Source organism: Burkholderia sp. BDU5, from assembly GCF_001522845.1.
Taxonomy (GTDB): Bacteria; Pseudomonadota; Gammaproteobacteria; order Burkholderiales; family Burkholderiaceae; genus Burkholderia; species Burkholderia mayonis.
In genome coordinates this window covers 1-56,392 of sequence record NZ_LOWC01000167.1, presented here as the reverse complement: position 1 = coordinate 56,392, position 56,392 = coordinate 1, and the positions used below count along the sequence as shown (strand labels likewise).

At 66.6% G+C, this 56,392-nt stretch carries 54 protein-coding genes, 1 tRNA gene, 2 pseudogenes and 1 riboswitch; of the genes and pseudogenes, 43 read left to right on the top strand and 14 right to left on the bottom strand.

Annotated elements, in window-relative coordinates:
* Positions 1–187 precede the first annotated feature (187 nt).
* The 4 genes from WS69_RS27655 to WS69_RS27640 all read right to left on the bottom strand — a co-directional run bounded on the left by WS69_RS27655 (position 188) and on the right by WS69_RS27640 (position 4,572).
* Entirely contained in the window at positions 188–811 is a 624-nt protein-coding gene (locus tag WS69_RS27655) for a LysE family translocator (RefSeq protein ID WP_059473829.1), read from the bottom strand.
* A 587-nt stretch (positions 812–1,398) separates the two neighbouring features.
* On the bottom strand, positions 1,399–1,713 hold the full coding sequence (gene fliT / locus WS69_RS27650; protein ID WP_059473828.1) for a flagellar protein FliT: 315 nt from the start codon (positions 1,711–1,713) through the stop codon (positions 1,399–1,401).
* Between the two features lie 13 nt (positions 1,714–1,726).
* Entirely contained in the window at positions 1,727–3,256 is a 1,530-nt protein-coding gene (gene fliD / locus WS69_RS27645) for a flagellar filament capping protein FliD (protein WP_059473827.1), read from the bottom strand.
* 149 nt (positions 3,257–3,405) lie between these two features.
* Positions 3,406–4,572 (bottom strand): flagellin, encoded by a 1,167-nt coding sequence (locus tag WS69_RS27640; protein ID WP_059473826.1) that lies wholly within the window; start codon positions 4,570–4,572, stop codon positions 3,406–3,408.
* Between the two features lie 374 nt (positions 4,573–4,946).
* Here WS69_RS27640 and WS69_RS35385 point away from each other — a divergent pair, with 374 nt between their 5' ends.
* The 3 genes and pseudogenes from WS69_RS35385 (at position 4,947) to rpsU (ending at position 6,573) form a co-directional block, all read left to right on the top strand.
* Positions 4,947–5,057 carry a transposase family protein gene (locus WS69_RS35385; protein ID WP_269434762.1) on the top strand — a complete coding sequence of 37 codons (111 nt, stop codon included), beginning with the start codon at positions 4,947–4,949 and terminating at the stop codon, positions 5,055–5,057.
* Positions 5,041–6,042 (top strand): annotated as a pseudogene (locus WS69_RS32545) (ISAs1 family transposase). The gene WS69_RS35385 and the pseudogene WS69_RS32545 overlap by 17 nt, the downstream one beginning before the upstream one ends.
* Positions 6,043–6,360: 318 nt before the next feature.
* Positions 6,361–6,573 carry a 30S ribosomal protein S21 gene (gene rpsU / locus WS69_RS27625; protein ID WP_006401410.1) on the top strand — a complete coding sequence of 71 codons (213 nt, stop codon included), beginning with the start codon at positions 6,361–6,363 and terminating at the stop codon, positions 6,571–6,573.
* Between the two features lie 431 nt (positions 6,574–7,004).
* Here rpsU and WS69_RS27620 read toward each other — a convergent pair whose 3' ends face one another.
* The gene (locus tag WS69_RS27620; protein WP_082716543.1) at positions 7,005–7,610 is read right to left on the bottom strand and encodes a DNA-3-methyladenine glycosylase I; all 606 of its coding nucleotides are present in this window, start codon (positions 7,608–7,610) and stop codon (positions 7,005–7,007) included.
* Positions 7,611–7,761: 151 nt separating this feature from the next.
* On the opposite strand from WS69_RS27620, the gene WS69_RS27615 reads away from it, so the two are divergent.
* Positions 7,762–8,652, top strand: a complete 891-nt coding sequence (locus WS69_RS27615; RefSeq protein WP_059473824.1) for a BadF/BadG/BcrA/BcrD ATPase family protein — start codon at positions 7,762–7,764, stop codon at positions 8,650–8,652.
* 98 nt (positions 8,653–8,750) lie between these two features.
* On the top strand, positions 8,751–9,572 hold the full coding sequence (locus WS69_RS27610; protein WP_059473823.1) for a Cof-type HAD-IIB family hydrolase: 822 nt from the start codon (positions 8,751–8,753) through the stop codon (positions 9,570–9,572).
* 164 nt (positions 9,573–9,736) lie between these two features.
* On the opposite strand, the gene aqpZ is transcribed toward WS69_RS27610, so the two are convergent.
* A complete protein-coding gene (aqpZ, locus tag WS69_RS27605) occupies positions 9,737–10,441 on the bottom strand; it encodes an aquaporin Z (RefSeq protein WP_059473822.1) in 705 nt (234 codons plus the stop codon).
* Positions 10,442–10,746: 305 nt separating this feature from the next.
* Here aqpZ and WS69_RS27600 point away from each other — a divergent pair, with 305 nt between their 5' ends.
* Positions 10,747–11,043, top strand: a complete 297-nt coding sequence (locus tag WS69_RS27600) for an H-NS histone family protein (protein ID WP_010107088.1) — start codon at positions 10,747–10,749, stop codon at positions 11,041–11,043.
* A 103-nt stretch (positions 11,044–11,146) separates the two neighbouring features.
* On the opposite strand, the gene WS69_RS27595 is transcribed toward WS69_RS27600, so the two are convergent.
* Complete coding sequence (locus WS69_RS27595) at positions 11,147–12,211, bottom strand: glycosyltransferase family 4 protein (protein WP_059473821.1); 1,065 nt, start codon at positions 12,209–12,211, stop codon at positions 11,147–11,149.
* Between the two features lie 592 nt (positions 12,212–12,803).
* On the opposite strand from WS69_RS27595, the gene flhD reads away from it, so the two are divergent.
* The 25 genes from flhD (at position 12,804) to metF (ending at position 39,399) form a co-directional block, all read left to right on the top strand.
* Entirely contained in the window at positions 12,804–13,124 is a 321-nt protein-coding gene (gene flhD / locus WS69_RS27590; RefSeq protein ID WP_059473820.1) for a flagellar transcriptional regulator FlhD, read from the top strand.
* 91 nt (positions 13,125–13,215) lie between these two features.
* Positions 13,216–13,767: a flagellar transcriptional regulator FlhC gene (flhC, locus tag WS69_RS27585; protein WP_059473819.1), complete on the top strand. Its 552-nt coding sequence runs from the start codon at positions 13,216–13,218 to the stop codon at positions 13,765–13,767.
* A 202-nt stretch (positions 13,768–13,969) separates the two neighbouring features.
* Positions 13,970–14,830 carry a flagellar motor stator protein MotA gene (gene motA / locus WS69_RS27580; RefSeq protein ID WP_059473818.1) on the top strand — a complete coding sequence of 287 codons (861 nt, stop codon included), beginning with the start codon at positions 13,970–13,972 and terminating at the stop codon, positions 14,828–14,830.
* A 16-nt stretch (positions 14,831–14,846) separates the two neighbouring features.
* On the top strand, positions 14,847–15,869 hold the full coding sequence (gene motB, locus WS69_RS27575) for a flagellar motor protein MotB (RefSeq protein ID WP_059473817.1): 1,023 nt from the start codon (positions 14,847–14,849) through the stop codon (positions 15,867–15,869).
* Between the two features lie 30 nt (positions 15,870–15,899).
* Positions 15,900–16,280, top strand: a complete 381-nt coding sequence (locus tag WS69_RS27570) for a response regulator (protein ID WP_059473816.1) — start codon at positions 15,900–15,902, stop codon at positions 16,278–16,280.
* 31 nt (positions 16,281–16,311) lie between these two features.
* Positions 16,312–18,609: a chemotaxis protein CheA gene (cheA, locus tag WS69_RS27565; protein ID WP_059473815.1), complete on the top strand. Its 2,298-nt coding sequence runs from the start codon at positions 16,312–16,314 to the stop codon at positions 18,607–18,609.
* Positions 18,610–18,639: 30 nt separating this feature from the next.
* Complete coding sequence (gene cheW, locus WS69_RS27560; RefSeq protein WP_059473814.1) at positions 18,640–19,167, top strand: chemotaxis protein CheW; 528 nt, start codon at positions 18,640–18,642, stop codon at positions 19,165–19,167.
* 58 nt (positions 19,168–19,225) lie between these two features.
* Complete coding sequence (locus WS69_RS27555; protein WP_059473813.1) at positions 19,226–21,235, top strand: methyl-accepting chemotaxis protein; 2,010 nt, start codon at positions 19,226–19,228, stop codon at positions 21,233–21,235.
* Positions 21,236–21,238: 3 nt separating this feature from the next.
* On the top strand, positions 21,239–22,186 hold the full coding sequence (locus WS69_RS27550) for a CheR family methyltransferase (protein ID WP_059473812.1): 948 nt from the start codon (positions 21,239–21,241) through the stop codon (positions 22,184–22,186).
* Positions 22,183–22,881 carry a chemoreceptor glutamine deamidase CheD gene (gene cheD / locus WS69_RS27545; RefSeq protein WP_059473811.1) on the top strand — a complete coding sequence of 233 codons (699 nt, stop codon included), beginning with the start codon at positions 22,183–22,185 and terminating at the stop codon, positions 22,879–22,881. Before WS69_RS27550 ends, cheD begins: the two co-directional genes overlap by 4 nt.
* Before the next feature lie 5 nt (positions 22,882–22,886).
* The gene (locus WS69_RS27540; RefSeq protein ID WP_059473847.1) at positions 22,887–23,975 is read left to right on the top strand and encodes a protein-glutamate methylesterase/protein-glutamine glutaminase; all 1,089 of its coding nucleotides are present in this window, start codon (positions 22,887–22,889) and stop codon (positions 23,973–23,975) included.
* Between the two features lie 49 nt (positions 23,976–24,024).
* Positions 24,025–24,420 (top strand): chemotaxis response regulator CheY, encoded by a 396-nt coding sequence (gene cheY / locus WS69_RS27535; RefSeq protein ID WP_059473810.1) that lies wholly within the window; start codon positions 24,025–24,027, stop codon positions 24,418–24,420.
* Between the two features lies 1 nt (position 24,421).
* Positions 24,422–25,150: a protein phosphatase CheZ gene (gene cheZ / locus WS69_RS27530; protein ID WP_059473809.1), complete on the top strand. Its 729-nt coding sequence runs from the start codon at positions 24,422–24,424 to the stop codon at positions 25,148–25,150.
* A 202-nt stretch (positions 25,151–25,352) separates the two neighbouring features.
* On the top strand, positions 25,353–25,856 hold the full coding sequence (locus tag WS69_RS27525; RefSeq protein ID WP_059473808.1) for a DUF2844 domain-containing protein: 504 nt from the start codon (positions 25,353–25,355) through the stop codon (positions 25,854–25,856).
* 22 nt (positions 25,857–25,878) lie between these two features.
* Positions 25,879–27,162, top strand: a complete 1,284-nt coding sequence (locus WS69_RS27520; RefSeq protein ID WP_059473807.1) for a DUF3443 domain-containing protein — start codon at positions 25,879–25,881, stop codon at positions 27,160–27,162.
* Between the two features lie 186 nt (positions 27,163–27,348).
* Positions 27,349–27,849, top strand: coding sequence for a VOC family protein (locus WS69_RS27515; protein ID WP_059473806.1), 501 nt, complete (start codon positions 27,349–27,351; stop codon positions 27,847–27,849).
* 88 nt (positions 27,850–27,937) lie between these two features.
* The gene (locus tag WS69_RS27510) at positions 27,938–29,404 is read left to right on the top strand and encodes a phytoene desaturase family protein (RefSeq protein WP_059473805.1); all 1,467 of its coding nucleotides are present in this window, start codon (positions 27,938–27,940) and stop codon (positions 29,402–29,404) included.
* A gap of 325 nt (positions 29,405–29,729) precedes the next feature.
* Positions 29,730–30,935 (top strand): flagellar biosynthesis protein FlhB, encoded by a 1,206-nt coding sequence (gene flhB, locus WS69_RS27505; protein WP_059473846.1) that lies wholly within the window; start codon positions 29,730–29,732, stop codon positions 30,933–30,935.
* Positions 30,932–33,034, top strand: coding sequence for a flagellar biosynthesis protein FlhA (gene flhA, locus WS69_RS27500; RefSeq protein WP_059473804.1), 2,103 nt, complete (start codon positions 30,932–30,934; stop codon positions 33,032–33,034). The genes flhB and flhA overlap by 4 nt, the downstream gene beginning before the upstream one ends.
* Entirely contained in the window at positions 33,031–34,749 is a 1,719-nt protein-coding gene (flhF, locus tag WS69_RS27495; protein WP_059473803.1) for a flagellar biosynthesis protein FlhF, read from the top strand. The genes flhA and flhF overlap by 4 nt, the downstream gene beginning before the upstream one ends.
* Complete coding sequence (locus WS69_RS27490; protein ID WP_059473802.1) at positions 34,742–35,554, top strand: MinD/ParA family ATP-binding protein; 813 nt, start codon at positions 34,742–34,744, stop codon at positions 35,552–35,554. Before flhF ends, WS69_RS27490 begins: the two co-directional genes overlap by 8 nt.
* Before the next feature lie 24 nt (positions 35,555–35,578).
* Positions 35,579–36,310 (top strand): RNA polymerase sigma factor FliA, encoded by a 732-nt coding sequence (locus tag WS69_RS27485; protein WP_059473801.1) that lies wholly within the window; start codon positions 35,579–35,581, stop codon positions 36,308–36,310.
* A gap of 126 nt (positions 36,311–36,436) precedes the next feature.
* Positions 36,437–36,576, top strand: a riboswitch (S-adenosyl-L-homocysteine riboswitch).
* A gap of 34 nt (positions 36,577–36,610) precedes the next feature.
* Positions 36,611–38,032: an adenosylhomocysteinase gene (ahcY, locus tag WS69_RS27480; RefSeq protein WP_059473800.1), complete on the top strand. Its 1,422-nt coding sequence runs from the start codon at positions 36,611–36,613 to the stop codon at positions 38,030–38,032.
* Between the two features lie 164 nt (positions 38,033–38,196).
* The gene (locus WS69_RS27475) at positions 38,197–38,550 is read left to right on the top strand and encodes a phage holin family protein (protein WP_059473799.1); all 354 of its coding nucleotides are present in this window, start codon (positions 38,197–38,199) and stop codon (positions 38,548–38,550) included.
* A gap of 18 nt (positions 38,551–38,568) precedes the next feature.
* On the top strand, positions 38,569–39,399 hold the full coding sequence (gene metF, locus WS69_RS27470; protein ID WP_059473798.1) for a methylenetetrahydrofolate reductase [NAD(P)H]: 831 nt from the start codon (positions 38,569–38,571) through the stop codon (positions 39,397–39,399).
* A 141-nt stretch (positions 39,400–39,540) separates the two neighbouring features.
* On the opposite strand, the gene WS69_RS27465 is transcribed toward metF, so the two are convergent.
* Both WS69_RS27465 and WS69_RS27460 read right to left on the bottom strand, forming a co-directional pair.
* Positions 39,541–41,031 carry an amidase gene (locus tag WS69_RS27465; protein WP_059473797.1) on the bottom strand — a complete coding sequence of 497 codons (1,491 nt, stop codon included), beginning with the start codon at positions 41,029–41,031 and terminating at the stop codon, positions 39,541–39,543.
* Between the two features lie 112 nt (positions 41,032–41,143).
* Positions 41,144–41,836 carry a dienelactone hydrolase family protein gene (locus WS69_RS27460; protein ID WP_059473796.1) on the bottom strand — a complete coding sequence of 231 codons (693 nt, stop codon included), beginning with the start codon at positions 41,834–41,836 and terminating at the stop codon, positions 41,144–41,146.
* Between the two features lie 284 nt (positions 41,837–42,120).
* On the opposite strand from WS69_RS27460, the gene WS69_RS27455 reads away from it, so the two are divergent.
* Positions 42,121–43,221, top strand: coding sequence for an NAD(P)H-dependent flavin oxidoreductase (locus WS69_RS27455; RefSeq protein WP_059473795.1), 1,101 nt, complete (start codon positions 42,121–42,123; stop codon positions 43,219–43,221).
* 443 nt (positions 43,222–43,664) lie between these two features.
* A complete protein-coding gene (locus WS69_RS27450; RefSeq protein ID WP_059473794.1) occupies positions 43,665–44,807 on the top strand; it encodes a branched-chain amino acid ABC transporter substrate-binding protein in 1,143 nt (380 codons plus the stop codon).
* A 133-nt stretch (positions 44,808–44,940) separates the two neighbouring features.
* Here WS69_RS27450 and WS69_RS27445 read toward each other — a convergent pair whose 3' ends face one another.
* Positions 44,941–46,152: an MFS transporter gene (locus WS69_RS27445; protein ID WP_059473793.1), complete on the bottom strand. Its 1,212-nt coding sequence runs from the start codon at positions 46,150–46,152 to the stop codon at positions 44,941–44,943.
* Between the two features lie 302 nt (positions 46,153–46,454).
* Here WS69_RS27445 and WS69_RS27440 point away from each other — a divergent pair, with 302 nt between their 5' ends.
* The 3 genes from WS69_RS27440 (at position 46,455) to WS69_RS27430 (ending at position 49,248) form a co-directional block, all read left to right on the top strand.
* Entirely contained in the window at positions 46,455–47,135 is a 681-nt protein-coding gene (locus WS69_RS27440; protein WP_059473792.1) for a HugZ family pyridoxamine 5'-phosphate oxidase, read from the top strand.
* A gap of 383 nt (positions 47,136–47,518) precedes the next feature.
* Complete coding sequence (locus WS69_RS27435; RefSeq protein WP_010107038.1) at positions 47,519–47,812, top strand: H-NS histone family protein; 294 nt, start codon at positions 47,519–47,521, stop codon at positions 47,810–47,812.
* 239 nt (positions 47,813–48,051) lie between these two features.
* Complete coding sequence (locus WS69_RS27430) at positions 48,052–49,248, top strand: cation diffusion facilitator family transporter (protein ID WP_059473791.1); 1,197 nt, start codon at positions 48,052–48,054, stop codon at positions 49,246–49,248.
* A gap of 97 nt (positions 49,249–49,345) precedes the next feature.
* Here WS69_RS27430 and WS69_RS27425 read toward each other — a convergent pair whose 3' ends face one another.
* The 3 genes from WS69_RS27425 to WS69_RS27415 all read right to left on the bottom strand — a co-directional run bounded on the left by WS69_RS27425 (position 49,346) and on the right by WS69_RS27415 (position 51,192).
* A complete protein-coding gene (locus tag WS69_RS27425; protein ID WP_004195771.1) occupies positions 49,346–49,804 on the bottom strand; it encodes an Lrp/AsnC family transcriptional regulator in 459 nt (152 codons plus the stop codon).
* Between the two features lie 90 nt (positions 49,805–49,894).
* Positions 49,895–50,551 (bottom strand): hypothetical protein, encoded by a 657-nt coding sequence (locus WS69_RS27420; RefSeq protein WP_059473790.1) that lies wholly within the window; start codon positions 50,549–50,551, stop codon positions 49,895–49,897.
* On the bottom strand, positions 50,548–51,192 hold the full coding sequence (locus WS69_RS27415; protein ID WP_059473789.1) for an MBL fold metallo-hydrolase: 645 nt from the start codon (positions 51,190–51,192) through the stop codon (positions 50,548–50,550). The genes WS69_RS27420 and WS69_RS27415 overlap by 4 nt, the downstream gene beginning before the upstream one ends.
* Before the next feature lie 602 nt (positions 51,193–51,794).
* On the opposite strand from WS69_RS27415, the gene WS69_RS27410 reads away from it, so the two are divergent.
* Positions 51,795–52,427 carry a septal ring lytic transglycosylase RlpA family protein gene (locus WS69_RS27410; RefSeq protein WP_059473788.1) on the top strand — a complete coding sequence of 211 codons (633 nt, stop codon included), beginning with the start codon at positions 51,795–51,797 and terminating at the stop codon, positions 52,425–52,427.
* Positions 52,428–52,519: 92 nt separating this feature from the next.
* Here WS69_RS27410 and rsmI read toward each other — a convergent pair whose 3' ends face one another.
* Positions 52,520–53,407: a 16S rRNA (cytidine(1402)-2'-O)-methyltransferase gene (gene rsmI, locus WS69_RS27405; RefSeq protein ID WP_059473787.1), complete on the bottom strand. Its 888-nt coding sequence runs from the start codon at positions 53,405–53,407 to the stop codon at positions 52,520–52,522.
* A 46-nt stretch (positions 53,408–53,453) separates the two neighbouring features.
* Between rsmI and WS69_RS27400 the strand changes: the two genes are divergently transcribed.
* From WS69_RS27400 to WS69_RS27375, 6 genes and pseudogenes are all read left to right on the top strand, one after another.
* Entirely contained in the window at positions 53,454–53,888 is a 435-nt protein-coding gene (locus WS69_RS27400) for a YraN family protein (protein WP_162498974.1), read from the top strand.
* Positions 53,889–54,009: 121 nt separating this feature from the next.
* Positions 54,010–54,588 (top strand): SIS domain-containing protein, encoded by a 579-nt coding sequence (locus WS69_RS27395; RefSeq protein ID WP_059473785.1) that lies wholly within the window; start codon positions 54,010–54,012, stop codon positions 54,586–54,588.
* A gap of 18 nt (positions 54,589–54,606) precedes the next feature.
* A complete protein-coding gene (locus WS69_RS27390; RefSeq protein ID WP_059473784.1) occupies positions 54,607–55,401 on the top strand; it encodes a BON domain-containing protein in 795 nt (264 codons plus the stop codon).
* Positions 55,398–55,751 carry a c-type cytochrome gene (locus tag WS69_RS27385; RefSeq protein ID WP_059473783.1) on the top strand — a complete coding sequence of 118 codons (354 nt, stop codon included), beginning with the start codon at positions 55,398–55,400 and terminating at the stop codon, positions 55,749–55,751. Before WS69_RS27390 ends, WS69_RS27385 begins: the two co-directional genes overlap by 4 nt.
* A 60-nt stretch (positions 55,752–55,811) precedes the next feature.
* A tRNA-Ala gene (locus tag WS69_RS27380) sits at positions 55,812–55,887 on the top strand.
* A 120-nt stretch (positions 55,888–56,007) separates the two neighbouring features.
* Positions 56,008–56,392: pseudogene (locus WS69_RS27375) on the top strand (hypothetical protein); the annotation flags it as partial.

The window sequence follows — 56,392 nt, the reverse complement described above, 5'->3', positions numbered from 1 at the left end:
AGCACGCCCGGTTGTCGGGCGTGCTTGCGAGCCGGTTTAGCAGATGCGGCCGGCATCGCGGATGGGACAGCTTTCGGGGCGCTCGTGCGCCGCTTCGAACGTGCGTCAGGCTTCCGGGAGTATTCACGTGTTCGCCTCGGACGCGCGGCCGGCATTGCCTGCGCGGCCGGCCGGCACACGCGCGAGGTCAGCTCCGCGACATCCCGAGCGTCAGCGTACCCGCACCGATCAGCGCGGCGCCGCCGCCATAACCGAAGCGGCGCTGCGCCGCGGCGCCCGTCAGCCGAGCGGCCGCGAAGCGCGCGATGCGCGCATAGCAGGCGGCGTTGATCGTCGCGAGACAGACGAAAGTCGGCAGCAAAACCGCGCACTGCTGCGCGAACGTCTCGTGCGGCGATATGAACTGCGGAGTGAACGCGACGAAGAACACGATGCTCTTCGGGTTCAGCGCGGTGACGGCCCATGCGGACAAGAAACGCCGCTTCGCCGAGCGGCGCTCGACGCTCACGTCCCTCGCGCCGATGCGACGCGCGTGCAGGATCGACCGGATGCCGAGATAGATCAGATAACCGCCGCCGACGAGCTTGAGCGCCGTGAACGCGGCGGCCGACATCGCGAGCAGCGCGCCCGCGCCGGCGAGCGAGATCGTCATCGCGGTGGTGTCGCCGGCCGCGACGCCCGCGACGGTGCTCCACGACGATCGATTGCGGTTCGCGAGCGAATCGCCGATCACGAGCAGGATCGTCGGGCCGGGGATCATCAGGAGCACGATGCTCGCGCCGGCGAATGCGAGCCAGGTTTCGACGGACATGGGAGCATCCTTTCGCGTTTTCGCGGGGTAAGGCGGGGTAAGAAGAAGCCTCAGTGATCCACGGCGGCGGGCGGCTTGTCAAGCGGTTCCCGCTGGCGACCATTCTTCGCTTTGCGTCGATGGCCGCTGTGGCTTCGGGGAAGCGTTCTCAATTTTGGCTCTATTGAATTTTGAGTGGGTGAAGCGGGGCGGGTTGAGCGTAGGCGAAGCGTTGCCGGCTCGACTCGGCCCGCGTATGCCGAGCGAGACTGCGGACTTGCTGCGCTTACGCGCCATTCGGCCAGCACGTTCGAACTTGCCGTCACGACGATGGGCAAGCATGCTTTTTGGGGCACAAGTGCGATGTCGGCATGCATCTGCTGCTCCGAGGGGCGGGCCGAGCGAGGATGCGGGCATGAAGAACGTGCCCCGACCGAATGAGCGATATCTAGCGGCCTAATCGAGCATCCCGGTGAGAAATTGTCCGCCAATTGATAGATCGCGTCTGCGCACAACGGGCGAAAAAATGCCCGCCTTGCGGCGGGCCGTGAGGTGAACGAGCACGCGCCGAAACGCGTGATTTGTTGTTGTGGGGGGAATTCGTCAGATCAGAACTGCGCAGCCGCCTGATAGGCGCCGGCCTTGCTCAACCGATCCATGGCGGTGCGGTATTCGACCTGCAACTCGGCTTGCGCCGCCTTCGCGTTCGCGAGAAGCGCAGCATCGATCGCCTGGACCTGGCGCACGAGCGCGAGCGACGCGGGCGTCTGTTCGGCCGAGATCGACATCAGATACGGCGAGCGCTCTTCGGTCAGGCGCGCGGCCTCGGTCCAGTTGGCCATCTGCACCGCGTGATCGATTTCGCGGGTGATCGACAGCACGTGTTCAACCAACGACAGCTGATCCATTTCCGGCTTCTCCATCGTGCTCGATTCGTTACTTGTTGGTCGCCAGCGTGCCCGAGCTGTTGGCGCCGCCGAACAGTTGCGTCAGGTAGTTCGAATTGGTGTTCATCTGCGCCATCAGCGTGTTGAGCGCGGTGAACTGGGCGTTGTACTGCGACGTCAGTTGCGACGCGTACGACGCGAGCTGCGTCTGCTGCTGCGCGAGGCTCTTCAGATCCTGGTTCAGCGCGTTCGAACGGGTATCGAAGACGCCGCCCGTCTGCACGTAGCCCTGGATCGTGTTGTTCAGTTCAGCGCCGATGCCGTTCGTCGAGTTGAACAGCGCGGCGACGGTCGACGGATTGTTCTGCAGCGCCGCATTCAGCTTCGTGGTGTCGATGGTCAGCGTGCCGTCCGCCTGCGTCGACGTCGAGCTATCGGCGAACGTGATGCCGATCGACGCGAGCGACACGGTCGAGCCGCCCGTCGTGACGCCTGCGCCGACGACCCGTGCGAGCGAGTTGCGGATCATGTTGAGCGTCGAGTCGCCGAGGAGCGGCCCCGCGCTTTGCGAGCTGGTGCCCGCGCCCGACAGCGACGACAGCGACGCCATCGTCGTGACGACCGTGTTGTACAGGTTGACGACGTTCGTGATCGCGGTCGCCTGCGCGGTCGTGTCGGTCGCGACGTCGAGCGTCTGCGTCGTGCCGACGGCGGCCTGCGTCAGATTCAGCGTGACGCCGGCGATCGCGCCCGTCACCGCGTTGTTCGCGCTCGACGCGGCGATGCCGCCCACCGTGAACTCGGCGTCCTGCGCGGACGTGCTTTGCATCCATGCGATCGTGCCGCCGGACTGGATCGTCGACTGGCCGCCCGTCGTGCTCGCCGTCGACGTCACATTGAGGCTCGACAGCCCGTTGTCGCCGGACAGGTTGCTCACGCCGACGTTGATCACGTTCGCGGCGCCCGTCGTCGCCGAGCGCAGCACGAGGTGCGCGCCGTCGGTGCCCGTGACGATCGTCGCCGTCACGCCGGGGTTGTTCGATGCGGAATTGATCGCGGCGGCGATGCCGGAAAGCGTGTTGTTCGTCGAGTCGATCGAAATCGACGTCGATTTGCCGCCGACCGACAGTGTCAGCGTGCCCGTGCCGAGCTGCTGCGTCGCATCGAATGCGCCGGAAGACAACGTCTGCGACGTGGCGATTTGCGTGACGGCAACCGAATAGCTGCCGGCCACCGCGCCGGCGGCCGTCGTCGCCGTGAGGCCGCTGCCCGTCGCCGTGGCGGTGAATTTCTGGGTCAACGTGCCGTCGCTGAGCGAGCCAATCCCGGCTTGCAGCGCGGTGAGCGCGGCCTTCAGCGTGCCGAGCGCGGAAAGCGTCGTCTGGTCGGTGGCGATCGACGTCGACAGCGCGGCGGTCTGGCCCGCCGTTTTTGCGTTGACGAGCGCGGTCACGAGCGAGTTGACGTCCATCGACGAGTTGCCCGTCGAGCCGCTGATGATCGACTGCGCTGCTTGCTGTAGCGCCGCGTTGGTTTGCTGCTGCGTCGTAGTCGTAGTGCTGGTGACGGGCGTGGACATCGGATAGCTCCCTTCGTCGCCGGAAACGGCGCGCGAAATTCGCGAGATTCGGTAGATTCAGAAAACAAAAACGTGCGGCGGCCACGAGGGTGTTGCGCCGCCGCACAAAGGCGGGCCGCCGGACAGCGCGGCCCGTCGTTCGGTACACGTTATTGCAGGAGCTTCAGCACTTGCTGCGGCAGCGAGTTCGCTTGCGCGAGCACCGAGATGCCGGCTTGCTGCAGCACTTGCGCGCGCGACAGGTTCGCGGTTTCCTGAGCGAAATCCGCGCTCTGGATTTGCGATTGCGCTTGCGCCAGGTTGTTCGAACCCGCTTGCTGCGTCGTCGCGATCGCGGTGAAGCGGTTCTGGGCGGCACCGAGCGTTGCCTGCAGGTTGTTCACCGTCGAGAGTGCGTTGTCGATCGACACCATCGCCTGGTAGGCGCCCGTCTGCGTGCTGACGTTCAGGTTCGAGACCGTCTGCGGCTGGTTGACCGCGTTGATCTGCGCTTCCATTGCCGTCGCCGCCGCCTGATCCGACGCGCTCAGCGAACTGGTTGCAGCTGCGTTCACCGTCAGCGTTTGGAACGCCGGCGCGGCCGCGGTGCCCGTGCCTGCGGTCGACGAACCGAACAGCGCGGTGACGGCCGCCGCAGCCAACGCCTGGTTGTTCTGGTCGGTGAACGTGAAGCCGCCCTTGCCGTCCGACAGGACGTTGATTTGCGTCGTTTCCTGACCGGTGCTGGTCGACGTCCAGGCCGCGCCGCTCGAATCGACGGCGACCTTGAGCGTGCCGAGCGTCTGGCCCGACTGGACCATGCCGCCGCCGATCATCGCAGCCGACATGCTTTGCGTCAGGTTGACGCTGACCGTCTGGCCGACGTTCGCGCCGACTTGGAAGCTGAGCGTGCCAGCCGAGCCGTCGAGGATGTTCTTGCCGTTGTAGTTCGTCTGCGAAGCGATACGGTTCACTTCAGCGATCTGCTGCGAAACTTCCTGTTGCAGCGCCGATGCGTCGCTCGCGCTCAGCGGGCCGTTCGATGCTTGCACCGCGAGCTGGCGGATACGCTGCAGGCTGTTCGTCAGCGACGTCAGGCCGCTCGACGCCGTTTGCAGGATCGACACGCCGTCGTTCGCGTTCGACACGCCCTGGTTCAGGCCGTTGATCTGCGTTTGCATCCGGGTCGCGATAGCGAGGCCTGCTGCATCGTCGGCTGCGCTGTTGATGCGCTTGCCCGACGACAGACGGGTGATCGCTTGCGACAGGGCGCTTTGCGAGCCGTTGAGGTTCTGCTGAGCGACCAACGAGTTGATGTTGCTGTTGATTCCGAGCATGAAAATCTCCTAATTGAGCCGTAGAGCCCATCAATGCCACTATTGGCGGGGGCGGAAGCACTCGTTCTTTGCCGGCCGCCTTGTGCTGGATTTCGGCGCACGCCAAAAAAACTTGAGGGACGCGACGAGATTCGGCCCGATTTTTTTACTCAGATCGTTCGGTGAGCAAACGTTGCAGGTGCAGCAATCGCATGCACGGCCCGGTGCCGTTCGCGGCGCGCGCAACGGCGCTTGCACAGGTTTTCGGTCAGAAGAACAAGCAGGGCTTCCGCATGAAGGCGCCGATAAACAATGGGCTTGAGGGCAGAAGGCGGTTGTAAGCAAGAATCGCCTGAGGTTTACTTTCGATTTTTACCCGAGAGGTGGCCACGATCATGGGCGCGTTTGAGGATCTATACGATCCGCGTTGCCGTAAATGCCGCCACGCGCTGGACGAGATTCTACTGACAGCCTTGTGCGCCGTGCTGTGTGGGCGGAGACGATGACGCTGTGGGGGGGCGTAGCCAACTGGCGTGGCTGCGCAAGCATCTGCCGTACGAGAACGGCATTCCGTCGCCGGATACCTTCAGCCGGGTGTTTGCGGCGCTCAATCCGGTGCCGTTCGAACAATGCTTTGTCGCCTGGACGAGTGGTTTGTGCCCGAGCCTTGCCGGTCAGCATGTGGCGATCGACGGCAAGAGCGTGCGCGGCAGCCGCACCCGAGAGGCATCGGCGCTGCATCTGGTGTCGGCGTGGTGCTCGAATAACGGCTTGAGTCTGGCGCAAGTGAGCACGGCCGACAAGAGCAGCGAGCTGACGGCGATTCCTGAATTGCTCAAAACGCTGGAGTTGAGCGGGGCGACGGTGAGTATCGATGCGATGGGCACCTAACACGAGATTGCACGAACCCTCGTCGAGGCCAAGGCGGATTACGTGCTGGCGGTCAAGGAGAACCAGCCCAAGCTGGCCGAGGGCATTCGCCAGTGGTTCACCGCGGCCCGACAAGATCAATTGGAGCACTCCTACTGGGAGCATGTCGAGCATGGCAAGTCGCACGGCCGCCTCGAAACACAAATCTGCCGCGTCGGTGAGGATGTGGACTGGCTCTCGGCGCTGGAACGGGAATGGGCGGGCATCAAGCGGCTGGTGATGATCGAGAGCACGCGCCGGATCGGTGAGAAGCTCGCGACCGAGCTGCGCTACTCCATCAGTTCGAAGCCGGCCAAGGCGGCAGAGATGATGCAATTGATCCGGGCCCATTGGGGCATCGAAAACCAGTTGCACAGGGTGCTGGATGTTTCGTGGGCCGAGGATGCCTGTCTGATCCACGACAAAGTAGCTGCCCGCAATATGGCGACCTTGCGAAAAATGACCCTTAATCTGGCCCGGCTGGCCCAGCAACAGCAGCCCAAGAAAGTCAGCCTCAAAAATATCCGCAACCTCGCCGCTGGGGACCCTGAGCTGCGAAGTTCCATTCTTGGCCTTGATTGACAAGGGTCTTCATGCGGAAGCCTTGGAAGAACAATAAACCACTGGCTCAGCCGACAATTACCTGTTATGATGATTGGCTGAATTGAGATTTCTGTCACGCCTTTGCCGTTTACGTGGATGCGTAGGGCATGTCTGCTGGCAGTCAAACGCGGCGTCTGGTGTTGATTGCCGGGCGTTTCGCGGTGCATTCCGCCTCTCTTTTCCGGCCTCCGAGGCCGCTTACCCGCTCGTTTCGCCCGTTCGTGGAAACGCCCGGAAGGCCGGTGCGTGGCGCTTGGCCGCTACGTTTTTGACCGTATCAAGCAAATTAGGAACGACATGACGACGATTCTTTTGAAAGAAAATGAGCCGTTCGAAGTGGCGATTCGCCGCTTCCGCCGCGCTATCGAAAAAAATGGCCTGATCGCCGAGCTGCGTGAGCGCCAATCGTACGAAAAGCCGACTGCCGTGCGCAAGCGCAAGAAGGCTGCTGCGGTGAAGCGTCTGCACAAGCGCCTGCGCAGCCAGATGCTGCCGAAGAAGCTCCACTAAGCTTCGTCCGCTTCGCCTCGACGGCGGTGCCGCTTCGCAAGAAGTCGCACCGCCGTTTTGCTTGGGTCGCGCGGGCAGCAGCCGGGCAGGGCGGGTGCAAGCGGTCGCGACACACCACACGCGCCGCGCGCTCGATCGAGCGCGGCGCGTGCTCGCCGCACCAGAGGTCGATCTTCGCGGCGGCGCTCGCCGTGCGTGGATCGCCTGGTTTCACGTCGTCCGCGTGCTGGAACTCCCGATGCTCCCGAGGCCGCCGGTTCATCGGGTCGTCGATCGACACACGCCCATCTTCGAATTCACGCCCGCTTCGCCGAGTGCAATCGAAGGCGGCTCGACGGTCCGCTGCTTCTACTTCACGCCCAGCCCCGCGAACCGACGCCCCGCAGTTCGGCTGAGATCGTCGCTGACGCACGTGGCCGGATGCCCAAGCGTCATGCCGCCGACCCCTTTTTCCCCATCTTCTTGCCGAGCGCCGCGCAGCGCGCGCGGCATGGACAGTTCTTCTCGTGGTCGTTGACCATGCCCGTCGCCTGCATCAGCGCATAGCAGATCGTCGAGCCGACGAACTTGCAGCCGTAGCGCTTGAGCGCCTTGCTGAGTGCATCCGAGCGCTCGGTCGACGCCGGCGCTTCGCGGTACGACGCCCATGCGTTCTGTAACGGCGCGCCGTCGACGAACGACCACAGGAACGCCGCGAGCGAGCCGTGCTCCGCGCGAATCTGCTGGACCGCGCGCGCGTTCGCGACGGTTGCCTCGATCTTCGCGCGGTTGCGTACGATGCGCGCATCGAGCACCAGCTCGTCGATCCGCTTCGGCGTGAAACGGGCGACCTTGTCGACGTCGAAGTCGGCAAACGCCGCGCGATAGCCGGCGCGCTTGTTCAAGATCGTCGACCATGACAAGCCTGCCTGTGCGCCCTCGAGCACGAGCATTTCGAACAAGTGCCGGTCGTCGTGCGACGGCACGCCCCATTCGGTATCGTGATAGTGAGCGTCCGCTTCGGTTTTTACCCAATTGCAGCGTTCCTGCATCGGCATCTCTCGCCTGTTTCGTCGATCTGGTCGCGCCAGCATAACGGATCGGCGAGCGCGTGCAAGCCTGGCCGTTCGGCCGATGGGCGCGGCGGGCCGTTGCGGTTAAGCTCTTACATCAGTGACACTTCGACGAATCATCTGGACTGAAGCGGCAATGGGCAATGACATTTTTCTGATCGGCGTCGACGGCGGCGGCACGGGCACCCGTACGGTGCTCGCCGATGCGCAGGGGCGCGAACTCGCGCAAGGCAGCGGTGGGCCGTCGGGGCTCGCGCTCGGCATCGACGCCGCGTGGCGCTCGATCGGGGGCGCCTGCATGGACGCTTGCGCGCGGGCTGGCGTCGCGTTCGACTGGCAGCGCTGCGTGCTTGGCTGCGGCCTTGCCGGCGTGAACCATCGCGAGTGGCTGAGCGCATTTCGCGCGAGCGCGCCGCTTGCCGCGCTCGCGGTCGAAAGCGACGCATACACGACTGTCGTCGGCGCGCACGGCGGCGCGCCGGGCGTCGTCGTCGCGCTCGGCACCGGCAGCATTGCCGCCGCGCTTGACGAGACGGGCGCCTGCCGGATCGCGGGCGGGTACGGCTTTCCGTCCGGCGATGAGGCGAGCGGCGCATGGCTCGGCCTGCGCGCGCTGTCGTATGCGCAGCAGGCGCTCGACGGCCGCGCTCCGCTCGACGCGTTCGCGCAGGCGCTCGTCACGTATACCGGCGCGTCCGATCGCGACGCGCTCATCGTTTGGTCATGCGAAGCGAATCAGACGGCATATGCATGCCTTGCGCCGATCGTGCTCGCGCATCGCGACCATCCGGCCGCCGCGCAATGGATCGAGCAAGCGGGCGCCGAGATCGGCAAGATGATCGATGCGCTCGATCCTGCTGCGGCGCTGCCCGTCGCATTGTGCGGCGGGCTTGCCGACGCGCTCGTGAGCGCGGTGCCGGAGCCCCACCGTGCGCGGCTCGTCGCGCCGCAAGCCGACTCCGCGCACGGCGCACTGCGGCTTGCCGCACAGGAAGCGGCAAGGCTCGGGCTCACGGCGCGGCAATGAGTGCGACGAGCGTGAACGGACATCGGCGAGCAGCGTTTTCCATCCGACGATAGAATGTCCGCTTCTCTCTGCGCCCCCCGCATCCTCCGATGTCCGCCATGTACAAAGTCATCGCAACCGATCTCGACGGAACCCTGCTCAACAGCGATCACCAGCTCGATCTGTACACGATCGACACGGTACGGCGGCTCGCGGGCGACGGCGTGCGCTTCGTGATCGCGACGGGACGCCACTATGCGGACGTCGCCGGCATTCGCGACGTGCTCGGCATCCGGCCGTACCTGATCACGTCGAACGGCGCGCGGGTGCATGCGCCCGACGATACGCGGATCCACGCGCAGGACGTGCCCGCCGACACGGTGCGGCAACTGGTGCGGCCCGAGCTTGTCGGCCCGCACGGCCGCGTGATCGTCAATCTCTTCACGAACGACGGCTGGCTGATCGACCGCGACGCGCCGCATCTGCTCGCATTCCATCAGGATTCCGGATTTCGCTACGACGTCGTCGATATGCTGTCGCACGACGGCGCGGACATCGCGAAGGTGCTTTACATCGGCGAGCCGGGGGATCTGGCCGTCATTTCCGACAACCTCGCGCGCCAGTTCGGCGACGCGCTGTACGTCACGTACTCGCTACCCGATTGCCTCGAGGTGATGACGGCGAACGTGTCGAAGGGGCGCGCGCTGCGTGTCGTGCTCGAGCGGCTCGGCGTCGATTCCGCGCATTGCGTCGCGTTCGGCGACAACATGAACGACATCGATCTGCTCGAGACGGCAGGGCACCCGTTCATGATGAACAACGCGAATCCCGATCTCGTCTCGCGTCTGCCGAAGGTGCCGCGGATCGGCAACAATTTCGAAGCGGGCGTCGCGCGCCATTTGCGTACGCTGTTCGTGCTCGAGGATTCCGCGACGCACTGACGCGCACGGCAAGCCGCCGTCGATGAAAAAACGGGCGCCACGGCGCCCGTTCCGGCTTCGCCCCGTCGCCGCTGACCGGCGAGGGGCGAATGATCGTATCCCTCTGTCGCGTCGCCCCGTGAGGCGAGGTGCGGACGGCCGGCGCGAATCCTGCCGCGCCGGCGTCAGCTTTCGTCGCGGCCCGCGACGAGCGGGTACACCACACCGGCGATCGCCGCGCCGATGATGGGCGCTACCCAGAACAGCCACAGCTGGCCGATCGCCTCGCCGCCGACGAAGAGCGCCGGCCCCGTCGAGCGCGCCGGGTTCACCGACGTGTTCGTCACCGGGATCGAGATCAGGTGGATCAGCGTGAGGCACAGGCCGATCGCGATCGGCGCGAAGCCGGCTGGCGCTCGCTTGTCGGTCGAGCCGAGGATTACGAAAAGGAAGAAGCCCGTCAGGACGACTTCGCAGAGGAACGCGGCCGCGAGCGAGTAATGGCCGGGCGAGCGCGCGTCATAGCCGTTCGTCGCGAAGCCGCTGCCGACGACGTCGAAGCCCGGCTTGCCGGTCGCGATCAGATACAGCACGAACGCGCCGAGCGTGGCGCCGACGACCTGCGCGACGACATACGGCACGAGATCGCGGGCCGGGAAACGTCCCGCCACGGTCAGGCCGACGCTCACGGCAGGATTCAGGTGGCATCCGGAGACGTGGCCGATTGCGAACGCCATCGTCAGGACCGTCAAGCCGAAGGCCAATGCGACGCCGGCAAAGCCGATTCCGAGGCCCGGATAAGCGGCCGCCAGCACGGCGCTGCCACAGCCGCCTAGAACGAGCCAGAACGTGCCGAACACTTCCGCTGCGAGACGCTGAGGTAATTTCATTGAAGTGGCTCCTGGTCATGTAAATCGAAAACGGATCGCGCCGCCAAAAGCGGGGACGCATCCACGAACGCCGTCTGGATTATAGGAAATCTTACGGATTGTGAAGGGTCAACGATTGTCAAATTGAGATTGGCCGATCAGTGTTTTTATTAGAATAAGGCCGCATTGCAGGAGTATTGCAATTGATTTTTAAAATTTATCAGACGAAATAAATTTGGTGGATTTCGTAGCAATTCCGATTGCGCAATAGATCCTTTGTGTCTAGGCTGGGAAATGCCAGGCGGATCATGATATAGGGAGTCGAAATGTCTCAATACGCGAAAATCAAGGCGCAGATCGCCGAGCTGCAGGCTCAGGCGGACGAGGTGCGTCATCAGGAAGTCGCGGCCGTGATCGCCGAGCTGCAAGGCAAGATCGCCGAGTATGGGCTGACGGCGCAGGATCTGGGATTCGCCGAACGCGCAAGGCGCGGTCGTCCGCCGAAGAAAGGACCACTGCCGCCCAAATACCGCGATCCGAAATCCGGCAGCACGTGGAGCGGCCGCGGGAAGCCACCGCATTGGATCGTCGGCAAAAACCGTGAGCGGTTTTTGATCGGCTGATTATCGAGCGCTTGGCAAAAAGAAAGCCGCATTTACCGATGCGGCTTTCTTCTCTGTGGGACGTAATGGGCGCATCATTTCTGCAATGGCGCCGGCTAAAGGGTTAACCCGCCGCCGCGCGTCGCCATTGTGGTTGCTTGGCCGACTCGCGCAGCGTTTCATAGATGTCGATATAGCGCCGCGCCATTGCGTGCGAGCTGAAACGTTGCTCGAATTGCGCGCGGATTGCATCGCGCGACAATTCGTCGATCCGGTGCAGCGCGCCCACCGCGCCTTGCACGTCCTCGACGATGAAGCCCGTCACGCCGTCGTCGATCACTTCCGGCACGGAGCCGCGGTTGAACGCGACGACGGGCGTGCCGCACGCCATCGCCTCGATCATCACGAGGCCGAACGGCTCCGGCCAGTCGATCGGGAACAGCAGCGCCTTCGCGCCTGACAGAAACGCCGGCTTCTGCGCCTCGTTGATCTCGCCGATGAACTCGACATGCGCGGAATCGAGGAGCGGCTCGATTTCGGTCTTGAAATAATCCTCGTCGACCTTGTCGACCTTCGCCGCGATCTTGAGCGGGAGGCCGCTTTGCGCTGCGATCCGGATCGCGGTGTCTACGCGCTTTTCCGGACAGATGCGGCCGAGGAAGGCGAGATATTCGGGCTTGCGGTCGGCCTGCGGCGTGAGCAGCGTGGCGGGCAGCCCGTGGTAGACGGTGCCTGCCCAACCGGCCTGCGGCAGCGGCGTGCGCTGCGAGTCCGAGATCGACACGACGGGCGCGTTCGGAAACGCGTCGAACACGGGCTGCAGTTCCGGCAGGTCGAGGCGGCCGTGCAGCGTCGTGACGAACGGCGCATCGAGACGCGACAGCAGCGGAAACGGCAGGTAGTCGAGATGGAAGTGCAGGACATCGAACGTATGTGCGACGCGCGCAACCTGCTCGAGAAGGCGCATATGGGGCGCCATTCCGTCGCGGATCGACGGATCGAGCCTTAGCGCGCGCGGCCAGGCGGCCTCGAGGCGCGCCGACGTGACGGAATCGCCGCTTGCGAACAGCGTGACGTCGTGCCCCATTTCGACGAGCGTCTCGGTCAGATAGGACACGACCCGCTCGGTGCCCCCGTAGAGTTTGGGCGGAACGGCTTCGTAGAGCGGGGCGATTTGGGCAATGCGCATGAGCGATCTCCGTTGCGAAGAGAGCGGAACTCGCCGACGGATGCCGCGAGCAACGCTCCCGATGAGCGGCGGGCGCCTGCCCTGGGGCAAGCAAGCGGTGCTCGGCGAATGTCGCCGGACCGGGCGTTCCGATTCATTATCGGGATCGTCCGCGCGGTATCGAGGGATTTTTCAAACGCTTAACCCTTGTTACAGGATGAAATACGCGAAAACCCTAGAAATCGCCCGGCCGAATGGCTAGCATGTGGCAAAAACGGAATGCGAAAGTCGTCCGTCCATTCGAGCGGATTGCGCCGTTTTGCCGCTGCCGCGCCTGAAGATAGTGTTTCCCCCTGCGCTGACTGGCGCGACTTTCGGCCAGATGGGCGGCTCCGCCGGCCACCCCGCGCTATGTCAGAAAAATTCCTACACGGTTTACAGACAATTCCGGCAAAGCGCATTCCCCTTCACTGATAGCGGCGTCCCCGCTGATTGGCCAAAATGCCCGTAAGAATATAAACAAGCCGATTGCCCGGCCTTACTGGGTAGATCGAGCAAACGTTTTCATTGGCATCACCGATTGGCCAAAGATTTCTTACGGGGGAATCGAATCATGAGCGCAACCAGCGAAATGCTCGCCGAGATCAACGAAGTCAACCTGTCTTACCTGCTGCTCGCGCAACGACTGCTGCGCGAGGACAAGGCCATGGGCATGTTCCGCATGGGGATTTCGGAGGAACTCGCCGACGTGCTCGTGAACCTGACGCTTGCCCAGACGGTCAAGCTCGCCGCCTCGAACCAGATGCTCTGCCGTTTCCGTTTCGACGATCACTCGCTCCTGTCGTCGCTCGCCGACAAAGGCCGCAGCTCTGCCGTCGCGCACGCGCACTCGGCGATCCTGATGGCCGGTCAGCCGGTCGAAAGCTTCCGTTGAGGGAAGCCGCGTCTCCCGTTCGGGCGCATTGATGCATCTGCAGAAATTGTCAATCTTATTGTTCGATTAACGGAAATAGCGGGGAGCGGCGATGGCGTCCAAGAGCGTAGTGATCGAGGTCAAGGAGATCACCCTGGCGATCGAACTGATCGAACTGGGCGCGCGGCTGCAATTGCTCGAAGCCGAGACGAACCTGTCGCGCGATCGCCTGATCAAGCTCTACAAGGAGCTGAAGGGCGTTTCGCCGCCGAAGGGGATGCTGCCGTTCTCGACCGACTGGTTCATGACGTGGCAGCCGAACATTCATTCTTCGCTGTTCTATAACATCTACCGTTTCATGCGCGAGCACGGCGGCTGCGAGTCGATCCAGGCGATCGTCAAGGCATACCGGCTGTACCTCGAGCACGTCGGTATGTCGGACGACGAAGCGGCGCTGAGCCTCACGCGCGCCTGGACGCTCGTGCGTTTCTTCGATTCCGGCATGCTGCAGATGACACCGTGCACCCGCTGTGGCGGACACTTTGTCGCGCACGCGCACGATCCGCATCACGGCTACGTGTGCGGTCTCTGCCAGCCGCCGTCGCGCGCGGGCAAGACCCGCAAGGCCGCCGCGTTGGCCGGCCGGGCCGCCATCGCCGCATAAGTCGACAAACCGCATAAGCCGCGGGCGAGCGAGCGTTCGCTCCGGCTGTCGAGCCGCGCCGTCCGTCGGGCGGCGCGCCGTTTTCCCCATCTGCTGGTTTACACCGGCGGGCCTCTCCGGGGCGGTTCTCAAAGTTTTCGTTCCGACTGCCGTAAACCACTTAACGGCGGCCTCCCGGCCGCGCATTCGTGAGGGACAGGCAGTGCTGATTTTCGTGGGAACTCTCGTGACGTTGTTGTCCGTGTTCGGCGGCTACGCGCTGGCGGGCGGACACCTGGGCGCGCTCGTTCAGCCGGTCGAGATCTTGATGATCGTCGGCGCGGGCGTCGGCGCGTTCATCCTCGGCAACGGCATCAAGACGATCAAGGCGACGCTGCGCGTGCTGCCCTCGCTGTTCAAGGGCTCGAAGTACAACAAGGACATCTACATGGAGCTGATGGCGCTCCTGTACGTGTTGCTCGCGAAGGCGCGCAAGGAAGGCACGCTCACGCTCGAGGCGGACATCGACGACCCCGAGAAGAGCCCGATCTTCACCCAGTATCCGAAGATCCTCGCCGACAAGCACATCGTCGAATTCCTGACCGACTACCTGCGCTTGATGGTGGGTGGCAACATGAACGCGTTCGAGATCGAAAGCCTGATGGACGAGGAGATCGAGACGCACCACGCGGAAGGCGAAGGCCCCGCGCACGCGCTGATGCGCGTTGGCGACGCGATGCCGGCGTTCGGGATCGTCGCCGCGGTGATGGGCGTCGTCCACACGATGGCGTCCGCCGACAAGCCGCCCGCGGTGCTGGGCGCGATGATCGCGCAGGCGCTCGTCGGCACGTTCCTCGGCATTTTGCTGTCGTATGGCCTGATCGGCCCGCTGTCGAGCCTCGCGGAGCAGCGCGTCGCCGAGTCGACCAAGATGTTCCAGTGCATCAAAGTGACGATCCTCGCGAGCCTGAACGGCTACGCACCCGCGATCGCGGTCGAGTTCGGCCGCAAGGTGCTGTTCTCGACCGAGCGCCCGTCGTTCGCCGAGCTCGAAGAGCACGTGCGCCGCGTGAAAGCGAAGTGAGCGCGAGGGCCCCGACATGAGCAAAGGCAAGGATCAGGCGATCATCGTCAAGCGGGTGAACCAGCAGAAGAAGGGGCACCACGGCGGTGCATGGAAGCTCGCGTACGCGGACTTCATGACCGCGATGATGGCGTTCTTCCTGTTGATGTGGCTGCTCTCCGCTGTGACGCCCGTGCAGTTGAAGGGGATCGCCGAGTACTTCAACACGCCGCTCAAGGCTGCGATCTTCGGCAGCGGCGACCGCAGCGCCGACGATTCGAGCATCGTCAAGGGCGGCGGCCGCGACATTTCGAGCATCGAAGCCGGCGCGACGCGCCGCACCGACGGTTCGACCAGTCTCGCCGACCGCATCGCGAAGAAGAGCGAGGACGAAGCGCTCGCGCAGGCGCAAGGCTCGCTCGAGCGCCGCGAGCAGGTGCGGCTGCACGACCTGCAGGTGAAGCTGATGGCGGCGATCGAGGCGAACCCGACGCTGCGCCAGTTCAAGCAGCAGATCCGCATCGATTCGACGCTGATGGGGCTGCGCATCGAGATCGTCGATACACAGAAGCGGCCGATGTTCGCGATGTCGAGCGACGCCGTCGAGCCGTACATGCGCGACATCCTTCGCGAGATCGGCAAGACGCTCAACGACGTGCCGAATCGCATCGTCGTCCAGGGCCACACCGACGCCGTGCCGTACGCGGGCGGCGAGAAGGGCTACAGCAACTGGGAACTGTCCGCCGATCGCGCGAACGCGTCGCGCCGCGAGCTGATCGCGGGCGGCATGGACGAGGCGAAGGTGCTGCGCGTGCTCGGCCTCGCGTCGACGCAGAACCTGAACAAGGCGGATCCGCTCGATCCGGAGAACCGCCGGATCAGCATCATCGTGCTGAACCGCAAATCCGAGCTCGCGCTGATGCGCGACGACGCGACGACGACGACGCTGTCGTCCGACGCGGCCGGCTCGGCACGCCTCGCGCAGCAGATCACGCCGCCCGGCGCGGCCGCCGCGCCCGCTTCGCCGGGCGCCTCGAGCCCCGCCGCACAGAAACCCTGACGCTTTCGAGACACGCATTCGAGACACGACATGATTCGAACCATTCTCGCCATCGACGATTCCGCCACGATGCGCACGCTGTTGCACGCGACGCTCGGCGAAGCGGGCTACGACGTGACCGTCGCCTCGGACGGCGAGGCCGGACTCGAGGTTGCATTGGCCGCGACGTTCGACCTGGTGCTGACCGATCACTACATGCCGAAGAAGAACGGCCTCGAGGTGATCGCGGCGCTGCGCGGGCAGCCCGCTTACGAGGCGACGCCGATTCTCGTCCTCACGACCGAGAACGGCGATGCGTTCAAGGACGCGGCGCGCGCCGCGGGCGCGACCGGCTGGATCGAAAAGCCGCTCGACCCGGACGCGCTGCTCGAGCTCGTCGCGGCGCTTGCGTCGTCGTCGAGCCTTTCGTGATGAACACGACGTTTTTATGCGGTGAACCGGCATGACTCTCGATATCACACAGTTCTATCAGACGTTCTTCGACGAAGCCGACGAGCTGCTCGCGCAGATGGAGCAGCTCCTGCTGAACCTGGACGTCGCCTCGCCCGATCCCGAGGATCTGGCCGCGATCTTCCGCGCCGCGCATTCGATCAAGGGCGGCGCCGCGACGTTCGGCTTCACCGCGCTCACGGAGACGACGCACATCCTCGAATCGCTGCTCGATCGCGCGCGCAACCACGAACTGACACTGACGAAGGAGATGGTCGATGCGTTCCTCGAGACAAAGGACGTGCTGTCCGACCAGCTCGCCGACTACCGCGCGAGTGCCGAGCCCGACGCGGCCGCGGCCGCCGCGATCTGCGGGAAGCTCGAACGGCTGAAAGCGTCTGCGAGCGGCGCGCAGGCAGCGCCTGCCGCAGCGGCGGCACCGGCCGCGGCTCAACCGGCTGCGCCCGCTCCAGCCGCCGCGTCTGCCGCACCCGCCGCGCCGACGGTAGACCTCCTCGGCGTGCCCGAGCACGTCGTCGAGCAGGCAGTCGAGGCCGCGCATCCGGCGCCCGGCGCGCCCGACGCCGCAGGCGGCGACGGCCCGCATCTGAAGATCACGCTGACGGGCGTCGGCGACAAGGACCAGGAACTGCTGACCGAGGAGCTCGGCAATCTCGGGCAGATCGTCGGCCGCGTGAAGGCGGGCGACGCGCTCACGCTGTGGCTCGAAACCGACGTGCCGTCGGACGACATCATCGCCGTGTGCTGCTTCGTGATCGACGAAAGCCAGATCGCGATCGGTCGCGGCACCGCGCCGGGCGCCGGAGCGGCGCAGTCCGAGGCGGCCGCCGCGACGCAGGCGGCGTCGCAGTCGTACGAAGCCGAACGCGAGCCTGAGCTCGCCGAAGCCGCGGCGGAACCGGCCACGGCCCGGCCGGCGGCGCCCGCCGCCGAAGCGAAGCCGGCTGCGCAACCCGCCGCGCCGAGTGCGCCCGTCGCGGCCGCCGCCGCGCCGGCGGCCGCGGCTCCCGCCGCACAAAGCGCGGCGCAAGCCGCCGCGCAGCATCACGACGACCGCAAGCCGCGCCCGGTCGCCGCTGCGAGCGCGGAGGGCAGCTCGATCCGCGTGGGCGTCGAGAAGGTCGACCAGTTGATCAACCTCGTCGGCGAGCTCGTGATCACGCAGGCGATGCTCGCGGAGACGACGAGCGCGTTCGATCCGGCGCTGCACGACCGCCTGTACAACGGCATGGCGCAGCTCGAGCGCAACGCGCGCGATTTGCAGGAAGCGGTGATGTCGATCCGGATGATGCCGATGGACTATGTGTTCAGCCGCTTCCCGCGGCTCGTGCGCGACCTTGCTGGCAAGCTCGGCAAGCAGGTCGAGCTCGTCACGTTCGGCCAGGCGACCGAGCTCGACAAGAGCCTCATCGAGCGGATCATCGATCCGCTCACCCACCTCGTGCGCAACAGCCTCGACCACGGGATCGAAACCGTCGAGGCGCGCCGCGCGGCGGGCAAGGATGCGGTCGGCCAGCTCGTGCTGTCGGCCGCGCATCACGGCGGCAACATCGTGATCGAGGTCAGTGACGACGGCGCGGGCCTGAACCGCGACAGGATCCTCGCGAAGGCCGCGAAGCAGGGGATGCAGATCTCCGAGAACATCAGCGACGACGAGGTGTGGAACCTCATCTTCGCGCCGGGCTTCTCGACGGCCGAAGTCGTGACCGACGTGTCCGGCCGCGGCGTCGGGATGGACGTCGTCAAGCGCAACATCCAGTCGATGGGCGGGCACGTCGAGATCTCGTCGCAGGCCGGCCGTGGCACGACGACGCGGATCGTGCTGCCGCTCACGCTCGCCATTCTCGACGGGATGTCGGTGAAGGTCGGCAGCGAGATCTTCATCCTGCCGCTCAACTTCGTGATGGAGTCGCTGCAGCCGTCGGCCGAAGACATCTACACGATCGGCAACGGCGAGCGCGTCGTGCGCGTGCGCGGCGAATATCTGCCGCTCGTCGCGCTGCACGAGGTGTTCTCGGTCGACGACGCGCGCACCGATCCGACGCAGGGCATCGTCACGATCATGCAGACGGAAGGCCGCCGCTTCGCGATGCTGATCGACGAACTGGTGGGCCAGCAGCAGGTGGTCGTCAAGAACCTCGAGACGAACTACCGCAAGGTGTACGGCATTTCCGCCGCGACGATTCTCGGCGACGGCAGCGTCGCGCTGATCGTCGACGTCGCGGCGCTCAATCGCGAAACCCGCTCGACGCACGGCGCGCACGCGAGCGCCGCGCTCGCCGCGTCCTAACTTACGTCATCCATCGACCTGGGGGCTAATGTGTCCGAAGTCCAAACGAACAATTCGGCCGCCGCGAACGCGGCCAACCGCCGCGACGCCGAGCAGGGCGACGCGGCGGGCCAGGAGTTTCTCGTCTTCACGCTCGGCGACGAGGAATACGGCATCGATATTCTCAAGGTGCAGGAAATCCGCGGTTACGACAGCGTCACGCGGATCGCGAACGCGCCCGAGTTCATCAAGGGCGTGATCAACCTGCGCGGGATCATCGTGCCCATCGTCGACATGCGGATCAAGTTCCATCTCGGCCGCGTCGACTACGACCATCAGACGGTCGTGATCATCCTGAACGTCGCGCACCGCGTCGTCGGGATGGTCGTCGACGGCGTGTCCGACGTGCTCACGCTGTCCACCGAGCAGATCATGCCGGCGCCGGAGTTCGGCGGCGTGCTGACGACCGAATACCTGACGGGTCTCGGCACGGTCGACGGCCGGATGCTGATCCTGATGGACATCGAGAAGCTGATGACGAGCAAGGAGATGGCGCTGATCGACACGCTCGGCGCGTGAACGGGCGCGCCGCGCTGTCGCACGCGACGCACGCAACGGAACTACGGGGGAGCTGACGATGCTGCACAACTGGTCGATCCGCACGACGCTGACGGCCGTCGGATTAATGCTGGTGCTCGTCGCCGCGCTGGTCGGCGGGCTCGGGCTGTACGCGCTCAATCACGCGAGCCGCTCGCTCGACGCGATCGCGCACGGCGATCTGCCGACGATCCACACGCTCGACGACGCGTCGTCGTACCTGCTGCGCTCGCGCGTCGCGCTCGACCGTTTCAAGACGCTGTCCGAGGCCGGCAACGCCGACGAGGCGCAGAAGGTGCTGTCGCGCGCGCAGGAGCTGTACGCGAAGTCGGCGCAGAACTGGCAGACGTATCTCGCGGCACCGAAGGAAGGCATCGACCAGGCGCTCACGGACGCGCTCGCCGCGCGCTACGCGACGCTGACGAAGGAAGGCGTCGAGCCGGAATTCGCGGCCGCGCATGCGGGCGACCTCGCCGCGTATCACGCGATCGCCGACACGAAGATCAGCCCGATGTTCGTCGCATACGACAGCGCGGCGTCCGCGGTGGTCGCCGCGTATTCGAAGCGCGCGGAATCGCGCTTCGACGCGACGCAGGCGCGCATTTCGCTGATGATTGCGTTGATCGCGGCGGGCATCGTCATCGCGTTCCTGATGGTGATCGGCATTCGCTTCGCGCTGCGTGGGCTCATCGTGCAGCCGCTCAACGTCGCGATCGCGCAGTTCGAGCGGATCTCGGCGGGCGACCTCACGCAAGCGTCGCAGGGCGCGGGCAAGAACGAAATCGGCCGGCTGTTCCACGGCATCGGCCGGATGCAGGCGGCCGTCGCCGACATGGTGAAGGCCGTGCATCGCGGCGCGGCGGCGGTCGACGCCGGCGCGCGCGAGATCTCGAGCGGCAACGCCGATCTGTCGGCGCGCACCGAATCGCAGGCGGCGTCGCTGCAGGAAACCGCGTCGAGCATGGAGCAGCTCACGGGCACGGTGCGCCAGAACGCGGAGAACGCGCGGCAGGCGAGCCAGCTCGCGGTCAACGCTTCCGACATCGCGACGCAAGGCGGCGAGGTCGTCGGCCGGGTCGTCACGACGATGCAGGACATCGCGGCGAGCTCGACGAAGGTCGCCGACATCATCGGCACGATCGAAGGCATCGCATTCCAGACCAACATCCTCGCGCTGAACGCGGCCGTCGAAGCGGCGCGCGCGGGCGAGCAGGGCCGAGGCTTCGCGGTCGTCGCGGGCGAGGTGCGCTCGCTCGCGCAGCGCAGCGCGACGGCCGCCAAGGAAATCAAGCAGTTGATCGGCGACTCCGCGCACAAGGTGCAAAGCGGCTCGGCGCTCGTCGAGCGCGCGGGCACGACGATGGCCGAGATCGTTCAGGCGGTGCGCCGCGTGACGGACATCATGGGCGAGATCAGCGCGGCGTCCGAAGAGCAGTCGACGGGTATCGTCCAGGTGAATCGCGCGGTCAGCCAGATGGACGCCGTCACGCAGCAGAACGCGGCGCTCGTCGAAGAGGCGGCCGCCGCTGCCGCGTCGCTCGAAGAGCAGACGCGGCAGATGACGCAGGTCGTGTCGGTCTGGCGGGTCGAAGGCGGGATCGCGTCCGCCGCGGCTTCGTCGGGTGCGAAGGCGCATGCGAACGCGGGGTCGCCGAGCGAGCCGTCGGCTGCTTCGACGACGTCACGCGCGCCCGCTGCCGGCGAGCCTGCGACCACCGGCGCGTCCGGATCGTCGTCGGCTTCGGCCGCCGCGGCGCCGGCTGCCGCACTCGGCGCCCGCGCGGCGCATGGCACTGCGCCGCAGCCCGCGAAGAAGCCCGCCGACGCGCCGAAGTCGGCCGCGTCCCCGGCGTCTTCCGCCTATGCGCCGAAGCTCGCGAAGCCGGGCGCAGCCGCGCATCCGTCGCCAAGCAAGGCCGGCGCGGCCGCCGCGCCGCAAGCTGCCGCCGCTTCCGCGTCCTCCTTCGCGCTCAAGCGCCCGGTGCTGTCGGGCGAGTCGAAGCCCGCGGCCGCCTCGGCGTCCTCCGACGACGACTGGGAAACCTTTTGAGCCATGATGCCCGCACGCGCCGCCTCTCGTCTCGACGCACTCGAACCGCAAGAACGGTCGGGCGACGCTGCGCGGGACTTCGAATTCACGTCCGCCGACTTCACGAAGATCCGCGCGCTGATCCATCGGCGCGCGGGCATCTCGCTGTCCGAGCACAAGCGCGACATGGCATACAGCCGCCTTGCGCGGCGCCTGCGCGCGCGCGGACTCAACCGTTTCTGCGACTACCTCGAGCTGCTCGAGCGTGAAAACGACCCGGCCGAATGGGAAGCGTTCACGAACTCGCTGACGACGAACCTGACTGCGTTCTTCCGCGAGTCGCATCACTTCCCGATCCTCGCCGAATTCGTCAAGCGCCGCGAACAGCCGGTATCGGTGTGGTGCTCGGCGGCGTCGACGGGCGAAGAGCCGTATTCGATCGCGATGACGCTCGTCGAGGCGCTCGGCGATTCGGCCGCGCGCTCGGCGACCGTGCTCGCGACCGACCTCGACACGCAGGTGCTCGCGAAGGCGGAAGCTGGCGTCTATGCGTTCGAGCAGGTGAAGCACCTGTCGCCCGAGCGGCTCAAGCGCTTCTTCCTGAAAGGCACGGGTACGCAGGCGGGCCGCGTGAAGGTGCGCCCCGAGCTGCGCGCGATGATCCGCTTCGCGCAGCTCAACTTGACGGACGCCGACTACGGCTTCACGAAGCCGTTCGACGCGATCTTCTGCCGCAACGTGATGATCTACTTCGACAAGCCGACGCAGTCGCAGGTGCTCGCGCGCTTCGAGCCGCTGATGAAGCCGGGCGGCCTGTTGTTCGCCGGCCATTCGGAGAACTTCACGTACGTGACGCAGGCGTTCCATCTGCGCGGGCAGACGGTCTACGAGCTGACGCGCGACGGGTATTCCGCCGCGCCGCGCGTGCGTTCGCGCATCGGCGCGGCCGCGGCCGAGGAGGAACTCCGATGAGCGGGCTGCCGATCGCGACCAATCATTATTTCGACGCGCACTTCCACCGCCGCGGCGTGAAGCTGCTGCCGAACGAGTTCTACACGACACGCGAGGACATGGTGCTCGTCACCGTGCTCGGCTCGTGCGTCGCCGCGTGCCTGCACGATCCGATCGCGCGGATCGGCGGGATGAACCACTTCATGCTGCCGGACGACGGCGCGGACCCGTCCGCCGCCGCGTCCGAATCGATGCGCTACGGCGCGTACGCGATGGAAGTGCTGATCAACGAGCTCATCAAGGCGGGCGGCCGCCGCGAGCGCTTCGAAGCGAAGGTGTTCGGCGGCGCGGCCGTGCTCGCCGGGATGACGACGATCAACATCGGCGATCGCAACGCCGATTTCGCGCGCCGCTATCTCGCGCTCGAGCGCATCCGCATCACCGCCGAGGATCTGCAGGGCGTGCATCCGCGCAAGGTCGCGTTCATGCCGCACACGGGGCAGGCGATGGTGAAGAAGTTGCGCGTGCAGGCGCCCGACGTCGCCGAGCGGGAAGCCGCGCTCGCGCGCGAGGCGCGGGGCGAGCGCGCCGCCCGTCCGCGCCCGCGCGTCGAGCTGTTCGGGACGCCCGCGCCCAAGGCGGATGCGAAGCCCCGCATCGAATTGTTCGGTACGCGGGCCGCGTCGCAGCCCGCCACAAGAAAGCAGGAGGCTTGAACGCTGTGCAGAAGAAAATCAAAGTGCTGTGTGTCGACGATTCGGCGCTGATCCGCAGCTTGATGACCGAAATCATCAACAGCCAGCCCGACATGGAGGTGTGCGCGACGGCGCCCGATCCGCTCGTCGCGCGCGAGCTGATCAAGCAGCACAACCCGGACGTGCTGACGCTCGACGTCGAAATGCCGCGGATGGACGGCCTCGACTTCCTCGAGAAGCTGATGCGCCTGCGGCCGATGCCGGTCGTGATGGTGTCGTCGCTGACCGAGCGCGGCTCGGAAATCACGCTGCGCGCGCTCGAGCTCGGCGCGGTCGACTTCGTCACGAAGCCGCGCGTCGGGATTCGCGACGGGATGCTCGAATACTCGGAAAGGCTGGCCGACAAGGTGCGCGCCGCGTCGCGCGCGCGCGTGCGGCAGAATCCGCAGCCGCACGCGGCCGCCGCCGCGCCCGGCCACGCCGGCGCCGCCGCGCCGCTCATCAACAATCCGCTCGTCAGTACCGAGAAGCTGATCATCGTCGGTGCGTCGACGGGCGGCACCGAGGCGATCCGCGAGGTGCTGACGCCGCTGCCGCCCGACGCGCCCGCCGTCCTGATCGCGCAGCACATGCCGCCCGGCTTCACGCGCTCGTTCGCGCAGCGCCTGAACGGACTGTGCCGGATCTCGGTGAAGGAGGCGGAGCACGGCGAGCGCGTGCTGCCGGGCCACGCGTACATCGCGCCCGGCCACGCGCACCTGCTGCTCGCGCGAAGCGGCGCGAACTACATCGCGCATCTGTCGGACGATCCGCCCGTCAACCGCCATCGCCCGTCGGTCGACGTGCTGTTCCGCTCGGCCGCGCAGCACGCGGGCAAGAACGCGCTCGGCGTGATCCTGACCGGGATGGGCCGCGACGGCGCGGCCGGGCTGCTTGAAATGAAAAAGGCGGGCGCGTATACGTTCGCCCAGGACGAGGCGAGCTGCGTCGTGTTCGGGATGCCGCGCGAGGCGATCGCGATGGGCGGCGTCGACGACGTCGCGCCCCTTTCCGACATGAGTCGCCGTATCATGGCGCGCCTTGCGTCGATGGGCGACCGCGTGCAGCGCGTGTAACCCTAGGCGCGACCGTTACAGGACACGAATCAGGAAAGGAACAGAGATGATGGACAAGAGCATGAAGATTTTGGTGGTGGACGATTTTCCGACGATGCGTCGGATCGTCCGCAACTTGTTGAAAGAGCTGGGCTATTCGAACGTCGACGAGGCGGAGGACGGCCTCGCCGGGCTTGCGCGGCTGCGCGGCGGCGGCTACGACTTCGTGATCTCCGACTGGAACATGCCGAACCTCGACGGCCTCGCGATGCTGAAGGAGATCCGCGCGGACGCGTCGCTGTCGCATCTGCCGGTGCTGATGGTGACGGCCGAGTCGAAGAAGGAGAACATCATCGCGGCCGCGCAGGCGGGCGCGAGCGGCTATGTCGTGAAGCCCTTTACGGCGGCGACCCTCGACGAGAAGCTCAACAAGATTCTGGAAAAGATGGCGAAAGCGGGGAGCTGACGTGAACGAGCCGATCAATGCGGCGCTTGCCGGCGCGAGTGCCGACGAACGCCTTGCCGACGCCGCCGATCTGGCGAGCGACCGTATTCTCGCGCGCATCGGCCAGCTGACGCGCACGCTGCGCGACTCGATGCGCGAGCTGGGACTCGACAAGCACGTCGAGAAGGCAGCGGAAGCCGTGCCGGATGCGCGCGATCGGCTGCGCTACGTCGTCGCGATGACCGAGCAGGCGGCCGAGCGCGTGCTGACCGCGATCGAGATCGCGAAGCCCGTGCAGGTGCGCCTGCAGGAAGAGGCCGCGGCGCTCGACGCGCGCTGGGCGAAGTGGTACGAATCGCCGATCGAGCGCGCGGAAGTGCGCGTCCTGATGGACGACACGCGTGCGTTCCTGCGCGCGTTGCCGGAGGCGACGGGCGCGACCAACGCGCAATTGCTCGAGATCATGCTCGCGCAGGACTTCCAGGATCTGACGGGCCAGGTGATCAAGAAGATCATGGATATGGTCTATCTGATCGAGCAGCAACTGCTGACCGTGCTGGTCGAAAACATCGCGCCCGAACGGCGCGAGCAGTTCGCCGCAACGGCCGCCGCGCTCGCCGCCGAGCAGGCGGGCGGCGCGATCACGCCGGAATCGCTGCTGAATGGGCCGCAAATCAACCCGGAAGGGAAGGCGGATGTCGTGCAGGATCAGGCGCAAGTCGACGATCTGCTGGCGAGCCTCGGCTTTTGAGTCGATTTGTTTTGCAGTATTTAAGAGATCGTCAAGATTAATGCCAATAGGCTCCTGACATAAGAGACAGGCATACTACGCTCCTGGTTTGCAGGCGCTCGATGGCTTTCTTTTCGCTTTCGATTGTCGATAATGAGCGGTGCGTGAACCGGCAGACGTCACGCCGCCCGAGATGCAGAGCCTGAATTCGAGGAGGAATGGAGTGAGATCGAGTCGATTTCGCCGGATCGCCGCGACGGCGGCCGGCTTCATGTGCGCGTGGCTTGCCGCGCCCGTCCACGCGGGCCTCGGCGGCGCGCCGATGACACCGCCCGCCGCGGATACCGCCGCGACGGTGCGTTCGATGCAGCGCAGCATCCATGCGGCGGGCGGCGCATCGACGGCCGCCGTCGGCTACACAGTGCGGGAAACCACGCTCGGCTCGGGCACTGTCGTGCGCGAGTACGTCTCGACGGCAGGCACCGTGTTCGCGTTGTCGTGGCGAGGCCCCGTCGCGCCGGATCTCTCTGATCTGCTCGGCAGCTATTTCCCGCAATACGAGGCGGGCGTGAAGGCGTCCCACGCCGCACGCGGGCCGCGCGCGCCGGCCGCGATCGACACGAGCGGGCTCGTCGTCCACACGGGCGGCCACATGGGCTCGTACTCCGGTCAGGCGTGGCTGCCGCAGGCGCTGCCTGCCGGCTTCTCCAGCAACGACGTCCAGTGATCGCGACGGGAGGGGACAGATCTTGCGCTTCCAATACACTCTGACTCGCTGGCTCGGCGCGCTGAGCCTCGCCGCGGCCACGGTCGCACTCGTCGCCGCTTGCGGCGGCGGGGGCGACGGCGGCTCGAACGCGTCCGTCAACACCGGTTCCGGCGGCGGCAGCACGTCCGCGGGCGGTGGTTCGGGCGGCTCGTCCGGCACGCCGCTCGCGTCGAACCAGGCGGCGATCACCGTCAGCACGGGCGTCGCGACCGTCGTCAACATGCCGACCGTCAGCGTGACGATCTGCGCGCCCGGCACGTCGACGTGCCAGACGATCGACAACGTGCTCGTCGACACTGCGTCGTACGGGCTGCGGATCGTCAACACCGCCGCGTCGAACGTGCTCGGCAGCCTGCCCGTGTCGAGCGTGAGCGGCGGCGCGCTCGTCGAGTGCGGCAAGTTCGTGACGAGCTACACATGGGGCACCGTGCGCACCGCCGACGTGAAGATCGCCGGCGAACAGGCGAGCTCGCTGCCGGTCCAGATCATCGGCGACCTCGGCACGTCCGGCGTGCCGACGTCGTGCTCGAACGGCAATTCGCCGTCGAACACGGCCGCCGACCTCGGCGCGAACGGCATCCTCGGGATCGGGCCCGCGCCGTACGACTGCGGCGCGAACTGCGTGACGTCGACGCTCTACAGCAACTACTATGCGTGCCCGAACGGCAACTCGAGCTGCCAGGTCACGACGGTGCCGCTCGCGCAGCAGGTCGCGAATCCGGTGCCGCGCTTTCCGGCCGACAACAACGGCGTGGTCGTCGCGATGAATCCGCCGTCAGGCGGCAGTGCGACCGGCACGCTGACGTTCGGCATCAACACGCAGGCGAACAACGCGCTGCCGGCGGGCGTGACCAAGCTCACGTCGACGACGGCGGGCGACCTGACGGGCACGTTGCTCGGCCGCGCGATCAGTACGGCGTTCTTCGACACCGGATCGAACGCGTACTTCTTCGACACGGGCGGCAGTACGGCCGTCACGCTGCCCGTTTGCAGCAACAACTCGTCGTTCTACTGCCCATCGACCACGCAGTCGACGACGGCCACCGTCATCGGCCTGAACGGCGCGCAGGCGTCGCCGTCGATCTCGATCGCCAACGCGAACTCGCTGTTCTCGTCGTACAAGTCCGCGGTGCCGAACCTGGGCGGTCCGTTCGGCGACACACGGATGCTCGACTTCGGTCTGCCGCACTTCTTCGGCAAGACGCTGTACTTCGGGATGGACCAGAGCGGCAGCGGCGGGCCGGCCCCATATATCGCATTCTGACGCAACGGGCGGCGCGCGCCGGCATCCGGGGCTCCGGGCGCCGGCGCGCCGCACACTGACGACAAAGGGCGCGAGAAATCGCGCCCTTTTGCATGGAGCACTACGAAAGATGCGCGGCCGCACGCGCCGCGAGCGCCTATCATCGTCAGGTTGTTCCGCAGAGGAAGACTCACGAGGAGAGACGTCATGGCGGCACGTGTGCAGCGCATCACCCCCTTCCTGTGGTTCGACGGCAACGCCGAGGAAGCCGCGACGTTCTACGTATCGGTGTTCGACGACGCAAAGATCACGCGCGTCGCCCGCTACGGCAGCGAGGGCGCGCAGGCGTCCGGGCAGGGCGAGGGCACCGTGATGACGGTCGCCTTCGAGCTCGACGGCCAGAGCTTTGTCGCGCTGAACGGCGGCCCCGCGTTCCAGTTCAATCCGGCCGTGTCGTTCGTCGTCAACTGCGCAACGCAGGACGAGATCGATTACTACTGGCGCCGGCTGTCCGAGGGCGGCGACGAGAGCGCGCAGCAGTGCGGCTGGCTCAAGGACCGCTTCGGGCTGTCGTGGCAGATCGTGCCCGCGCAACTGCCGGAACTGCTGACGGGCGCCGATCCGTCGAAGGCGTCGCGCACGATGCAGGCGCTGATGCAGATGAAGAAAATCGACCTCGCGGCGCTGCAGCGGGCCGCGGCCGGCTGAGCGCCCGCCTGCCGTTTCGCTGCCGTCGGTCCTTCGCGTTCGCCGCCTTTCGACGACAATACGGGCTTCTCCGCAGCGGAGACACGGAATGAAGCCAATCGGTGTGACGCGTGTCGCGATCGTCGGCGGCGGCGTGGCGGGCCTTGCGGCGGGCGTCGAGCTCGCGCGCCGGGGCTGCGATGTGCGGCTTTACGAGGCACGCGACGTGGTGGGCGGATGCGCATCGACGACCGACGTCGACGGCTTTCGCTTCAACGACGGCGCGCTGTTCGTCGCGCTGCCGCGCCTGCTCGATCACGCGTTCGCGCGGCTCGGGCTCGATCGCGCGGCATGCGCGCCGCTGCGGCCGATCACGGTGCCGCAGGCGTCGTGGCTGCCGGACGGCACGCGTGTGACGCTCGGCGCGCGCGGTGCGGCGTTCGTCGACGGTGCGCAAGGCGCCGAGCGCAGCGCGGTGCTGCGGGCGGAGATTGCGCGCTGCGTCGACAAATGGCGGCCGCTGCTGCAGGTCTTCGTCGACGATCTGCTGATCCGGCCGCGGTCGCTGCCGCATTTCCTCGCGAAGACTTGGCGTCATCTGCCGAAGCTGCGCGGCACGCTCGCGGCCGAGCTCGCGCGCGATTTCTCCGATCCGGACGCGCGCGCGGCGCTCGCCGCGGTCACGCTGTACACGGGGCTGCCCGCCGAGCGCACGCCTGTCTCGCAGATCGTCGGATTGATCGCGCTCCTCGACGACGGCCTGTATTTGCCCGAAGGCGGGATGGGCGCGATTCCGCGCGCGCTCGCGGACGCGTTCGTTGCGCACGGCGGACAGGTGCACACGGGGGCGGCGGTCATGCGGATTCGCGTCGCGGGCGGCCGCGTGCGTGGGCTCACGCTCGCGTCGGGCAAGCAGATCGACGCGGATGCGGTCGTGTCGACCGTGAGCGGGATGGCGACGTTCGCGCGCCTCGTCGAGGCTGCCGACGCGCCGCGAGCGATGTTGCGCCGCGTCGCCCGCGCGCCTTTGTCGCATCGCGTGCTCGGCATCCAGCTCGGGCTGCGCAACCGGATCGAGCCCGTCGCGTATTCGGTCAACCATCTGCCGCCCGCGGGCGACCAGCGGGCGATGCTGTCGCCGCAGCCGGACGGCGTGCGTTGGTTCAACTACACGGTGCCGACGGTCACGCTGCCCGGGCTCGCGCCGCCGGGCGGCAGCATTGTCGAGATGTTCGCGGCCGTCGACGCGCACACGCCGCTCGACGCGTGGACCGACGCCGCGAAGACGGCGGCCGCGCAGCCCTGGATCGACGCGCTCGCGGGCCGGCACCGGCTCGACATCGCGACGCTGCGCGTGACGAGCCCGCGGGGTCATGCGGAGCGGCTCGGCCTGTACGAAGGCGCGCTTTACGGGCTGTCGCCCGCCGCGCGGCCGGATCAGCAGTTTCCACACGCGATGCCGATCGACGGGCTGTATCTCGCCGGCCAGACGACATATCCGGGCTTCGGCGTGACGACATCGATGCTGTCGGGCGTCTTCGCGGCCGACGCGCTCGCGTCGCGCGCGTTGCGGTGAGCGGCGGGCGGGCGCGGGCGCTCGAGCATAGGCGCCGAGCGCCGGGCTCGCCGCAAACACGCCCTTCGAGACCGCGTCGGCGTTTTCCAGCGGGCGGGCCCGTTTCGGCGGCGCGCGCGGCAAGCATGAAGACGTTGGCTGCAAGGGTCGCCCGCCGCCGATCCCGCCCCCAAAACCCGCTTAACGCCCGCCCTTCAACGCCGCAACCGATTCCGAGAAATACCCCCGTTTCCCCGCTTTCCTCGACCGATCGCCCGTTGACCGCCGCGGGAATAATCGGTGTCACTGAAAAGCGGCATCCCGCCGCGCCCGCATGGAGGCCCTCGTGGCAGAGGACAGCGATCTCGAACGGACAGAAGCCGCGACGCCCAAGCGCCGCGAGAAGGCGCGCGAGGAGGGGCAGGTCGCGCGCTCGCGCGAGCTGGCTTCGTTCGCGCTGCTGTCGGCGGGCTTCTACGGCGCGTGGCTCCTGTCCGGCCCGATCAGCGAGCATCTGCGCACGATGCTGCACGCGGCGTTCTCGTTCGACCGCGCAACCGCGTTCGACACCCATCGGATGCTGTCGCACGCGGGCAGCCTGAGCCTCGAAGGTCTCTACGCGCTCGCGCCCTTGCTCGCGCTGACGGGCGTCGCGGCGCTCGCCGCGCCGATGGCGCTCGGCGGCTGGCTCGTGTCGACGAAGACGTTCGAGCTGAAGTTCGAGCGCCTGAATCCGATCACGGGCCTCGGCCGCATTTTCTCGATTCAAGGGCCGATCCAGCTCGGGATGTCGATCGCGAAGACGCTCGTCGTCGGCGGGATCGGCGGCATCGCGATCTGGCGCAGCAAGGACGAATTGCTCGGCCTCGCGACGCAGCCGCTCCACGCGGCGCTCGCCGACGCGCTGCATCTCGTCGCCGTGTGCTGCGGGATGACGGTCGCGGGAATGCTCGTCGTCGCGGGCCTCGACGTGCCGTATCAACTCTGGCAGTACAACAAGAAGCTGCGCATGACGAAGGAAGAAGTGAAGCGCGAACACCGCGAGAACGAAGGCGATCCACATGTGAAGGGCCGGATTCGCCAACAGCAGCGCGCGATGGCGCGCCGCCGGATGATGGCGAACGTGCCGACGGCCGACGTCGTCGTCACGAACCCGACGCACTTCGCGGTCGCGCTCAAGTACACGGACGGCGAGATGCGCGCGCCGAAGGTCGTCGCGAAGGGCGTGAACCTCGTCGCCGCGCGGATCCGCGAGCTCGCGGCCGAGCACCACGTGCCGCTCCTCGAAGCGCCGCCGCTCGCTCGCGCGCTCTATCACAACGTCGATCTCGAACGCGAGATTCCGGGCACGCTGTATTCGGCCGTCGCCGAAGTGCTCGCGTGGGTGTATCAGCTGAAGCGCTTCCGCGCCGAAGGCGGGATCGCGCCCGAGACGCCCGTCGATCTCGAGGTGCCCGCCGAGCTCGACAAGGGCAAGCACGTCGCGCCGGAAGACGAGCAGGAAGAGGCTGACGACGTGCTTGGCCGTCACGCCGCCGGAGGCGCCGCATGAACATGCCGGCCGGTTTCCTCGGCAAGCGCGCGCAGCTTCTCGACGGCGCGAACCTGCGCGCGCTCGCGGGCCCGATCCTCATCTGCATGATTCTCGGGATGATGATCCTGCCGCTGCCGCCGCTGCTGCTCGATCTGTTCTTCACGTTCAACATCGCGCTGTCGGTGATGGTGCTGCTCGTCAGCATGTACACGATGAAGCCGCTCGACTTCGCCGCATTCCCGAGCGTGCTGCTGTTCTCGACGCTCTTGCGCCTGTCGCTGAACGTCGCGTCGACGCGCGTCGTGCTGCTCGAAGGCCACACGGGCCCCGACGCGGCCGGCCAGGTGATCGAGGCGTTCGGCCACTTCCTCGTCGGCGGCAACTTCGCAGTCGGCATCGTCGTGTTCGTGATCCTGATGATCATCAACTTCATGGTGATCACGAAGGGCGCGGGCCGGATCGCCGAAGTGTCCGCGCGCTTCACGCTCGACGCGATGCCCGGCAAGCAGATGGCGATCGACGCCGACCTCAACGCCGGCCTCATCAACGAAGAGCAGGCGAAGAAGCGCCGCCAGGCGGTCGCGCAGGAAGCGGAGTTCTACGGGTCGATGGACGGTGCGTCGAAGTTCGTGCGCGGCGACGCGATCGCGGGCCTCATCATCATGGCGATCAACGTGATCGGCGGCCTGATCGTCGGGATGCTCCAGCACGACATGAGCTTCGCCGCGGCGGGCAAGAACTACACGCTGCTCACGATCGGCGACGGCCTCGTCGCGCAGATCCCGTCGCTCGTGATCTCGACCGCGGCGGGCGTGATCGTGTCGCGCGTCGCGACCGACGAGGACATCGGCACGCAGCTCACGACGCAGCTCTTCACGAACCCGCGCGTCTTGATGATCACGGGCTCGATCATCGTGCTGATGGGCCTCATCCCGAACATGCCGCACTTCGCGTTCCTGCTGCTCGGCGCCGGCGCGATCTGGCTGTCGCGGACGTTGACGAAGCGCGAAGCCGCGAGGAAGGCGGCGGGCATGGTCGCCGAGATCGCGCCGCCGGCAGCGCTGCCGGCCGACAGCCACGAAGCGACTTGGGAAGACGTCACGCTCATCGATCCGCTCGGCCTCGAAGTCGGCTATCGGCTGATTCCGCTCGTCGACAAGAACACCGACGGCGAACTGCTCAAGCGGATCAAGAGCATCCGCAAGAAGTTCGCGCAGGAAATCGGCTTCCTGCCGCCCGTCATCCATATCCGCGACAACCTCGAGCTGCGTCCGAACGCTTACCGGATCGCGCTGAAGGGCGTCGAGGTCGGCGTCGGCGAAGCGTACCCGGGTCAGTGGCTCGCGATCAATCCGGGCCAGGTGACGGCCGCGCTGCCGGGCGCGCCGACGCAGGACCCGGCGTTCGGGCTGCCCGCCGTCTGGATCGACACGTCGTTGCGCGAGCAGGCGCAGGTGTACGGCTACACGGTCGTCGACGCGAGCACGGTCGTCGCGACGCACCTCAATCACCTCGTCGTCCAGCACGCGGCCGAGCTGCTCGGCCGCCAGGAAGTGCAGGCGCTCATCGAGCGGACCGGCAAGGATGCGCCGTCGCTCGTCGAGGACCTCGTGCCGAAGACGATCTCGCTCACCACGCTGCAGAAGGTGCTGCAGAACCTGCTCGACGAGGGCGTGCCGATCCGCGACATGCGCACGATCATCGAGGCCGTGTCCGAGCAGGCGGGCCGCATCACCGATCCGTACGAGCTCACGGCCGCCGTGCGTCTCGCGCTTGGCCGCGCGATCACTCAGCAGTGGTATCCGGGCGTGGGCGAGATGCAGGTGATGGGACTCGACGCGAATCTCGAGCGCGTGCTGTCGCAGGCGCTCGCCACCGGCGCGAATCCTGGCCTCGAGCCGGGCCTCGCGCACACGCTGCTCATCGGCACGCAAGACGCGATGCTGCGTCAACAGAACATGGGGCTGCCGCCCGTGCTGCTCGTCCAGCACGCGCTGCGCGCGATGCTCGCGCGTTTCCTGCGGCGCAGCCTGCCGCAATTGAAAGTGCTGTCCTACGCCGAAGTGCCGGACACGCGCACGATCAAGGTCGTTAACGTCATCGGGGGTACCGCTTGAACATTCGCAAATTCATTGGCCCGACGAGCCGCGACGCGCTGCGCCTCGTGCGCGAAGCGATGGGCGCCGACGCGGCGGTACTGTCCAACCGGACGCTCGACGACGGTCGTGTCGAGATCGTCGCGCTGCCCGCCGCCGAGCTCGCCGAAATCTCGACGCAGCGCGCGGCCGCCGAAGCCGCACACGGCGCGGCCCAGCCGCAGCCGCAAGCGCTGCGCCAGCCGGCGCTGTATCCGTCTTCAGCGCCGTCGTTCGCGTCGCCCGCCGCCTCGGTCATCTTTCCTTCGGCGAACGCGTCGGCGCTGCGCGCCGCCGCGAATCCTTACGCGGCGGGCGGCATCCCCGACGTGTTCTCGTCGGTGTTCGGCGCGAGCGTCGATGCGGCAGCCGACGACGATGCGCCGGCCGCCGTCGCGCAGCCGGCCTCTGCGCCGTCCGAGCCTGCACCGTGGCTCGTCGAGCATGCGAAGCGGCTGACGAAGCAGCACGAGGAACTCGTCGCGCGTCCGCGCGCGGCGACGGCTGCCCCGCATGCGCCGCGCGAGCGCGCGGCCGCCGACGAGCCGCCCGAATGGGCGCGCGACATCGTGCGCAACACCGTGCGCCGGCTGCCGGCCGACGATGCGTCAACGTCGGGGGCCGCGGCGCTGCGCCTGCCTGAAGACACGGCGACCGTCGTCGCGGACGCGGTGAAGGCGCGCATCGAGCGCATCGTCAACGACACGGTGATGCAGGAGCTCGGCTCGCTGCGCGAGCTGATGGAAGAACAGTTCGCGGGCCTGATGTGGAACGAGCGCCAGCGCCGCAATCCGGTGCACGGCGCGCTGACCAAATATCTGTTCGCGGCGGGCTTCTCCGCGCAGCTCGTGCGGATGGTCGTCGACAACCTGCCGGAAGGCGGAGGCTACGACACGCTCGACGCGGCGGCCGACTGGGCGCACACGGTGCTCGCGGCAAACCTGCCCGTGCTCGACAGCGAGGACGCGCTGATGGAGCGCGGCGGCGTGTTCGCGCTGATGGGGCCGACGGGCGTCGGCAAGACGACGACGACCGCGAAGCTCGCGGCGCGCTGCGTGATGCGCTTCGGCGCGAGCAAGGTCGCGCTCTTGACGACGGACAGCTACCGGATCGGCGGCCACGAGCAACTGCGCATCTTCGGCAAGATTCTCGGCGTGCCGGTGCACGCGGTGAAGGATGGCGGCGATCTGCAGCTCGCGCTCGCCGAGCTGCGCAACAAGCACATGGTGCTGATCGACACGATCGGCATGAGCCAGCGCGACCGCACGGTGTCCGACCAGATCGCGATGCTGCACGGCGCGGACACGCCGGTGCAGCGCCTGCTGCTGCTGAACGCGACGAGCCACGGCGACACGCTGAACGAAGTCGTGCAGGCGTACCGCAGCGCGGCCGGCCAGCCTAAAGCGGCCCTGCCCGATCTCGCGGGCTGCATCCTGACGAAGCTCGACGAGGCGAGCAACCTGGGCGGCGTGCTCGACACGGTGATCCGCTACAAGCTGCCGGTGCACTACGTGTCGACCGGCCAGAAAGTACCCGAGAACCTGTACGTCGCGACGAAGAAATTCCTGCTGAAGAGCGCGTTCTGCGCGCCGCGCGAGGATTCGCCGTTCGTGCCGCACGACGACGATCTTCCGGCGATGCTGTCCGCGTTGAGCGTGCGCGCCGGCAACGAACTGCACGAGGTCCGCTTTGGATAAACGCATCACCGACCAGGCCGAAGGATTGCGGCGCCTGCTCGCCGGACGCGCGTCGCGCGTCGTCGCGGTGACGGGCGGACCGTCGGGCGTCGGCTGCACGTCGACGGTCGCGAATCTCGCCGCGGCGCTGACCGCGCTCGGCAAGGACGTGCTCGTCGTCGACGAGCGCGCGAACGTCCGCTCGATCTCGGCGACGCTGTGCGGCTCGTGGTTGCGCGGCGGCGAGCCGGTGCGGCACGAGCTCGGATTCGCGATATGCGAGGCGTCGCGGCTCGCGCGCGGCGGCTACAGCGAGACGCAGCTCGCGACGCTCGGCGACGGCGCGGCGGACATCGTGCTGATCGACGCGCAGCTCGACGCGAACGGCGCGCTGTCGGCGCTCGCGCGCGACGCGCACGACGTGCTCGTCGTCACGCGCGTGTCGGCGTCGGCGATCACCGAGGCGTACGCGTGCATGAAGCGGCTGCATTACGCGCATGCGCTCGCGCAGTTCCGCGTGCTGACGAATCACGTGCAGAGCGCCGCCGACGCGAAGGCCGCGTACGAGAACCTCGCGGGCGTCGCGAGCCGCTATCTGCGGGTGTCGCTGTCGGACGCCGGATGCGTCGCCGCCGATACGCTGATCGAGCGCGCGCACGGACTCGCGCACACGGTGGTGGACGCGTTTCCGTCGGCGGCGGCGGCGCGCGATTACCGGCAGATCGCTGCCGATCTGCTGTATTGGCCGATGCGCCCGGGTCCGGGCGTCGGCCGGGTCCGGACGGGAAGTTCGGCGTTTGAACGGGGTGCGGCTCATGCCGCCTGAACGCCACGACGAAGAGAGGGCACGATGTATAACGCTCAAGGCAAGATTTCCCAGGACGAAGTGCTGACGCAATACGCGCCGCTCGTGCGTCGTCTCGGCCTGCAGCTCGTCGCGAAGATGCCGGCGAGCGTGGACCTCGACGATCTGATCCAGGCCGGCATGATCGGCCTGCTCGACGCGGCGAGCCGTTACAAGGAAGATCAGGGCGCGCAATTCGAGACCTACGCGACGCAGCGAATCCGCGGCGCGATGCTCGACGAGCTGCGCAGCAACGACTGGCTGCCGCGCAGCCTGCGCAAGACATCGCGCGAAGTCGAGCACGCGGTTCACCAGGTCGAGCAGCGGCTCGGCCGCTCGGCGAACGAAACGGAGGTCGCCGCGCATCTGCAGATGCCGCTCGGCGAATACCAGTCGATGCTGCAGGATCTGCACGGCAGCCAGCTTGTCTATTACGAGGATTTCGACCGCTCGGCCGACGACGAGCCGTTCCTCGACCGCTACCGCGCCGACCACGCCGATCCGCTGTCCGCGCTGCTCGACGGTCATCTGCGCAGCGCGCTCGTCGATGCGATCGAGCACCTGCCCGAGCGCGAGAAGCTGCTGATGTCGCTGTACTACGAGCGCGGCCTGAACCTGCGCGAGATCGGCGCGGTGCTCGAAGTGAGCGAGTCGCGCGTATGCCAGCTGCACAGCCAGGCGGTCGCGCGGCTACGCGCGAAGCTGCGCGAGCAGACGTGGGTCGGCACGGAGAGCTGAGCCGTCCGTGCGACGATCGGGCGCGAAACGGGAAAGCGCGCCGACGAAGCCGGACGAAATGCCGCGCGCGAGCGGCCGGCCCGCCCGATAGGAAAATTTCGTCTCGATTTGCTACAATCCCACCTCGTTTCCGAGGAGCGTTGCGACGGGCCCCGCCCGCCAGGCTCGGAAATGGTCAACCGAGCGGTGTGTCGGCGCAGTATCGTCGCGTAGCGGCGATCGTTCCTGCCGATGCCGGCCGCTTACTTGAACGGCGCTCACGTCACAATTTTCTAGAACTTTTTTAGAAAGGAGGGCGTGATGAACGCCGCTGTCATCGATTCCAATTCCTCGCAAGATTACGTCGTCGCCGATATCGCGCTTGCCGGCTGGGGCCGCAAGGAGCTGAACATCGCCGAGACCGAGATGCCCGGCCTCGTGCAGATCCGCGACGAATACAAGGCGCAGCAGCCGCTCAAGGGCGCGCGCATCGCGGGTTCGCTGCACATGACGATCCAGACGGGCGTGCTGATCGAGACGCTGAAGGCGCTCGGCGCCGACGTCCGCTGGGCGTCGTGCAACATCTTCTCGACGCAGGATCACGCGGCGGCCGCGATCGTCGAAGCCGGCACGCCCGTCTTCGCGTTCAAGGGCGAGTCGCTCGACGAGTACTGGGAGTTCTCGCACCGCATCTTCGAATGGCCGAACGGCGAGTTCGCGAACATGATCCTCGACGACGGCGGTGATGCGACGCTGCTCCTCATCCTCGGCGCGAAGGCCGAGCAGGACCGCTCGGCGATCGCCAAGCCGACCAACGAGGAAGAAGTCGCGCTCTTCAAGTCGATCGCGCGCCACCTCGACATCGACGCGAACTGGTACTCGAAGCGCCTCGCGCACATCAAGGGCGTCACCGAAGAGACGACGACGGGCGTGCACCGCCTGTATCAGATGGAAAAGGACGGCCGCCTGCCGTTCCCGGCGTTCAACGTGAACGATTCGGTGACGAAGTCGAAGTTCGACAACCTGTACGGCTGCCGCGAGTCGCTCGTCGACGGCATCAAGCGCGCGACCGACGTGATGATCGCGGGCAAGGTTGCGGTGGTCGCGGGCTACGGCGACGTGGGCAAGGGCTGCGCGCAATCGCTGCGCGGCCTTGGAGCTACCGTGTGGATCACGGAAATCGATCCGATCTGCGCGCTGCAGGCGGCGATGGAAGGCTACCGCGTCGTGACGATGGAATACGCGGCCGACAAGGCAGACATCTTCGTGACGGCGACCGGCAATTTCCACGTGATCGGCCACGATCACATGAAGGCGATGCGCCACAACGCGATCGTCTGCAACATCGGCCACTTCGATTCGGAAATCGACGTCGCGTCGACCCGTCAGTACCAGTGGGAAAACATCAAGCCGCAGGTCGACCACATCATCTTCCCGGACGGCAAGCGCGTGATCCTGCTGGCGGAAGGCCGCCTCGTGAACCTCGGCTGCGCGACCGGCCACCCGTCGTTCGTGATGTCGAACTCGTTCGCGAACCAGACGCTCGCGCAGATCGAGCTGTTCGTGCGCGGCGAGCAGTACGAGAACAAGGTGTACGTGCTGCCGAAGCATCTCGACGAGAAGGTCGCGCGCCTGCACCTCGCGCGCATCGGCGCGCAGCTCTCCGAGCTGTCCGACGATCAGGCGTCGTACATCGGCGTGCCGAAGGCGGGCCCGTTCAAGCCGGATCACTATCGTTACTGATATCTTGATCCGTACCCGGCGCGCGGGCGCCGGGCGGCCGCTCGCCTGACGTCCGCCGCGCGCGGCGCGTCGGCGGGCGAAGTGCGCCGCCCGACGCGTCGCGCGTTCTCATCTTCCGGGGCGGCCGCACCCGGCCGGATCGTCAACCGCAGAAGGAGCTTCACATGACCGTCATCCTGACCTGGATCATCAACGCGCTCGCGCTCTTGATCATCACGTACCTCGTGCCGTCGATCCACATCAAGAGCTTCGGCACGGCGCTCATCGTCGCGGTCGTGCTGGGCCTCATCAATGCGGTGATCCGGCCGATCCTGATCCTGCTCACGCTGCCCGTGACGATCGTCACGCTCGGCCTCTTCATCCTCGTCGTGAACGCGCTGTGCTTCTGGCTCGCGGCGTCGCTGCTGAAGGGTTTCGAAGTGTCGGGATTCTGGTCCGCATTCTTCGGTTCGATCCTGTACAGCATCGTGTCATGGCTGCTGTCCGCCCTGATCTTCGGTCAGCGCAACATCGGCTGACGGGGTGATCCCTGAATCATGAACCCGATCGAACTTTCCTTTGAATTCTTTCCGCCGAAGACGGCGGAAGGCGTCGACAAGCTGCGCGCGACGCGCGCGCAGCTCGCGCCGCTCAAGCCGAAATTCGTGTCCGTCACGTTCGGCGCGGGCGGCTCGACACAGCAAGGCACGCTCGACACCGTGCTCGACATGCAGAAGGCGGGGCTCGAAGCCGCGCCGCACCTGTCTTGCATCGGCTCGTCGAAGGACAGCCTGCGCGCGATTCTCGACCAGTACCGCTCGCACGGCATCCGCCACATCGTCGCGCTGCGCGGCGATTTGCCTTCCGGCATGGGCGAGGTGGGCGAGCTGCGCTATGCGTCCGAGCTCGTCAGCTTCATCCGCGCCGAGCACGGCGACTGGTTCCGGATCGAAGTCGCCGCCTATCCGGAGTACCACCCGCAGGCCCGCTCGCCGAAGGCCGATCTCGAGAACTTCGTGCGCAAGGTGAAGGCGGGGGCGAACGCCGCGATCACGCAGTACTTCTACAATGCGGACGCGTACTTCCGCTTCGTCGAAGACGCGGCGAAGCTCGGCGTCGACGTGCCGATCGTGCCCGGCATCATGCCGATCACGAACTTCTCGCAGCTCATGCGCTTTTCCGAGATGTGCGGCGCGGAAGTGCCGCGCTGGGTCGCGCGCCGGCTCGAGAGCTTCGGCGACGACAAGGACTCGATCCGCGCATTCGGCGCGGACGTCGTCACGGGTCTTTGCCGGCGACTGATCGACGCGGGCGTGCCCGGTCTGCACTTCTACACGCTGAACGGCGCGGCGGCGACGAAGCTCGTCTGCGAGCGGCTGGGTCTCTGACGCCGGCTGGCGCGCAGGCGGCGCGTCAGCGAGTACGACGAGGCGAAACCTTTCGGTTTCGCCTCTTTTTTTGCCCGAATTTCCGTGTTCGATCGACAGGCGCGGCGCGCAACGAAGCGCCGCCGCGCCACTGCACGCCGTTCATGCCTGCGCGCGAACGAGCGGCGGCCGCTTGTCGAACCACGGGCGCGCGAGCTCGAGCTGGCGCGCGAGCTTGAAGAGCCGGGCGTCGTCGCCGTGGCGCGCGACGAACTGAACGCCGACCGGCAATCCGCGCGGCGTCCAATGCAGCGGCACCGACATCGCCGGCTGCCCGGTCAGATTGAAGAGCTCGGTGCAGCCCGCCCACGCGAACGCCTTCTGCGACGCCTCCGCGAGCATCCGCTTCAGCAGCGGCTTCACCGGCAGCACGCCGAGCATCTCCATCTGCCGCGTCTCGAACGGCGTCGGCTGCATCTCGCCGATCTTGATCGGCGGCGCGGCAAGCGTCGCGCACAAGATCACGTCGTAGCGCGATACGAGGCCCGCGACGCGCGCGGTGATCTGCCGCTGCAGCTCGAGCATGTGCGGCAGCCGCTCGCGCGCGAGCCGGCGGCCGACCTGCGCCATCGCCCAGGTCGCGGGCTCGAATTCGGCGCGCGCGGGCTTGCGTCCGGTGATGTTTTCCGCGCCGAGCACGAGCTCGTCGGCGATCGTCGCCCAGATCGTCAGGAACACTTCGTTGACCTGCGCGAAGTCGAGATTGAGCGACGTCGGCTCGACGATATGCCCGAGCGACGCGGCAAGCGACGCAGCCCCGTCGAGCGCGTCGAGCACGTCGGCGGACAGCGCCGGCGCGAGCATCGGGTCCGTCACATAGCCGATCTTGAGCGCGGGCGGTGGCGCGTCGAGCGCGCCGAGGTACGCGTCGGGCGCGCCGGCGGCATCGAGCCGGCCCGGTGCGGCCCGTCCCGTCGTGATGTCGAGGAGGAGCGCGCTGTCGCGCACGCTGCGCGAGACTGCATGCTCGACGACGATTTCGCCCGGCACGGGCCACGGCGCGAGCGCCGGATCGCGCGACGGCTTGAAGCCGAACAGCCCGCAGCACGACGCGGGAATCCGGATCGAGCCGCCGCCGTCGGACGCGTGCGCGAGCGGCACGATGCCCGCGGCCACGGCCGCCGCGGAGCCGCCGCTGGAGCCGCCTGGCGTGTGATCGAGATTCCAAGGGTTGCGGCACGCGCCGAACAGCGCGGGCTCGGTGTACGGCATCTGCCCGAGTTCGGACGTGTTGGTCTTGCCGAAGATGTTGAGCCCGGCCGCCTTCGTCCGGGCGACGAGCGGCGAATCTTCGGCCGGCACGTAGTGGCGATAGTGGCGGCTGCCGAGCGACAGCGGCAGCCCGCCCACCGCGGAGCCGAGATCCTTGACGAGATACGGCACGCCGGCGAGCGGCCCGTCGAGCGCGCCATTCGTCGCGCGGTCGCGCGCGGCTGCGTAGTCGTTCAGCACGATCGCGTTGAGCGCCGGATTGAGCGCTTCCGCGCGGCCGATCGCGGCATCGAGCAGCTCGCGCGCGCTGGCTTCGCGCCGCGCGACGAGCTGCGCGAGACCGATTGCGTCGTGAGACAGATAGTCGGACTGCACGGTCATCTCCCGTGGTGACGAGCGGCTACCGATTCGGAATTCGGAATGCGGAATTCGGAACGGGTGAAGCGGCGCCCGCGCCCGCGCATCGCGCGCGGGCGCGGCGATTGCATGCAGCTTACAGATGTTCGGTGAGGAACGTCAGCGTGCGGCCGTGCGCGAGCGCCGCCGCGCGCTGGTCGTACGTCGCGCGATCCGAGCAGTTGAAGCCGTGCTGCGCATCCGGGTACAGGTGGAACTCGGCGTTCGCGCGGCCGGCGAACGCGGCTTTCACGCTGTCGACAGCATCGAGCGGGATCGACTGGTCGTGGCCCGCGTAGTGGAAGAGGATCGGCTGCGCGATCTTCGCCGCGACGTCGACATGATTCTGGATGCCGCCGCCGTAATACGCGACCGCGACGTCGACGTGCTGCCGCGCCGCGGCGAGATACGCGAGGCGCCCGCCGAAACAATAGCCGATCGCGGCGAGCTTGCCCGCGACCTCGGGGCGCGCACGCAGCGCAGCGGCGACCGCGCCGATGTCGGCGACCGCCTGCGCGACGTCGGTCTTCTGAAGCAACTCGATGCCTTTTTCGCGGTCCGCGCCCTCGTAGCCGAGCTCGACGCGCGGCTGCGTGCGCCAGAACACGTCGGGCGCGAGCGCGACGTAGCCGTCAGCCGCGTACTGGTCGGCGACCGAGCGGATGTGGCTGTTGACGCCGAAGATCTCCTGAATGATGACGACGGCCGGGCCCTTGCCGCGCTTGGGCAGCGCGAGATAGCCGCCGAACGCGTCGTTGCCTGCGGGGATGTCGATCCATTGCGAAGCCATGCTGATCTCCTGGCAAAGCAGGACCGGTAACGGTCCTGACGGTGAATGTAAAAGCGGGACTCAGTGTGCCATCAAACCTTCGTCGATGCAGTGCCGAGCGATGCCCGCGCAACGCCCGTGCCCGATGTGTTCGCGCGAGCCTTCTCGCCGCGCGATCGGATCGATCTGGATTATTCATTTTTCAGTGCCGTCGCGCGCGGTTACAGTCGTTGCATCGGTCGTTCGATCCCGCCCGTCTCCCGCGTGACCGCATCCGCATCCCTGCATCCATTCGAGGATTCGCCATGACTTCCCGCATTGCCCCGACTCCGTTCTCCGCCCGCTTCGAATTGCGCCTGCCGCTCGTGCAGGCGCCGATGGTCGGCGCGACGACGCCCTCACTCGTCGCGGCCGCGTCCAATGCCGGCGCGCTCGGCAGCCTGGGCGGCGCGTCGTTCGCGCCCGACAGGCTCGCCGCCGAGATCGCCGCGGTGCGCGCGGCGACGAGCCGTCCGTTCGCCGTGAATCTGTTCGTGCTGCCCGACGCGCATCCGGACGACGCGACCGTGCGTCGCGCGCTTGCCGCGATCGACCCATTGCGCGCGCAGTTCGGGCTGCCGCCCGGTGCGCCGCCCGCGCGCTACGCGCCCGACTTTCGCGCGCAGCTCGATGCGCTCGTCGACGCGCGCGTGCCGGTTGCGAGCTTCACGTTCGGCGTGCTCGACAAGGAAGACGTCGCGCGGCTGCAGGCGGCGGGCACGTACGTGATCGGCACCGCGACGCACGTCGCCGAAGGCCTCGCGTGGCAGGCGGCGGGCGCCGACGCGATCTGCGCGCAGGGCGCGGAAGCGGGCGGCCATCGCGGCACGTTCATCGGCTCGGCCGAAGACGCGCTCGTCGGCACGATGGCGCTCGTGCCGCAGCTCGTCGACGCGACCGGCCTGCCGGTGCTCGCGGCGGGCGGCATCATGGACGGACGCGGGATCGCCGCCGCGCTTGTGCTCGGCGCGCAGGCGGCGCAGCTCGGCACCGCGTTCCTCACGTGCGCGGAAAGCGCGATCCCCGCGTGCTGGAAGGCACGCCTGCTCGCGAGCGACGACACGTCGACGGCCGTCACGCGCGCGATCACGGGCCGGCATGCACGCGGCATCCGCAACGCGCTGATGGCGCAACTGACCGAGCGACTCGATTCGGTCGCGCCGTACCCGATGCAAAACGCGCTGACGCAAGAGCTGCGGCAAGCAGCCGCGCGCGCAGGCGACGCCGAGTATCTGTCGCTGTGGTCCGGCCAGGGCGCACCGCTCGGCAAGCACCGCGACGCCGCACAAACGACCGCGCAACTGATCGATGCGCTCGACTCGGAGTGGCGCGCGACGCTTTCGCGCCACATTATTTCGGTTGACTGACGAATCGGGCGGCGCGACAAAAACGCGCGCCGCCCGCGTTGTCCGACACGCTCTGTTCACCGAATTATTTCAACCGGAAGACATTGATTAAAAACATGATTGAAATCGCTTTCCCAATCATTAATTGCGCCTTTCATTTCCTCATCCGAATTGGCGGAAACCCTTACGTTTAGCGGGTTTGCGGCCGATCGGACCAGGTTCGCCGCAAGCGCGACATCGGTAGTCGTCCCAGTTCTCTAAAAACGTCCCACTTATTAATTTGATCGCCTACACTTGCGCGCAAGCACGTGAGGGCCGCCCCGCATGCGGTGCATCGCGCGCTTGATTGGTGCAAGTGCATAAACCAATGCAGCCGGCGAATCGTCCAGTGATTTTTTGTCGAACACGAGGATCGGTGCGGGGCGTCGGTGAAGGCGTTTTTTGGATTGAAACTGGAGACTTCCATGAATATCAAGATGCAAAAGCTGCTGCCGATCAGCGCGGCAGCTATGCTGTTGGCTGCAGCCGCCACGAACGCCGCTGCCGACCAGATCGTCAAGATCGGCCACGTCGCACCGTTGACGGGCGGGATCGCCCACCTCGGCAAAGACAACGAAAACGGCGCGCGTCTCGCGGTCGAGGAGATCAATGCGAAGGGTCTCACGATCGGCGGCCAGAAGATCACGCTCCAGCTCGATGCACAGGACGACGCGGCCGACCCGCGTACCGCGACGCAGGTTGCGCAGAAGCTTGTCGACGACAAGGTCGTCGCCGTGGTCGGCCACCTGAACTCGGGCACGTCGATCCCGGCGTCGAAGATCTACAGCGATGCGGGCATCGTGCAGATCTCGCCGTCGGCGACGAATCCGGCTTATACGCAGCAAGGCTTCAAGACGACCTACCGCGTCGTCGCGACCGACGCACAGCAAGGTCCGGCGCTCGCCAACTACGCGCGCTCGAAGGGCATCAAGAGCGTCGCCGTCGTCGACGATTCGACCGCGTACGGCCAGGGCCTCGCGAACGAATTCGAGAAGAAGGCGAAGGCGCTCGGCCTGAAGGTGGTGTCGCACGACGCGACGAACGACAAGGCGGTCGACTTCCGCGCGATCCTGACGAAGATCAAGGGTGAAAATCCGGATGCCGTGATGTACGGCGGCATGGACGCGACGGGCGGCCCGTTCGCGAAGCAGGCGAAGCAGCTCGGCCTGCGCGCGAAGATCCTTGCGGGCGACGGCGTCTGCACGGAAAAGCTGTCGGACCTGGCGGGCGATGCGACCGACAACGTCGTGTGCTCGGAAGCGGGCGCGTCGCTCGAGAAGATGCCGGGCGGTGCGGCGTTCAGGGCGAAGTACGAGAAGCGCTTCGGCCAGCCGATCCAGATCTACGCGCCGTTTACGTATGACGCGGTGTACATCATCGTCGACGCGATGAAGCGCGCGAACTCGACCGATCCGGCAAAGATCGTCGCGGCGATGCCGAAGACGAACTACACGGGCGTGATCGGCACGACGACCTTCGATTCGAAGGGCGATCTGCAGCACGGCGTGATTTCGCTGTACGACTACAAGAACGGCAAGAAGACGTTCCTGGACGAAGTCAAGATGTAACCGTCTGCGCGGCTGACGGAGGGGGCGGGGCGCGCATGCCGAAAGGCGTGCGCGCCTCGTTTTTTGAGAGGAAGAAAGAGGACAAGCGGAGCGGGTGATCGGGCGAATGCCTCGGAGGCTTGCCGGCGCCGGATCAGATCTTCAGCCGGCTCAGCACTTTCGGCGCGACGCTCGCGACGAGCGCCGCACACAGCGCGACGATCGACAGCCCGACTGAAAGATTGGCCGCCTGCGCGACCGCGCCGATCACGACCGGCCCGAACAGCAGCCCGAAGTACGCGAGCCCCGCAACGTGCGCGAGCCCTTCGGCCGCGTGGATGCCTTCGACCCGCGCGGCGGCGGCGAACAGCACGGGCATCATGTTGGCGAGGCCGAGGCCCATCAGCGTGAAGCCCGCCAGTGCAACGAGCGGATACGGCAGCGCGAGCGCGCCGATCATGCCGACGCACGCGAGCGTCGCGCTCGCGCAGACGAGGTGCGGCGCGCCGAAGCGTGCGCGGACCGCATCGCCCGCGAAACGCGCGGCGGCCATGCCGCCCGAGAACGCCGCGTACGCCGCGCTCGAGAACGCCGGCGACGCGGATACGACGTCGCGCATGTAAACAGTCGCCCAGTCGTACATCGCGCCTTCGGCGATCAGCGCGATGAGCGCGATCGCGCCAAGCGCCCACAGCGGGGTCGAACGCCAGCGGTTCGCGCGCGGGCCGCCGGCCGCGGCGGCATCGGCGTGCGGCACGTGCGGCAGCACTGCCGGGCATGCGACGACGAGCACGAGCGCGCTCGCGAGCGCGGCGAACGCGAGATGCGCGGCGCTCGCCATGCCGGCCGACAGCAGCGCGCCGCCCGCAGCGGCGCCCGCCATTCCGCCGACGCTGAACATCCCGTGCAGCATCGACATGATCGGCTTGTCGAACGCCGATTCGACCGCGCTCGCCTCGGCGTTCATCGCAACGTCGAGCGTCGCCATCGAGAAGCCGAACAACACGAGCACCGCGAGCAGCAGCGGGTAGGACGGCACGACGAGGATCAGCGCGCCGCATGCGGACATCGCGAGGCCGCCCGCCAGGCACGCGGTGCGGGAGCCGACGCGCGCGATCCAGCGCGCGTTGGTCGTCATCGCGACGATCGAGCCGATCGCGGCCGCGAGGAGTGCGAACGACAGCAGCGCGGGCGACAACGCGAACTTGTCTCGCACGGTCGGTACGTGCACGCCCCACGACGCATACATCATGCCGGCGACGAAGAAGAGCGCCATCGTCGCCGCCCGCGCGCGCTGGCGGGCGGATGCCGGAAGCCGGCGATGGATGGAGGCGGGCGAAGCGAGATCGGGCGACTGATCGGACACGGAAGGAAGGCTCGGCGGGAGACGGGGTGAGATCAGGGGGAGATTGGGTGGGAACGGCGCGCGAAGCTTACGCGGCGTTTAGCAAAACAGCGCAGATTCTAGCGGAGCGCGTCGCGTCTTGCTTGCGCTTGCCGGGTTGCGCGCGATGCGTCGGCGAGTGCATGCTTGGCGTGCGCCGCCGCCGTTGGCTTGAGGGCCCGCCGATCGCACCTGCCGGGCGCGCCGACGCGTTCGGCGCGCCCGGCCCGGACGGACGCCGGTCCGGCCCGAGCGTTTCACCCCCGCATGCGAGGATCACACACGTGCACATTTCCGCCGTCTTGCCGCTTCATCTTCTACACCGCAATGCGCTCGGCACGCTCGCGACGCACTCCCACGCGCCCGAAGGCTATCCGTATCCGACCGTCGTGCCGTACGCGGTCGACGCGCAGCACCGGCCGGTCGTGCTCGTGAGCGGGCTCGCCGAGCACACGCGCAATCTCGCGGCCGATCCGCGCGCCGGGTTTCTCGTCGTCGACGGCCTGGGCGATGCGGCGGGCGCGTCGGACAGCGTGCTCGAGGCGGAACGCGCGACGCTCGTCGGCCGCTTCGAGCCGGCCGGCATCGATCCGCACGTCGCTGCGCGCTACCTTCGCTATCACCCGGACGGCGAACGCTATCTCGCGCTCGGCGATTTCACGTTCTGGGCGCTCACGTGCGAGCGGCTGCGCTATATCGGCGGATTCGGGCGGATGGGCTGGCTCGACGCGGCCGAACTGGATCCGCTCGCGCCTGTCGGGTACGACGACGAGCGCGCGCTATGGGACGAATACGACGCGTCGCGAGCGCGGCGCACAGGGCTCGAATTGCTCGGCGTCGACCGCTACGGCGCGGACTGGCGTTTGAATGGATCGAGGCGGCGCACGCCGTTCGACGTGCCGAAAATGGATGCCGATGCGCTGTCCGCGGCGTTATGGGAGGCGGCGGCCGTTTCGTTTACGTAAAGCAGCGGGGCCGATTATGAGCGATTGCGCACATTGCGGGCGTATTAAACGAGATAAGGCGACGGCTACGCTTTGAATCCGTGGAACCTTTCGTTTCATGAAAACTTCTAATTCGATCGCCCAGGTCAATTGCGCAATTTGCGAGCTTAAAATATGTACTGAATTCAGCCAATCCGCTTGTAAGACTAGCAATAATTGCAAATGAAGCGGATGCTGGTCAATTTGAACAATCAAATCACAAAATACAACGCTTATTTTCTGCGATACGGTATTCGCTGATTTCTTTTTTGTGCTAACCTTTGATCCGATTATCCGAGGCATCGTTAGTTAAGATGGCAAGCCGGCTGAAGATCGGCACCATTTGGTCAGATAAAAGGGAATTTATGTCTTCTTACAAGGACCTTCTCGCTCAGCGAGAGAAGCTGGAGAAGCAGATCGAAGAGGCCAAGTCGCGCGAATACGCGGAGGTATTGAGCGACGTCAAGCAAAAGATCGCCGATTACGGTTTCACGCTCGCAGAACTCGGTCTCGGTCGTGGCAAAGTCGGAAAGGCGGGTCGTCCCCGCGCCGGCGTCGCGGCGAAATACCGCGACCCGGAATCCGGCGCGACATGGTCGGGCCGTGGGAAGCCTCCTCGCTGGATCGCCGGCAAGAATCGCGAGCAATTCGCAATCTGAGCGCGTCCTGCCTGCCAAACACAAAAGGCCACGCCCCTCGAGGGGAGCGTGGCCTTTTGTGTTTTGGAAGCCGGCGCTCGCGGCCGGCATTTGTCACATAAATGTCATGTTTAGTTGTAAATGAAAATGCGTTGTGTTTTCATAAGCGATTGATTTTGCTTGTTTTTTTGGTCCGGGCTCGAGCGCTTTCAAGACTCGCTTGATAGAATTGCGGTATCTTTCGCCGCATCCGATATTTCATGTCTACATTTTCAAACGACGACTTGGCCTCGGAAAAGCAGGCGGTCGCTCGCAAGAGCACGTTCGTCAGCATCGTGCTCAACGTGATTCTGGCGACGCTGCAGGTGGCTGTCGGTCTAATTGCGCATTCTCAAGCTTTGATTGCGGATGGCGTCCACTCTTTGTCGGATTTGGTTTCCGATTTTGTGGTACTGCTCGCGAATCGGCACAGCGGCGCAAAACCGGACGCCGATCATAATTACGGCCATAGCCGTTATGAAACGGTCGCTTCATTCTTTCTCGGCGCGATCCTGATCGCGGTCGGCGTCGGGATGCTGTGGCGCGCCGGCGATCGGCTCGTGCATCTCGAAGACATTCCGCCCGTCCATGCGAGCGCGCTCGCGGTCGCCGTCGTCGTGCTGCTGTCGAAGGAGGCGCTGTTCCGCTACATGCTGCGCGAGGCGCAGCGCGTGCGCTCGGCGATGCTCGTCGCGAACGCGTGGCATGCGCGTTCGGACGCCGCGTCGTCGCTCGTCGTCGCGCTCGGCATCATCGGCAGCCTGGCGGGCGTGCGCGTCCTCGATCCGATCGCCGCGGCGATCGTCGGCTTCATGGTCGCGCGGATGGGCTGGACGTTCGGCTGGGACGCGCTGCAGGATCTGTCGGACCGTGCGCTCGACGAGAACGCATCCGCCGAGATCCGCGCGCTCATCGTGTCGACGCCCGGCGTGCGCGACGTGCACGATCTGCGCACCCGCAAGATGGGTGACTCGGCGCTCGTCGACGTGCACATCCTCGTCGATCCGATGATGTCCGTCTCCGAGGGGCACTATATCGCGGAGGCCGCGCGGGCGCGTGTGCTCACGGACCGGCGCGTGCTCGACGCGCTGATCCACGTCGATCCGGAGCATGACGTCGCGCGCCGCGCGGTGCTCGACTTGCCGCCTCGCGACCAGATCGAGGGACAGATCGAGGCGATGCTCGAAAAAGCCGGGCTGCGGGCAAGCGCGATTAACCTGCACTATCTGAGCACGGGGCTCGAAATCGACCTCACGCTCGCGCAGGACGCGTACGCAGGCGGCGAGCGCGCGGCCGACGGCGATCCGGCTGCTCGTTTGGACATCGAAGCGTTGAAGCGCCGGTTCGGCGCGCGGCGCCTCGGCATTTCGCGCGCGCTCGCGTCGAGCGACGCGGCGACGGTCGGCCGGCCGCTCTGATTGGACTATGCGCGGCGCGCGGGCTCGCGCCGCTCACCATTGCATGTGGTTGCGCGAAGCGCCCAAGCACCGGAGCGCCCGCAACGCTCCACGCGCGTCAGAGCGGCAGTTGCGTGTCGAACTTGATCTCGCGCAGCACGACGCTCGTGCGCACTTGCGACACGGCGGGAATCTTGAAGATCCGCTCGTGCAGGAAGATGTCGTAAGCCTTGATGTCGGGCGCGACGATCTTGAGGATGTAATCGGCTTCGCCCGTCGTGCTGTAGCACTCGGTCACTTCGGGGCAGGTCGCGATCTCCCGCTCGAACTGCTCGACGCCGCCCTCGTTGTGGCGGGTCAGGTGGACGTGCGCGAGCGCGCAGATATGGAGCCCGAGCTTCTCCCGATCGAGGAGGGCGGTGTAGCGCTGGATCACGCCGGACTGCTCCATGTCCTTGATGCGGCGCCAGCATGGCGTGCTGGAGAGGCCTACCTGATCGGAGATCTCCTGCACGGAGCGGCGCGCGTCGAGCTGCAACAGGCGAAGGATTTTTTGCGAAAAGGTATCGAGGGTCACCTGCGCCTCCAAAGCGGCTACAACATTTGCCAATGGTAGAGGCGGGTGGAAGGAAAGGCAATCCGAAGCGGTTAAGACGAGCGATATTCGCTAATTTCTCGGGCCGTCGGCGGCATTTTGTGCTGAATCGTCTGCTTCTTCGAGCGGCGGCGCCGACGGCTTCGCAGCCTGCATCGCGCGCAGGTCGGCGAGCATGTTGCAAAAGAGCGCGCCCTGTTCGATCGCATCGTCGAGCGCGATGTGCGTGTGCGGATGGTCGTCGAACCAGTGCTTCGGGAAGCGCGGCTTGATCGCCTTGCGGTACGGCAGACCCGTCAGCGCGAACGCGAGCGTCTTGATGTCGAGCGCGGACCACGAGAACGGGCAGCGTCCGGCGAAACGCATCATGTACCAGAACATGAACGTGAAATCGAAGCCTGCCGGCATCGCGACGAACACCGGCTTGCCGGGCAGCGCCTCGACCCATTCGACGTACGCGACGAGTGCCGCCTCCGGCGCCTGCAGATCGCGCCGGCATGCGGCCCACGCTTCCGGCTGCGTCTTCCACCACGCGTCCTGTACCGGATGCGGCGCCGCGCCCGGCAGCAGCTCGAGATTGGCGGAGAAGGTCGCGATCAGTTGCTTGTCCTCGGTAAACGCGGCGGACGCGAAGCTCAGCATCGAGTGCGGGCCCGGGATCGGGCCGTCCGCTTCGACGTCGGTGCTGATGTAGATTTCTCGGCTCGTGACGGTCGTCGCAACGTTCATCCCGCCACCCCGTCAGCAACGAACGGATTCGTGCGGCGCTCGTTGCCGAACGTCGACACGGGGCCGTGGCCAGGGACGAACGTCACGTCGTCGCCGAGCGGCCAGAGCTTTTCGCGGATCGAGCGAATCAGGTCCGCGTGATTGCCGCGCGGGAAATCGGTGCGGCCGATCGAGCCGGCGAACAGCACGTCGCCGACGATCGCAAGCCGGTGCGCGCGGCTGAAGAACACGACGTGGCCGGGCGTATGGCCCGGGCAGTGATAGACCTCGAGCGATTCGTCGCCGAACGCGACGGTGTCGCCGTCGTCGAGCCAGCGGTCGGGGTCGAACGTCTCGGCGGCCGGGAAGCCGAAGCGCTCGCTCTGCATCGGCAGCTTCTCGATCCAGAAGCGTTCTTCTTCGTGCGGCCCCTCGATCGGCACGCCGTAATGCGCGGCGAGCCGCTTTGCCCCCGCGCAATGGTCGACGTGGCCGTGCGTGAGCAGCACCTTCTCAACCTCGACGTTCTGCCGCACGACTTCCTGCTCGATTAGATCGAGATCGCCGCCGGGATCGACGACGGCGGCGCGCCCCGTCTTCTCGCAGACGAGCAGCGAGCAGTTCTGTTGGAACGGCGTGACCGGAATGAGCGTGACTTTCATGGCGCGAGCGGCGGTTAAAACCCCTGATTGTACTGGCCGGGCAGATTGCCGGCCGCGCGCGGCAGCTCAATATCGATTGTTTCGATCATAGAGAGAATCAATCGTCCCAGCCCACCGTTTTTGAGGCGACCGTTTTCGTTTATGTATAATGCGGCCCAGTGTACGTGGAAGACCACGTCGTCAGTGGGTGTTCGGAACCCTTTATTTCGGTTCTTGTGACACCGTCAATGCAATCGCCCGCCGGATGTCCGGCGGTGCATCCAGTACCGATTCGTCGGTGCTCACGTCTTGTCCGGCCGGGCGCAACGCGTCCGCTGCGGCCCTGCTGCCGCGACGCCGGATGAGGCCTATGCCGCCGTTCCTGCGCGTTTGAGTCTACGACGCGCACGAACGTGGAAGCCATGTTCGATTGGCGGCATGTGGGGTCTGGTCAGGCTGCCGGGGACAGGTTGCGCCAGACGTGAAAGCTAATCAGGACCGGTTGCGGCAGAACGTGAGCCGCGCCAGATGCAGGCCGCCCGCGCGCGAGCGCGGATGGGGCGTGCATGTCCGTCCGGGTCGCATCGGTAAAAAAGCGACCCGTACAAGCAGGCGACACGTCGATGAGATTTCGATTACCGAGGCACCTCGGGACTTTAGCTGTATTTTTCGCGCTGACAGGCTGCGCGGTGCCGCCGAACGCACCGACCGCCGAACAGGCGAAAGGCGCTGCGTCGAGGGACGCGCTGCGCACGGCCGCTTCGGGCGCGGCCAACAACAATAAGGAAACGGCGGGCGCACCGCTGAACTTCGACACGGCGCTCGCCTCGATGCCCGCCGCGGGCTCGCAGGATGCATCGCGCCAATCGCTCGCGAACGCGAAGCCGATCGACGCCGCCGACGTTTCCGACTTCCGCCAGACCGGCCGGGCGTCGTGGTACGGCAAGGGGTTCCACGGCCGCCGCACCGCGAACGGCGAACGCTTCAACATGAACGAACTCACGGCCGCGCACCGGACGCTGCCGCTCGCGTCGTACGTGCGCGTGACGAACCAGGCGAACGGCAAGTCGGTGGTCGTGAAGATCAACGATCGCGGCCCGTTCTCGCGCGGCCGGATTCTCGATCTGTCGTACGCGGCGGCGAAGGTGATCGGCCTCGTCCACGCAGGCACCGCACGGGTGAAGATCCAGGGCCTGTCGCCCGAAGAGGCGCGTGTCGCCCGCGACGAGACGCTCGCATCGAACGCGGCGAAGTAATCGCGACGAACGCGTCGCGTCGGCCGAAAGTCGACCGAATGCGTACGAAAAAGGGCCGCCTCGCGCGGCCCTTTCGCTTTTGCAGCGAATCCTTACTCTTCCTCGTCGCCCTTCAGTGCGAGCGCCCGCGCGTACAGCGCGTTGCGGGACGCGCCCGTCAACGCCGCGGCGAGCTTCGCCGCGCTCTTTACCGGCACTTCGTCGAGCAGCAGCTTGAGCAGCGCATCGTGCGCGCTTTCGTCGTCGGCGTGATCGTCCTCGGGGGTGCGTTCGACGACAAGCACGAACTCGCCGCGCTGCCGGTTCGTGTCGGCGCGCAGCCACGCTGGCCCTTCGGCCAGCGTGCCCTCGAACAACTCCTCGTGTAGCTTGGTGAGTTCGCGCGCGATCAGCAGGCGGCGTGCGCCGCCGAGCGCGGCCGCGAGCGCTTCGACCGTCTCGACGATCCGGTGCGGCGCCTCGTAGAACACGAGCGCGTATGGGTGCGCCTTCAGTTGCTGAAGCGCCGCGTCGCGCTGCTTCGGCTTCGGCGGCAGGAAGCCCGCGAACGTGAACGCGCCGGCCCAGTCGCCCGCGACGCTCACGGCCGCGCTCGCCGCGCTCGCGCCCGGCAGCGGGATCACGCCGTGGCCGGCGGCGCGCACTGCTTCGACGAGCTTCGCGCCCGGATCGGAAATGCCCGGCGTGCCGGCGTCCGACACGTACGCGATCCGCTCGCCCGCGCGCAGGTGGTCGATCAGCTTCGCCGCGGCCGCACGCTCGTTGTGCTCGTGCACTGCGACGAGCGGCTTCGAGATTCCGTAGCGCGCGAGCAGTTGGCCCGTGTTGCGCGTGTCCTCGGCGGCGATGCGGTCGGCGAGCGCGAGCACGTGCAGTGCGCGCAGCGTGATGTCGGCGGCGTTGCCGATCGGCGTCGCGACGACGTAGAGGGCGCCCGTCGGATACTGCTGCGCCTGCGCAAGATCGAGGAGGGAAGTCATGACACGAAAGGCGCCCGCATACGGCGCAAACGGAAGAAGCATCGCATTGTGCCACGCGCGCGCGGCACGGCAGGAGGCGGACGGCGCTAAAGCCGCGCCGCGCGACAACTTTTCTGTGACGGCCGGGTCCAAGCGCGTCGTCGGCGCTGCGTTCGAGACGCGCGCTCAGCGCTTCCTCGAGCGCGCGGGGCTCGCGCTCGTCGCGCGCAACGTGACCGTGCGCGGCGGCGAAATCGATCTCGTGATGCGCGAGCGCGACGGCACGCTCGTGTTCGTCGAAGTGCGCGCGCGCACGAGCGGCCGCTACGGCGGCGCGGCGGCGAGCGTCGGCGCGCGCAAGCGAAAGCGGCTGGTGCTCGCCGCGCACGCGTTCTGGGCGCGAACGGGCGGCGTCAGCCCGTGCCGCTTCGACGTCGTCGCGTTCGAAAGCGGTCGGCTCGAGTGGCTGCGCGATGCATTTCGCATCGACGACGCCGGCTAGCTTGTGTCGAGATGTAAGGAGTTGCGGCGACGGACGGGCGGCGAGGGCGGAGTGCGGTAAACTCGCCGCACTCACGATGCCGCGCGACATAGACCACGCGCGTAGTACCGATTAGGAATCGATGTCAGTCGAACGTATTCAGCAACATATTCGCGACAGCGCTGCGCTCGTCCACGAAGCGCTCGATGCGCTGTCCCTGCCGATCGCCGCGGCCGTCGACGCGATGTTCATGGCGCTCGCGAACGGCAACAAGATCGTCGCGTGCGGCGACGGCCCGTCGGCCGCCGCGGCCGAGCGGCTCGCCGCCGCGCTGATCGGCGGGTTCGAGCGCGAGCGGCCCGGCCTGCCGGGGCTTGCGCTCCACACCGACGCGAGCCGCGCGGGCGCCGCCGGCGATGCCGGCCAGATCTTTGCGCAACAAGTGCGCGCGCTCGGCCAGACGGGCGACGTGCTGCTCGTGCTCGACCCCCTCGGCGAATCGCCGCGCGTGCTGGCCGCAGTCGAAGAGGCGCGTGAGCGCGAGATGATCGTCGTCGCGCTGACGGGTAACGGGGGCGGGCACCTCGGCGCGTCGCTCGCTGACACCGATATTCAGATCTGCGTGCCGTCCGAACGGGCGGCGCGCATCCAGGAAGTCCATCTGTTGACCATCCACTGCCTGTGCGACGGCATCGACGCGATGCTGCTGGGCGAGGATTGATTCGAAGGAGAGCCGTCGATGAGTAACAGCCGCGTCAGACAGACGCTAGTGAGAACCACGCTCGTGATCGGCCTGTCGGCCGGCCTTGCCGCGACGCTGCAGGGCTGCGTGCTCGCGGTCGCCGGCGCGGCGGCGGGCGGCGGCGCGCTCGTCGCGACCGATCGCCGCACGCTCGGCGCGCAGACCGAGGATCGCGAGATCCAGGTGAAGGCGCTGACGCAACTGAACAACGGGCTGCCGGACGGCTCGCATACGAACGTGACGGTGTTCAACCGCCGCGTGCTGCTGACGGGCGAAGTGCCGAACGACGCGTCGAAACAGCGCGCTGAAGAGATCGTCCGCGGGATCAACAACGTGAGCGCGATCGTCAACGAACTCGTGGTCGGGCCGGCGAGCTCGCTGTCCGACCGGGCGAACGATTCGTACCTCGAAGGCCGCGTGAAGACCGCGATGATCGCCGAGAAGGGCATCTCCGCGAACAACTACAAGGTGGTGTGCGAGCGCGGCAACGTTTATCTGATGGGTCTCGTGACGACCGACGAAGGCAATCGCGGCGCCGATGTCGCGAGCCGCGTGCCGGGCGTCGAGAAGGTCGTCAAGGTGTTCCAATACATCAAGCCGCAGGAAGCAGACGCGCTGAAGGCTGCGACGCCCGCGAGCGGCACGTCGGCGGCTGCCGCGCCCGCGTCAGAAGGTGCGACGGTGGGCGCGGTGCCGGATTCGAGCGTTACCGCGACGCCGCTGCAGGCGCCCGCGCCGATCTCCAATTCGACGAGCGTGCATCCTGGCAATCCGAAGGCGGGGACGCCATGAGGGTTGCGTTGTTCGTGAAACGGATGATGGGTGTGGTTGTCGCTGCGCTTGGCTGCGCGCTGGTGAGCGCGCCGGCGCGCGCGGACGTCGGCGACGGCTTGAAGGTTGCGCGCAGCAACGCGTGCATGGGCTGCCATGCGGTGGATCGCAAGCTCGTCGGGCCGTCGTTCCAGCAGATCGCCGAGCGCTACAAGAGCGATCAGCAGGCCGTGCCGAAGCTCGTGAAGAAGGTGAAGGACGGCGGCTCCGGCGTCTGGGGTGCGATTCCGATGCCCGCGCACCCGCGGATGAGCGACACGGACGTGCGCTCGGTTGTCCAATGGGTGCTGGCCGGCGCGCCGTCGAAATAACCGGCGCAAACCTGTTGCCAATCGCCGATTGAGTGATATATGATTATTAGTTGTTGGTGAGGGGCGGTAGCTCAGCTGGGAGAGCGTCGCGTTCGCAATGCGAAGGTCGGGAGTTCGATCCTCCTCCGCTCCACCAATAGAATCAAGGGCTTAGCCGATGGCTAGGCCCTTTTTCTTTGGTAGATTCGATTTATTGCGCCAATTTTGCGCCACTTGGGCTGTCAAAGCCTTGGACGCAACACTTGAGGAGCAGTGAATGGCATCTATCACTCGTCGAGGCGATCTTCAGTGGCAGGCCCGTGTTCGCCGCAAGGGCTACCCGGTACAGATCAAGACGTTCAACACGCGAGCTGAAGCAGAGGCTTGGGCTCGGCTGATCGAGTCGGAGATTGATCGCGGCGTCTTTGTCAGCCGCGCCGAAGCGGAATCGACCACGCTCGCGGAAGCGCTCGATCGATACGATCGCGAAATCGCCGCCTCCAAGAAGGGCTATGTGCAGGAGGCGTCTCTGCTGCGCATTTGGTGTGAACGCCGGTCCAAATCCGACACTAAACGACGGCGTTCTGGAATTGAGCGTTTGAAGTGGCCGTGCTTGGAAGATGATGTTTGCGGGGTAGCGACGCTGCGGATGCCTGACGCTT

Coding starts and splice junctions, on each gene's coding strand:
- WS69_RS27655 (WP_059473829.1), bottom strand. CDS start 811: ATGTCCGTCGAAACCTGGCTCGCATTCGCCGGCGCGAGCATCGTGCTC.
- fliT (WP_059473828.1), bottom strand. CDS start 1,713: ATGGAGAAGCCGGAAATGGATCAGCTGTCGTTGGTTGAACACGTGCTG.
- fliD (WP_059473827.1), bottom strand. CDS start 3,256: ATGTCCACGCCCGTCACCAGCACTACGACTACGACGCAGCAGCAAACC.
- WS69_RS27640 (WP_059473826.1), bottom strand. CDS start 4,572: ATGCTCGGAATCAACAGCAACATCAACTCGTTGGTCGCTCAGCAGAAC.
- WS69_RS35385 (WP_269434762.1), top strand. CDS start 4,947: ATGGGCGCGTTTGAGGATCTATACGATCCGCGTTGCCGTAAATGCCGC.
- rpsU (WP_006401410.1), top strand. CDS start 6,361: ATGACGACGATTCTTTTGAAAGAAAATGAGCCGTTCGAAGTGGCGATT.
- WS69_RS27620 (WP_082716543.1), bottom strand. CDS start 7,610: ATGCCGATGCAGGAACGCTGCAATTGGGTAAAAACCGAAGCGGACGCT.
- WS69_RS27615 (WP_059473824.1), top strand. CDS start 7,762: ATGGGCAATGACATTTTTCTGATCGGCGTCGACGGCGGCGGCACGGGC.
- WS69_RS27610 (WP_059473823.1), top strand. CDS start 8,751: ATGTACAAAGTCATCGCAACCGATCTCGACGGAACCCTGCTCAACAGC.
- aqpZ (WP_059473822.1), bottom strand. CDS start 10,441: ATGAAATTACCTCAGCGTCTCGCAGCGGAAGTGTTCGGCACGTTCTGG.
- WS69_RS27600 (WP_010107088.1), top strand. CDS start 10,747: ATGTCTCAATACGCGAAAATCAAGGCGCAGATCGCCGAGCTGCAGGCT.
- WS69_RS27595 (WP_059473821.1), bottom strand. CDS start 12,211: ATGCGCATTGCCCAAATCGCCCCGCTCTACGAAGCCGTTCCGCCCAAA.
- flhD (WP_059473820.1), top strand. CDS start 12,804: ATGAGCGCAACCAGCGAAATGCTCGCCGAGATCAACGAAGTCAACCTG.
- flhC (WP_059473819.1), top strand. CDS start 13,216: ATGGCGTCCAAGAGCGTAGTGATCGAGGTCAAGGAGATCACCCTGGCG.
- motB (WP_059473817.1), top strand. CDS start 14,847: ATGAGCAAAGGCAAGGATCAGGCGATCATCGTCAAGCGGGTGAACCAG.
- WS69_RS27570 (WP_059473816.1), top strand. CDS start 15,900: ATGATTCGAACCATTCTCGCCATCGACGATTCCGCCACGATGCGCACG.
- cheA (WP_059473815.1), top strand. CDS start 16,312: ATGACTCTCGATATCACACAGTTCTATCAGACGTTCTTCGACGAAGCC.
- WS69_RS27555 (WP_059473813.1), top strand. CDS start 19,226: ATGCTGCACAACTGGTCGATCCGCACGACGCTGACGGCCGTCGGATTA.
- WS69_RS27550 (WP_059473812.1), top strand. CDS start 21,239: ATGATGCCCGCACGCGCCGCCTCTCGTCTCGACGCACTCGAACCGCAA.
- cheD (WP_059473811.1), top strand. CDS start 22,183: ATGAGCGGGCTGCCGATCGCGACCAATCATTATTTCGACGCGCACTTC.
- cheY (WP_059473810.1), top strand. CDS start 24,025: ATGGACAAGAGCATGAAGATTTTGGTGGTGGACGATTTTCCGACGATG.
- WS69_RS27515 (WP_059473806.1), top strand. CDS start 27,349: ATGGCGGCACGTGTGCAGCGCATCACCCCCTTCCTGTGGTTCGACGGC.
- WS69_RS27510 (WP_059473805.1), top strand. CDS start 27,938: ATGAAGCCAATCGGTGTGACGCGTGTCGCGATCGTCGGCGGCGGCGTG.
- flhA (WP_059473804.1), top strand. CDS start 30,932: ATGAACATGCCGGCCGGTTTCCTCGGCAAGCGCGCGCAGCTTCTCGAC.
- WS69_RS27485 (WP_059473801.1), top strand. CDS start 35,579: ATGTATAACGCTCAAGGCAAGATTTCCCAGGACGAAGTGCTGACGCAA.
- ahcY (WP_059473800.1), top strand. CDS start 36,611: ATGAACGCCGCTGTCATCGATTCCAATTCCTCGCAAGATTACGTCGTC.
- WS69_RS27475 (WP_059473799.1), top strand. CDS start 38,197: ATGACCGTCATCCTGACCTGGATCATCAACGCGCTCGCGCTCTTGATC.
- metF (WP_059473798.1), top strand. CDS start 38,569: ATGAACCCGATCGAACTTTCCTTTGAATTCTTTCCGCCGAAGACGGCG.
- WS69_RS27465 (WP_059473797.1), bottom strand. CDS start 41,031: ATGACCGTGCAGTCCGACTATCTGTCTCACGACGCAATCGGTCTCGCG.
- WS69_RS27460 (WP_059473796.1), bottom strand. CDS start 41,836: ATGGCTTCGCAATGGATCGACATCCCCGCAGGCAACGACGCGTTCGGC.
- WS69_RS27455 (WP_059473795.1), top strand. CDS start 42,121: ATGACTTCCCGCATTGCCCCGACTCCGTTCTCCGCCCGCTTCGAATTG.
- WS69_RS27450 (WP_059473794.1), top strand. CDS start 43,665: ATGAATATCAAGATGCAAAAGCTGCTGCCGATCAGCGCGGCAGCTATG.
- WS69_RS27435 (WP_010107038.1), top strand. CDS start 47,519: ATGTCTTCTTACAAGGACCTTCTCGCTCAGCGAGAGAAGCTGGAGAAG.
- WS69_RS27430 (WP_059473791.1), top strand. CDS start 48,052: ATGTCTACATTTTCAAACGACGACTTGGCCTCGGAAAAGCAGGCGGTC.
- WS69_RS27420 (WP_059473790.1), bottom strand. CDS start 50,551: ATGAACGTTGCGACGACCGTCACGAGCCGAGAAATCTACATCAGCACC.
- WS69_RS27415 (WP_059473789.1), bottom strand. CDS start 51,192: ATGAAAGTCACGCTCATTCCGGTCACGCCGTTCCAACAGAACTGCTCG.
- WS69_RS27410 (WP_059473788.1), top strand. CDS start 51,795: ATGAGATTTCGATTACCGAGGCACCTCGGGACTTTAGCTGTATTTTTC.
- rsmI (WP_059473787.1), bottom strand. CDS start 53,407: ATGACTTCCCTCCTCGATCTTGCGCAGGCGCAGCAGTATCCGACGGGC.
- WS69_RS27395 (WP_059473785.1), top strand. CDS start 54,010: ATGTCAGTCGAACGTATTCAGCAACATATTCGCGACAGCGCTGCGCTC.
- WS69_RS27390 (WP_059473784.1), top strand. CDS start 54,607: ATGAGTAACAGCCGCGTCAGACAGACGCTAGTGAGAACCACGCTCGTG.
- WS69_RS27385 (WP_059473783.1), top strand. CDS start 55,398: ATGAGGGTTGCGTTGTTCGTGAAACGGATGATGGGTGTGGTTGTCGCT.